General features: G+C 31.6%; 54 protein-coding genes, 1 rRNA gene and 1 other annotated feature (2 of these 56 running past the window's edge). Of the genes, 9 read left to right on the forward strand and 46 right to left on the reverse strand.

The features are described 5' to 3' along the window. From bsdE14_RS01295 to asnS, 16 genes are all read right to left on the reverse strand, one after another. Positions 1-94, reverse strand: a 16S ribosomal RNA gene (locus bsdE14_RS01295) (it extends 1,408 nt beyond the left edge of the window). Between the two features lie 333 nt (positions 95-427). Continuing rightward, entirely contained in the window at positions 428-811 is a 384-nt protein-coding gene (locus bsdE14_RS01300; protein ID WP_264848113.1) for a hypothetical protein, read from the reverse strand. Positions 812-958: 147 nt separating this feature from the next. After that, positions 959-1,228 (reverse strand): DUF1294 domain-containing protein, encoded by a 270-nt coding sequence (locus bsdE14_RS01305; RefSeq protein WP_435382404.1) that lies wholly within the window; start codon positions 1,226-1,228, stop codon positions 959-961. Between the two features lie 16 nt (positions 1,229-1,244). Beyond that, positions 1,245-2,102: a DMT family transporter gene (locus tag bsdE14_RS01310; RefSeq protein ID WP_264848114.1), complete on the reverse strand. Its 858-nt coding sequence runs from the start codon at positions 2,100-2,102 to the stop codon at positions 1,245-1,247. Between the two features lie 117 nt (positions 2,103-2,219). Beyond that, positions 2,220-2,723, reverse strand: a complete 504-nt coding sequence (locus bsdE14_RS01315; protein ID WP_264848115.1) for a hypothetical protein — start codon at positions 2,721-2,723, stop codon at positions 2,220-2,222. 47 nt (positions 2,724-2,770) lie between these two features. Continuing rightward, positions 2,771-3,214, reverse strand: coding sequence for a cell wall hydrolase (locus bsdE14_RS01320; protein WP_264848116.1), 444 nt, complete (start codon positions 3,212-3,214; stop codon positions 2,771-2,773). A 164-nt stretch (positions 3,215-3,378) separates the two neighbouring features. Beyond that, the gene (locus tag bsdE14_RS01325; RefSeq protein WP_264848117.1) at positions 3,379-4,074 is read right to left on the reverse strand and encodes a DUF975 family protein; all 696 of its coding nucleotides are present in this window, start codon (positions 4,072-4,074) and stop codon (positions 3,379-3,381) included. 196 nt (positions 4,075-4,270) lie between these two features. After that, positions 4,271-4,819 (reverse strand): NADH peroxidase, encoded by a 549-nt coding sequence (locus bsdE14_RS01330; RefSeq protein WP_264848118.1) that lies wholly within the window; start codon positions 4,817-4,819, stop codon positions 4,271-4,273. A gap of 208 nt (positions 4,820-5,027) precedes the next feature. Beyond that, complete coding sequence (locus bsdE14_RS01335) at positions 5,028-5,198, reverse strand: hypothetical protein (protein ID WP_264848119.1); 171 nt, start codon at positions 5,196-5,198, stop codon at positions 5,028-5,030. A 195-nt stretch (positions 5,199-5,393) separates the two neighbouring features. Beyond that, positions 5,394-8,657 (reverse strand): Ig-like domain repeat protein, encoded by a 3,264-nt coding sequence (locus bsdE14_RS01340; RefSeq protein ID WP_264848120.1) that lies wholly within the window; start codon positions 8,655-8,657, stop codon positions 5,394-5,396. 135 nt (positions 8,658-8,792) lie between these two features. Next, positions 8,793-11,156, reverse strand: coding sequence for an immune inhibitor A (locus bsdE14_RS01345; protein WP_264848121.1), 2,364 nt, complete (start codon positions 11,154-11,156; stop codon positions 8,793-8,795). 590 nt (positions 11,157-11,746) lie between these two features. After that, entirely contained in the window at positions 11,747-13,975 is a 2,229-nt protein-coding gene (clpA, locus tag bsdE14_RS01350; protein ID WP_264848122.1) for an ATP-dependent Clp protease ATP-binding subunit ClpA, read from the reverse strand. Positions 13,976-13,977: 2 nt separating this feature from the next. Continuing rightward, positions 13,978-14,277 carry an ATP-dependent Clp protease adaptor ClpS gene (locus bsdE14_RS01355; protein ID WP_264848123.1) on the reverse strand — a complete coding sequence of 100 codons (300 nt, stop codon included), beginning with the start codon at positions 14,275-14,277 and terminating at the stop codon, positions 13,978-13,980. A gap of 77 nt (positions 14,278-14,354) precedes the next feature. Then, a complete protein-coding gene (locus bsdE14_RS01360) occupies positions 14,355-15,620 on the reverse strand; it encodes an MFS transporter (protein WP_264848124.1) in 1,266 nt (421 codons plus the stop codon). Between the two features lie 219 nt (positions 15,621-15,839). Next, positions 15,840-16,892 (reverse strand): tRNA 2-selenouridine(34) synthase MnmH, encoded by a 1,053-nt coding sequence (gene mnmH, locus bsdE14_RS01365; RefSeq protein ID WP_264848125.1) that lies wholly within the window; start codon positions 16,890-16,892, stop codon positions 15,840-15,842. 170 nt (positions 16,893-17,062) lie between these two features. Beyond that, positions 17,063-18,454: an asparagine--tRNA ligase gene (gene asnS, locus bsdE14_RS01370; protein ID WP_264848126.1), complete on the reverse strand. Its 1,392-nt coding sequence runs from the start codon at positions 18,452-18,454 to the stop codon at positions 17,063-17,065. An 85-nt stretch (positions 18,455-18,539) separates the two neighbouring features. Beyond that, positions 18,540-18,783, reverse strand: a binding site (T-box leader). A gap of 205 nt (positions 18,784-18,988) precedes the next feature. On the opposite strand from asnS, the gene bsdE14_RS01375 reads away from it, so the two are divergent. After that, entirely contained in the window at positions 18,989-19,201 is a 213-nt protein-coding gene (locus bsdE14_RS01375; protein ID WP_264848127.1) for a helix-turn-helix domain-containing protein, read from the forward strand. A 43-nt stretch (positions 19,202-19,244) separates the two neighbouring features. On the opposite strand, the gene htpG is transcribed toward bsdE14_RS01375, so the two are convergent. Beyond that, the gene (htpG, locus tag bsdE14_RS01380) at positions 19,245-21,119 is read right to left on the reverse strand and encodes a molecular chaperone HtpG (protein WP_264848128.1); all 1,875 of its coding nucleotides are present in this window, start codon (positions 21,117-21,119) and stop codon (positions 19,245-19,247) included. Between the two features lie 306 nt (positions 21,120-21,425). Here htpG and bsdE14_RS01385 point away from each other — a divergent pair, with 306 nt between their 5' ends. Further along, positions 21,426-21,974 carry a stage V sporulation T C-terminal domain-containing protein gene (locus bsdE14_RS01385; protein ID WP_264848129.1) on the forward strand — a complete coding sequence of 183 codons (549 nt, stop codon included), beginning with the start codon at positions 21,426-21,428 and terminating at the stop codon, positions 21,972-21,974. 32 nt (positions 21,975-22,006) lie between these two features. Here bsdE14_RS01385 and bsdE14_RS01390 read toward each other — a convergent pair whose 3' ends face one another. From bsdE14_RS01390 to bsdE14_RS01410, 5 genes are all read right to left on the reverse strand, one after another. Next, positions 22,007-23,380 carry a vWA domain-containing protein gene (locus tag bsdE14_RS01390; RefSeq protein WP_264848130.1) on the reverse strand — a complete coding sequence of 458 codons (1,374 nt, stop codon included), beginning with the start codon at positions 23,378-23,380 and terminating at the stop codon, positions 22,007-22,009. A gap of 1 nt (position 23,381) precedes the next feature. Beyond that, the gene (locus tag bsdE14_RS01395; RefSeq protein ID WP_264848131.1) at positions 23,382-24,536 is read right to left on the reverse strand and encodes an AAA family ATPase; all 1,155 of its coding nucleotides are present in this window, start codon (positions 24,534-24,536) and stop codon (positions 23,382-23,384) included. 34 nt (positions 24,537-24,570) lie between these two features. Next, positions 24,571-25,350, reverse strand: a complete 780-nt coding sequence (locus tag bsdE14_RS01400; protein WP_264848132.1) for a hypothetical protein — start codon at positions 25,348-25,350, stop codon at positions 24,571-24,573. Between the two features lie 26 nt (positions 25,351-25,376). Continuing rightward, positions 25,377-26,537 (reverse strand): MalY/PatB family protein, encoded by a 1,161-nt coding sequence (locus bsdE14_RS01405; protein ID WP_264848133.1) that lies wholly within the window; start codon positions 26,535-26,537, stop codon positions 25,377-25,379. Positions 26,538-26,690: 153 nt separating this feature from the next. Continuing rightward, on the reverse strand, positions 26,691-27,224 hold the full coding sequence (locus tag bsdE14_RS01410) for a nucleoside-triphosphatase (protein ID WP_264848134.1): 534 nt from the start codon (positions 27,222-27,224) through the stop codon (positions 26,691-26,693). A gap of 166 nt (positions 27,225-27,390) precedes the next feature. Here bsdE14_RS01410 and bsdE14_RS01415 point away from each other — a divergent pair, with 166 nt between their 5' ends. Together bsdE14_RS01415 and bsdE14_RS01420 are read left to right on the forward strand one after the other, a co-directional pair. Next, positions 27,391-28,206 carry a hypothetical protein gene (locus bsdE14_RS01415; RefSeq protein ID WP_264848135.1) on the forward strand — a complete coding sequence of 272 codons (816 nt, stop codon included), beginning with the start codon at positions 27,391-27,393 and terminating at the stop codon, positions 28,204-28,206. Between the two features lie 179 nt (positions 28,207-28,385). Then, positions 28,386-28,634, forward strand: a complete 249-nt coding sequence (locus bsdE14_RS01420) for a hypothetical protein (protein WP_264848136.1) — start codon at positions 28,386-28,388, stop codon at positions 28,632-28,634. Here bsdE14_RS01420 and bsdE14_RS01425 read toward each other — a convergent pair. Continuing rightward, on the reverse strand, positions 28,610-28,819 hold the full coding sequence (locus bsdE14_RS01425; RefSeq protein WP_264848137.1) for an alpha/beta-type small acid-soluble spore protein: 210 nt from the start codon (positions 28,817-28,819) through the stop codon (positions 28,610-28,612). The two genes, bsdE14_RS01420 and bsdE14_RS01425, sit on opposite strands and share 25 nt — an antisense overlap. A gap of 78 nt (positions 28,820-28,897) precedes the next feature. Next, complete coding sequence (locus bsdE14_RS01430; protein WP_264848138.1) at positions 28,898-29,530, reverse strand: NUDIX hydrolase; 633 nt, start codon at positions 29,528-29,530, stop codon at positions 28,898-28,900. A 196-nt stretch (positions 29,531-29,726) separates the two neighbouring features. On the opposite strand from bsdE14_RS01430, the gene bsdE14_RS01435 reads away from it, so the two are divergent. Continuing rightward, positions 29,727-30,497, forward strand: coding sequence for an MBL fold metallo-hydrolase (locus bsdE14_RS01435; protein WP_264848139.1), 771 nt, complete (start codon positions 29,727-29,729; stop codon positions 30,495-30,497). A gap of 66 nt (positions 30,498-30,563) precedes the next feature. On the opposite strand, the gene bsdE14_RS01440 is transcribed toward bsdE14_RS01435, so the two are convergent. The 12 genes from bsdE14_RS01440 to bsdE14_RS01495 all read right to left on the reverse strand — a co-directional run bounded on the left by bsdE14_RS01440 (position 30,564) and on the right by bsdE14_RS01495 (position 43,424). Further along, positions 30,564-31,412, reverse strand: coding sequence for a YybI family spore inner coat protein (locus bsdE14_RS01440; RefSeq protein WP_264848140.1), 849 nt, complete (start codon positions 31,410-31,412; stop codon positions 30,564-30,566). 68 nt (positions 31,413-31,480) lie between these two features. Next, on the reverse strand, positions 31,481-32,599 hold the full coding sequence (locus tag bsdE14_RS01445) for a toxic anion resistance protein (protein WP_264848141.1): 1,119 nt from the start codon (positions 32,597-32,599) through the stop codon (positions 31,481-31,483). A gap of 27 nt (positions 32,600-32,626) precedes the next feature. After that, on the reverse strand, positions 32,627-33,568 hold the full coding sequence (locus bsdE14_RS01450) for a YceG family protein (protein ID WP_264848142.1): 942 nt from the start codon (positions 33,566-33,568) through the stop codon (positions 32,627-32,629). Between the two features lie 31 nt (positions 33,569-33,599). Next, positions 33,600-33,875, reverse strand: a complete 276-nt coding sequence (locus bsdE14_RS01455; protein ID WP_264848144.1) for a hypothetical protein — start codon at positions 33,873-33,875, stop codon at positions 33,600-33,602. Between the two features lie 344 nt (positions 33,876-34,219). Next, positions 34,220-35,086: a tRNA 2-thiocytidine biosynthesis TtcA family protein gene (locus bsdE14_RS01460; RefSeq protein WP_264848145.1), complete on the reverse strand. Its 867-nt coding sequence runs from the start codon at positions 35,084-35,086 to the stop codon at positions 34,220-34,222. A 67-nt stretch (positions 35,087-35,153) separates the two neighbouring features. After that, positions 35,154-36,437 (reverse strand): L-cysteine desulfidase family protein, encoded by a 1,284-nt coding sequence (locus tag bsdE14_RS01465; protein ID WP_264848146.1) that lies wholly within the window; start codon positions 36,435-36,437, stop codon positions 35,154-35,156. A gap of 98 nt (positions 36,438-36,535) precedes the next feature. Next, positions 36,536-36,889, reverse strand: a complete 354-nt coding sequence (locus tag bsdE14_RS01470) for a DUF5658 family protein (protein WP_264848147.1) — start codon at positions 36,887-36,889, stop codon at positions 36,536-36,538. 59 nt (positions 36,890-36,948) lie between these two features. Continuing rightward, positions 36,949-37,074 carry a hypothetical protein gene (locus bsdE14_RS01475; protein ID WP_264848148.1) on the reverse strand — a complete coding sequence of 42 codons (126 nt, stop codon included), beginning with the start codon at positions 37,072-37,074 and terminating at the stop codon, positions 36,949-36,951. 310 nt (positions 37,075-37,384) lie between these two features. Beyond that, positions 37,385-37,552: a zinc-ribbon domain-containing protein gene (locus bsdE14_RS01480; protein WP_264848149.1), complete on the reverse strand. Its 168-nt coding sequence runs from the start codon at positions 37,550-37,552 to the stop codon at positions 37,385-37,387. A 201-nt stretch (positions 37,553-37,753) separates the two neighbouring features. Then, the gene (locus bsdE14_RS01485) at positions 37,754-39,193 is read right to left on the reverse strand and encodes a DEAD/DEAH box helicase (protein WP_264848150.1); all 1,440 of its coding nucleotides are present in this window, start codon (positions 39,191-39,193) and stop codon (positions 37,754-37,756) included. A gap of 47 nt (positions 39,194-39,240) precedes the next feature. Next, positions 39,241-40,998 (reverse strand): helicase-related protein, encoded by a 1,758-nt coding sequence (locus bsdE14_RS01490; RefSeq protein ID WP_264848151.1) that lies wholly within the window; start codon positions 40,996-40,998, stop codon positions 39,241-39,243. Positions 40,999-41,381: 383 nt separating this feature from the next. After that, complete coding sequence (locus tag bsdE14_RS01495) at positions 41,382-43,424, reverse strand: methyl-accepting chemotaxis protein (protein WP_264848152.1); 2,043 nt, start codon at positions 43,422-43,424, stop codon at positions 41,382-41,384. A gap of 273 nt (positions 43,425-43,697) precedes the next feature. On the opposite strand from bsdE14_RS01495, the gene bsdE14_RS01500 reads away from it, so the two are divergent. After that, a complete protein-coding gene (locus bsdE14_RS01500; RefSeq protein WP_264848153.1) occupies positions 43,698-44,228 on the forward strand; it encodes a ferritin-like domain-containing protein in 531 nt (176 codons plus the stop codon). A 68-nt stretch (positions 44,229-44,296) separates the two neighbouring features. Here the strand turns inward: bsdE14_RS01500 and bsdE14_RS01505 are convergent, their stop codons facing one another. The 5 genes from bsdE14_RS01505 to bsdE14_RS01525 all read right to left on the reverse strand — a co-directional run bounded on the left by bsdE14_RS01505 (position 44,297) and on the right by bsdE14_RS01525 (position 50,965). After that, positions 44,297-44,512: a heavy-metal-associated domain-containing protein gene (locus bsdE14_RS01505; RefSeq protein WP_264848154.1), complete on the reverse strand. Its 216-nt coding sequence runs from the start codon at positions 44,510-44,512 to the stop codon at positions 44,297-44,299. A gap of 44 nt (positions 44,513-44,556) precedes the next feature. After that, complete coding sequence (locus tag bsdE14_RS01510; RefSeq protein WP_264848155.1) at positions 44,557-47,013, reverse strand: heavy metal translocating P-type ATPase; 2,457 nt, start codon at positions 47,011-47,013, stop codon at positions 44,557-44,559. 70 nt (positions 47,014-47,083) lie between these two features. After that, the gene (locus bsdE14_RS01515) at positions 47,084-47,350 is read right to left on the reverse strand and encodes a metal-sensing transcriptional repressor (protein WP_264848156.1); all 267 of its coding nucleotides are present in this window, start codon (positions 47,348-47,350) and stop codon (positions 47,084-47,086) included. 236 nt (positions 47,351-47,586) lie between these two features. Beyond that, a complete protein-coding gene (locus bsdE14_RS01520; protein WP_264848157.1) occupies positions 47,587-49,323 on the reverse strand; it encodes an ABC transporter ATP-binding protein in 1,737 nt (578 codons plus the stop codon). A 94-nt stretch (positions 49,324-49,417) separates the two neighbouring features. Further along, the gene (locus tag bsdE14_RS01525) at positions 49,418-50,965 is read right to left on the reverse strand and encodes a methyl-accepting chemotaxis protein (RefSeq protein WP_264848158.1); all 1,548 of its coding nucleotides are present in this window, start codon (positions 50,963-50,965) and stop codon (positions 49,418-49,420) included. Between the two features lie 259 nt (positions 50,966-51,224). On the opposite strand from bsdE14_RS01525, the gene bsdE14_RS01530 reads away from it, so the two are divergent. The 3 genes from bsdE14_RS01530 (at position 51,225) to bsdE14_RS01540 (ending at position 53,434) form a co-directional block, all read left to right on the forward strand. Then, complete coding sequence (locus bsdE14_RS01530; RefSeq protein ID WP_264848159.1) at positions 51,225-51,428, forward strand: cold-shock protein; 204 nt, start codon at positions 51,225-51,227, stop codon at positions 51,426-51,428. 172 nt (positions 51,429-51,600) lie between these two features. Then, complete coding sequence (locus bsdE14_RS01535) at positions 51,601-52,095, forward strand: hypothetical protein (RefSeq protein ID WP_264848160.1); 495 nt, start codon at positions 51,601-51,603, stop codon at positions 52,093-52,095. A gap of 499 nt (positions 52,096-52,594) precedes the next feature. After that, positions 52,595-53,434 (forward strand): CvfB family protein, encoded by an 840-nt coding sequence (locus bsdE14_RS01540; protein WP_264848161.1) that lies wholly within the window; start codon positions 52,595-52,597, stop codon positions 53,432-53,434. A 59-nt stretch (positions 53,435-53,493) separates the two neighbouring features. On the opposite strand, the gene bsdE14_RS01545 is transcribed toward bsdE14_RS01540, so the two are convergent. From bsdE14_RS01545 to bsdE14_RS01565, 5 genes are all read right to left on the reverse strand, one after another. Further along, entirely contained in the window at positions 53,494-54,063 is a 570-nt protein-coding gene (locus bsdE14_RS01545; protein ID WP_264848162.1) for a nitroreductase family protein, read from the reverse strand. A gap of 115 nt (positions 54,064-54,178) precedes the next feature. Next, a complete protein-coding gene (locus bsdE14_RS01550; protein WP_264848163.1) occupies positions 54,179-55,630 on the reverse strand; it encodes an MFS transporter in 1,452 nt (483 codons plus the stop codon). Further along, positions 55,623-56,087 (reverse strand): MarR family winged helix-turn-helix transcriptional regulator, encoded by a 465-nt coding sequence (locus bsdE14_RS01555; RefSeq protein ID WP_264848164.1) that lies wholly within the window; start codon positions 56,085-56,087, stop codon positions 55,623-55,625. Before bsdE14_RS01555 ends, bsdE14_RS01550 begins: the two co-directional genes overlap by 8 nt. A 165-nt stretch (positions 56,088-56,252) precedes the next feature. Next, a complete protein-coding gene (locus bsdE14_RS01560; protein WP_264848165.1) occupies positions 56,253-57,143 on the reverse strand; it encodes a C40 family peptidase in 891 nt (296 codons plus the stop codon). A 244-nt stretch (positions 57,144-57,387) separates the two neighbouring features. Beyond that, positions 57,388-57,671 carry the 3' end of a PAS domain-containing sensor histidine kinase gene (locus bsdE14_RS01565; RefSeq protein WP_264848166.1) on the reverse strand. 1,513 nt of this gene lie beyond the right edge of the window, so the window shows 284 of its 1,797 coding nt (coding positions 1,514-1,797); the start codon falls outside the window, past its right edge — the gene reads right to left on this strand; its stop codon occupies positions 57,388-57,390.

Below are 57,671 nucleotides of genomic sequence, written 5' to 3' on the forward strand. Positions count from 1 at the left end.
GTCCGCCGCTAGAGACCGAAGTCTCTCGCTCGACTTGCATGTGTTAGGCACGCCGCCAGCGTTCGTCCTGAGCCAGGATCAAACTCTCAATTTAAAAGTTTGATTTTAAGCTCATTCGCTTATTTTTTGAGATTATTAATCTCATAAAGAATTGCTGGTTATTACCTTAATATCTGTTTAATTTTCAAGGACCAAGTTGCTGTCATCTGACAACTTTTATAGTTTATCATCTTCACAGCATTTTGTCAACAGCTTTTTAATCTTTATTTAAATTAATTATGAAGTTGTTTGACGTGAAATTATCTTAACAGTTTCTAAAAACTTTGTCAACAGCAGCTATACTGGCACTTTATCCCATATTAATAAAATACTCATTAGTCTGCAGTTCCTTATTCTTTACTGTCAACAAGTGCAGATGAATTCAGAATTATAACTTTTGTATATCATTAAATAGCTGTATTGGCATATCTATCCCCTGTTCTTTAAAACAATCAGGTAAATATTCATTAATTTTCTTTATTTCAGATTCATATATTATATGCAGCATTTTATACTTATTATCCAGACTATAATTTAACATTTCTTTTTTTACTACTCCAAATACTTGAGTATCACTTTTTTTCCACATAGAAATTTCATTATTTTTAGTTTTTGAATTTGTATAGCTATGTATAGCAAATTCATCTATATCATAAAAAAGTTTTTTTCCTCCTTTTATAAATACAACTATTCTAGTTCCTGTATATTCCCCTGTTTTTACATAATATTGTTTTATGAAATGAACATGCGATCTTCTTTTATTAGAATACATAGTATTACCTCATCTTTATCCTATAAACATACCGAATCTTAAGTTTCAGCAACTATAATATTTCAAATATATTTTATTCATTTAATGGTATAATATTATAAAAAACACTAAAAGAAGTTTTTAAAAAGAATAATTAAAACATTACGTTTATAGCTTAAATAAATTCAACTTAAATAGAATTAACAATTGACATATTATTATCAAAGGAACACCAACAGTAAATTTAGGATGCTTAGTCTTATGATGGAATAACCCCATTCCCGACATTATCCCAAGGCTTCCTAGTATAACTGCAATAAAAATCAGCCTTGCTTCTGGTATTCTCCATTTCTTTTTAATTGCCCTTTGCTTGTCTATGTACATAATAAGCACAGCATATAGATTTATTGCAAATATGTATATAATAAGGTACTTCAAAATATTACTTCCTCTCTTAACTTCGTATTTTGTAAACAGCATAAAACACAAATACTGCTCCAATTAGCTGCGAAAAAGTTATGGTCTCATGTAAGAAGATATATGATAATATCATGGCTGTTGGAATTTCAAGGTTTCCAATAATTGATACCTTTAAGGATCCAATCCTCTTTATTGCTGCATAAAGCAGTGTTAGCGGTAAAATTTCGCATAAAACTGCAAGTATTGTTGTGTAGCCAATAAGGCTTATTGATACCTCTCCCTTTAACACAAAAACTGGAACTCTATATATAATCAGAGAGATTAAGGAAAACAGAGTAGAATAAAAATTAATTGTTAAGGAATCTACCTTTGCTAATTTCTTTTCACTATATATATTCATAAATGCATAAAATAGAGCTGAAAGCACTCCATAAATAATGCCAACTTTTGAATATGAAGTTTTTCCGCCTATTAAGCCTAAGGCAAGAACACATCCACTAAAGGCCATAAGTAAAGCAATAAACTTTTTCAAGTCAACTTTTTCTTTTTCAAATATAAATGAGTATAAAAACACCATTATAGGATAGGTATAAAGAAGTATAGCTACCATAGCTACTGGCAGATACTTAAAGGCAAGATAATAAAATATGGTCATAAAAGTATTTCCTACTATACCTAAAATAGCACAATGAAGCAATACATTCCTGTTAACTTTCAATGCCTTTTTATCCATAATATATAACACTATAAACATTATTACTACAGCAATTATATATTGAAGAGTAAGCAAACTAATGGAATCTATGCCTCCAACGTATGCAAATTTAATAACCAATCCTGCACTTCCAAATAAAATAGCAGATAGAATAGAATATATGTAACCCTTCTTCAAAAAACCAACTCCTAAAATTATTAAGTATTGTATTCTAGTCTTCCATGTATATAATACCTAAAAGCTATAAAATCTTCAAGCAAAAAGGTTTCAAAGCGAAGCTTTGAAACCTTAATTTTATGGAGTGGTCTGTTCAAAAATTCTAACAAATTTAATTGAATATATGTCACATAACAGTCTTGTACCTTCAGGTTCTCTTAAGATAATGTAACTTATACCAACAGATTCAAGTACTCCTGTACGATCTTGATAAGTATTAGTTCCAATTAAAAAGCTTACAAGCAGCCTTTTTCCTATTTGTGTCCTTAAATATCCCTGAGTGTAGTTTACATCTTGTTGAACTGGTGACCCTGGAGCCATTTCAAAATTTTGCTGAAAATTTTCAGCTCCTGCAACAGCTTGCGGTGTTGGGAAAGGTGGTGCTGCAGTAGTTCCTCCTGGTGCCATTGAAGGCTCTCCAGCATTTATAACTGGCATTCCAAACTGTGGTGTAGACATCATAAACGGCATTGTTCCATAAGGAACTTGATTTTGCATATTTGCAGGTATGTATCCTGCTGGCATCATTGGAGTCATTTGCATTTGTCTTTCTAGGCAATCATAACATGGCTTAGGAATCATAATATATCCTCCTACATTATATTTTTATTTTTTTATTACCAACATAATTAAGTTTCTGCATATGCTGCCGTAGGGTTATAAAAGCAGTGCTTAACGACCCTCACTTGAAAACTTCCAGTTCCATTATACGGAAAAGTATATGGGCATGATGGATTAAAAGGATTAAAATACCACAGCGAAGCTCCAACTGTAAATAATCTATTACCCGATATTGCCCAATCTGCTATATCATAATGAATTTGATCTGGAGGATTTGCCCATATAGTTTGTGGATTAGGCTGACCTCCGAGAACCGGACGAGTGCAGTCAAATTGTCCTTTTTGATAAATTACTTTTCTAATATCCCCTTGGCATATTCTCTGATATTCGCCAAAGGCTACATTTACTCTGTTCATTATAACTGAGGCTACGGCCTTCATTCCGTTCTCGCCTTCGCCTCCTGCTTCACATTTTAAAATTCTAGCTAGTAGTTCTCTGTTATCATAGGCCACTCTTCTCACCTCGAGAATAATTCTACAATATTAATTTATTCTTAATTAGTAAAATGGTTACAATAATTTGATAGCAAATTAGTAAATTTTTTCAAATAAAAAATGCACTTCAAAACTTTATGTTTTGAAATGCATTCTTCAAACAAATGTATTTAATAGATTTTCTAAACCACTTGATTTTGAGAATTCACATAATTAGCTTTTAAATCCTCATAAAAGTTAGCTTTTGCTGAGTTATAGTATGGCACTACCCAAAGAAGTCCTATTCCAAATGGAATTAATCCTAAAATAAACCATCCAATAAATGAAAGCCAAAGCATAAATAATCTTCCTTTATGACCTTTCATCATATCTTTACTAAGATCTATAGCCTCCATTACTCCTATTCCAGGATTGTCATTCATAATAAAATAAACCATAGAATACCTAAAAATTGCAATTATACCGGGAATTATTAGAAGTAGCATCCATAAAAAAGTAAATATAGTAACTACAAGATTAACTAAAAATGTGTTAATAAAATAGTTAAATCCGTTAAATAGGTTTTCTATCATTGGATTTTCATTTCTTACCAACTTTAAGAAAAATCCTGCAACTCCATAGGAAATTGCACCAGCTAAAATAAAATTAATAATACCGCCAACAGTTCTAAATGGGCTCACATCATTATTAACTCTAACGAATTCACCATTCAATCGAGTGTAGTGAACCGTTTGCCCCCACATGTTGCCTGAAGTAAATGCATTTGTTAGAAGCCATGCAATAAAGCATATAAGCACTGCTTGCAGCCACTTACCCTTAAGCTTTTCTAACGCAGCTTTCTTAAGTTCATGGCTCTCTCTGTAACTTCCATTTATCATAAAAAAAACCTCCTTTTACTAAACATTATAATATATGTTACTAATAAAAGTATATGCCTTCAATCATTATTTTTTACAATTCTATTTTCTTGCTGTAACAAAACTTTTTATATTTCCAAGTCATATATAGGGACTATAAAACTTTACAAAAAATAACTCAAACTACTTAAAAGCAGTTTGAGTTGCAATTTAATTTTTATTTACCAAAATATCTGGATAATAATCCTTTGAAAGCCATTCCGTGTCTAGCTTCATCTTTACACATTTCATGAACAGTATCATGTATAGCATCAAGGTTTAGCTGCTTAGCTAATGTAGCAAGCTCTTTCTTTCCTTGACAAGCTCCATGTTCAGCATCCACTCTAGCTTGTAAATTTTTCTTAGTATCTGGCCAAACAACTTCACCAAGAAGTTCAGCAAATTTTGAAGCATGTTCAGCTTCTTCAAAAGCAATTCTCTTATAAGCTTCTGCAACTTCTGGATAACCTTCTCTATCCGCTTGTCTACTCATTGCTAAGTACATACCAACCTCAGTACATTCACCAGTAAAGTTTTGTCTTAATCCTTCAATAATTCTTGGATCAACACCAGCTGCTACACCAATTCTGTGCTCATCAGCCCATTGCATTTCTCCCTCAACCTTTTCTATAAATTTTTCCTTTGGAGCTTTACATTGTGGGCAAAATTCTGGTGCCTCTTCTCCCTCATAAACATATCCACATACTGAACAAACAAATTTTTTCATATTATTTCCTCCATTCATTTCATTTTATTTTAATTTTATTTAATCAATTTAATTCAACGTCTCTTAACAATTATTATTATATAATAATAAATAATAATTATCAATAGGAAATTTTCCAGTTCATAAATTATTAACAATTTTACCAAGTCAATTCATGTAAATTAAAAAGCCTCCCAAAAGACATTAATTTTTGGGAGGCTTCATTTACTTATAAATGACTGCCATTATCATTATTGCTTATATTTCTTCCTTTTTGTTGAACTTGTGCGTCATTACCAGTATCCATATATCCTGTATGAGAATTTCTACTATTATCGCTATGCTGCTTCATAGATTGTGCTTTTGATTTTTCCTTATTTTTAAAAAATTTGCTGTTCATTATATCACTCCTAATTCTATGTTTAAAATTTCGGTATAGCCAATTTTATTACTATTTAATATTGTATTTCCCAAAATAGCAAACTCTTATTCATACTGAAAATATACTTTTTTTAAAATAATGTTACGTATACATATTATTAAACGCATAACAAATGACCTCCACATATGCGGAGGTCACTCTGTTTAATTAATATTATGATCTTTTTCTTCTAGCAAGCACTACAGTAAATCCAGCTCCGATAAGCAGCATGCCTAGAGCAAGTAGAACATTCATGTCCATTGGTGAACCTGTTTGTACTAGTTTTTCAACCTTTGGCAATACTGTCTTACTATCACTACTGGATAGGAAGTAATCACTGCAGTGAGTTATTGTTACGTCTACGAAGTAAGCATCACCCTTCTGATAAGCCTTTAAGCCTTCAGCAATTAGCTCTGCTTTCTTAGTAGTTTCGTTGTAGTAGTAGAAGTATAATGGTTTAGTTACATCAAACTTCTTTGTATCAACAGGAATAGTAATTGTCATTGGCGCTGGAAGAGTTCCATGATTTTTAAAGGAAATAATTTGAGCATTACTATCTACCTTTGTAATTAAATCCTTATTTGGAGCTGCAGCATTTAATGTAAGGTCAACACTCTTAGTTGTATCCTTAATATCCTTTCCATTAAATGTCCAAGTAAGAGTTATTCCTTGTGATTCTACAACAACACTAACTGGCTTGTCTATTCCTTTAATAGCTTCAAGAACTTTAGCATCTATAACAGGATTTTCAGTTGCATTTAAAACTACCTTATCCTGTTTAGAATTATTAACTAAATCTTTTACCGTATCTGCTGCTTTACCAGCATCTTTAGGAATTGAAACTTGAATACTAAATTTAACATCTTTCTTACTTATGTTACCCGCATTATCTACAGCTGTAACTGTAAGTTTGTGTTCTCCAAGAGTTTCAATTGATGAACCTAAGCTATAAGCTTTACCATCTAAGGTAACAGTTACTTTAGCATCTTCATTAACTTTAATAGTAGGTACAACTGAAGTGCTTAAGTATGTTTTACCATCTTCTATGCCATCAATTGTAATTACTGGCGCTGTTTTATCAATCTTGAATTTGTATATTGCTTCGCTAGCATTTCCAGCTTTATCAGTTGCAATAACTTTAAATTCGTAGCTTCCTTCAGCAGTAATTGGTTTTCCATCATAAAGTTTTGAATTTAAAGAAATAACAGTTGTATTTACATTTACGTCATCAACTTTGACTACTGGATTAACATTATTATTGTATAGTCCTCCATCTTGAAGTCCTAACACATTAATAACTGGAGCTTTCTTATCAATTGCAAAGTTATATACTGCTAAACTCATGTTTCCTGCATCATCTACTGCAGTAACCACTAATGTATAAGCACCCTCTCCAGCAATTTCATTGCTTGCAAGGTCTTTTCCATTTAGTGTAGCAGCTACTGTTGCATGTTCGTTTGTAGTAATGCCAATATTAACTTTGTCTTTATAGAAGGAATTGTCCTTAACTCCACTTACAGTTATTACTGGCTTTGTCTTGTCAATAGTAAAGTTCTTTACTACTTCGTAGGAACGGTTAAATCCATCAACCACAGTAACTACTAACTTATAGTTTCCTTCAGCAGTTATCTTGTCGCCGCTATTAAATGGCTTATCATTTAATAGTGCTGTTATAGTAAATTCCTTACCATTTACAACTATTTCTGGTTTTACATCAGTATTGTAAATCTTACCATCAACCACGCCATTTATAGTTATAGTTGGCGCTGTCTTATCAATTTTAAAGCTTACAACCTTCTCACTAACATTACCTACTTTATCTGTAGCAGTAACCTTTAAAATATAACTTCCTTCTTCTACTAATGCTTTGCCATCGTATGAAGCATCATTTAAAGTTGTAACTACAGTTGCATCAACATCATCAGTACTTATAACAGGTTTTACAATCTTACTATAGATTTGTCCATTTTCAACACCTGTTACTGTTATTACTGGAGCAACCTTATCAATGTTTGTGATTTTCTTTTCAGCAACATCACTAACATTACCAGCTAAATCATATACCTTTGCATAGACAGTAGTATTATTAGTTACAATAAACTTATCTATGTAAGTTGTCCAGCCTGATTGTCCTTCAAGTTTATAATCAATTCTGCCATGAGGTTCATTGGTTGTTAATGTAACAGTTACATTCTTATTAGTAGGTGCTTCTGTACTTACAGCAATCACTGGTTTATCTGGATTTACCATATCAACAGTGATATCTCCTGCACTCATATCAGCACTTATCTCAGGTGCCATTCCACTATGAACCTTAGAGTTATATACTATACCAAGGTTCCCCAAAGCGTCTTCAAGTGTTACGAAGCTTGCTGATAAAGTGCCTGTAGTAAATGAATTGTCAACCTCTAGAATTCCTTGGTACTTTCCATTTACAAGATTCAGTGTTATTCCTTTTTCTACATCACCTTTATCAGTTTTCATTACATAGCATAAATTAGCTTCTTTAGCTAATGCAACTCCGTCGTTAGCAACTACTGCAACATTGACTCTATCACCTGATTTTACAAGCTTCTTATCTACACTAATGCTTACAAATTTAGGTGCTTCAGTATCCGGCTTAACAGAAAAGTTTCCAGCACTTAAATCTATTCCAAGTTCACTACCATGTACATTAGAGTTATATATAATGCTTACGTTGCCAGCTCTATCCTCTAATGTAACAAAACTTAGCTTCCAATCTCCAGTTGGATAGGTTTCATCAATATAAAGATTTCCTTCATATTTTCCACCGTTAAGCTTTAGGGTAAGAGATTTTTCTACATCACCCTTATCAGTTTTAGCAACAAATACTAGATTAGCTTCATCAGAAAGTCCAACTCCAAAATCTGTTGCATTAATTTGAACATTCAGGTTTGACCCTTGGAATAAGTCATGACTGTTCAGAACAATATCTCCTAGCTTTGGTGCATCATTATCAACAATAACCTTAAAATCACCAGTACTAAGATCTTGTCCCAATTCTTGATGAACATTTGAGTTATAGAAAATCTGAGCATTTCCAGCTTCATCACCAATAGATACAAAGCTAAGTTTCCAATCTCCAGCCTCTGCTGGATCTTTTATAGAAATGCTTGCATGGTATTTTTTATCATTATCATCCATAGCTAATGCTACTTCTTTTTCAACTTCTGAACCGCTGCTTTTTGAAACATAAACAGCGTAAGCATCCTTATTTAAGTTTGCACTAGAATCAGAAGCTTCTACAGTAACCTTCACTTCACTTCCTGGTGCTACAAGCTTTTCACTAACTGAAACACTCTTTAAAGTAATTACATTAGTTAATTCAGCAGCGTTAGCTTTTAGTAAGCTACCATTCATTAAGTTTAGGGTAAGCAAGGCGCTTAACATTATGCTAAGCTTTTTTCGTGCTTTCAAAAGTATTCCCCCCTTCAATGAGCATATCAATTTTATCCACCTATTTAGAAGTTTTAAAAAAACAGCTCACTAAGTGTTCAATTTATCCTTCACTCTTAGCAATTCCCATTTACTTTCAACTTCACACTCATTGTATTATTTTTTGATTACTATAGATGCACTGCTTCTGTCTTTAGCTTCAGAAGTAACATATACCTTTAATCCAAGTTTAGGAACATTACGTCCTGCATCTGGAAGTTCACCATTTAGATAATTTCTTGAATCATCAAAGAATGGATGCATAAAGGTATTGTTATCAGTCATACTCTTAGTACCATAGTCAAGGAACATCTTTTGGCTGTTTCTTATACTAAATGCAGCATCATGCATTTGATATCTTGTTGTACCTATTGCTCCGTCACTCCACTTATTAATAGTTTGATCAGCATCAACTAATCCTAAGTATCCATTTCCTGGATGTCCACCATTTGCTACTGGTCCTGTCCAGTTATCAGTATAATAGTCATCTACATACCATATTAATAGACCTGGGTCATATGACATTAAACTTAAACCTCTCTTAATGTTAGCTAGTCCAGCATCAGCAGCTGTGTGATTTCTCCACTCAAGTAGATAATATTGATTTGAGTAAACTTTTCCATTATCCACCTTAAATCCATTTAGTGTAAGTTTAGGAGTTGCATCAGCATTATCAGTAAATATTGCACTACCATCTCCTACTACATTGATATCATCAACATAGAATCCTGGATAAGTTGCTGCTCCATCTGTCCAATAACTAAACTGTAAATCAATTTTCTTGCCAGCATATGCACTTAAATCAAATGCAGCATCTACCCACTTACCATCAGATGAACCAGTAATTCCGTTTCCAGGATTTTGTTCATTTGGATTTGTAGTAGTTGTTATGTTACCAGCAATGCTAGTAAATTTAGTTTCACCTTCAGCCTTTACTTTAATGCTTGCATAATCCCAATCTTTTTCAATGTCATACCAAGTTTTGAATGTTAATTTAGCAGATTTAATGTTAGTTAAATCTAAACTTGTAACCATTGAATTATCAACATCATCACCTTTACCACTAAAGTAACTATATGTTCCACTAGCTGGGACATTTATAGTTGTTTCTTTTTGTGGCAAAGTAACCTTTACTGCATCTGCATTACTTCCTTTAATACTTGCTTGATCAAGAACAAATGAAGTACCACTTGATGTGATATCCTTTAAAGCAACAGTTTTTAAACTCTGCCAATTTCCACCGTATCTGCCTTGGAAATATTCTTTAGCATATGGGCTGAATCCTATAGGTTCTGCTCCTGGAATTTTTCCTACCCAGCTACCACTGGACATAATTGACCAATATTCAATTGGTTCTCCAGCCCCAGTATATTGAGTGTCATATTCGTCTGGTAAGCCTAAATCATGACCAAACTCATGAACAAATACTCCGGATGCTCCATCTTCAGGCATTATTGTGTATGGGAAAGCTGACATAGTTGTTCCAGGGATTTGCCATGGAAGTGCTTTTCCATCAACTACACTATATACTTTAGAGCTATGGGACCATATTGAATCAGCTCCAATTGCTCCGCCTCCTGCTTCTTGTCCCATTCCAGAGTGAATTACCATTAAGTGGTCAATAATTCCATCTGGTTCGTTTATATTTCCATCTCCATCAAGATCATATGGATCCTCAAGGTCATAATCTGCTAAATTGGCTTCTTTTGAAGCATCAACTAATGCTTCCTTTATAAGAGCTCTTACATTTACGTTATGATTAGATCCATCAGTACTGTCTGCACCATAATATTTTGCTGGATTAGTAGCCATATACCAACCCATAACGTTTCCTTCTATATCATAGCTTCCACCAGATTGTTGATCATAAAATTGTTTCATTGATATTAGAGTTTCACCGTTTGGACCTTTACAACCATCTTTACCAAAGATCATATCTTGGTAATGTTGCTTTGTATAATCAGTATAATAGTTGTCAGTATCGTCTTTTGTTAATGTATTATGCTTCAAATCTGGGAATTCCATAAGTAAAACTAATATCTTGTCCTTAGTTACTTTACCAGTATACTCAGCACTTGATACATTTTTAGTAGTTAATTTTGAAGTATCTGCTTTTAGGAATCCTTTATTAACTGCCTCTTGCTTGTACTGTTTAAGCCCCGATACTTGAGCAGAAGTTAATTTGTTTGGACTCTTTTTATAATCATTTTCCATACTCTTTAGATAATCTTTAAGAGCCTTTTCTGCTTGTGCTGGAGAAGCATCTTTAGCAATTTTACCTGACTTTTTCAGCATCTCAATTAATTTCTCGTCATTTGCAATTGCAAGGTCAACGGTTCCGTTATTTAAATCTTCGGAACTCTCAATTGCTGTTGTTGGATTAGATGTGTTTGCCCCGGGTAATACTCGTCCATAAGAACCTGCACTTCCTAGTACTAAGCTCAATGACATTATTACACCCAATAATTTTTTTCCTACCAAAAAAATCGCCCCCTTATTATTTTTAACAGGTTAAATTGTTTTACTTTTGTTTCACCCCCATGCTTGTCCAATTTATAGATGAAAATATAATTTTCATCTATATTATAAAACATAAATTTGGTAAATTAAAGCATTTTTAGAAATATTTTTAATATTTTCATTAAAACGCTTAATTTTTATAAATATTTAAATACTTTAAATATTTAGCAAAAATAAATAAAAAAAACTGCAGAATCACCTAATAAGCGACTCCACAGGGTTTTAAGATTATTATACAAGCAAATCCCTGTGCTGCTTCATAACCAAATATGGAAGTCTTATGCACAAAATTCATCTGTATAAAATTTATCATAATATTACCATTTTGTAAATACATTTTTCTAAAAATTGAAATATAAATATACTAATTTTTCACTTTTTTATAATTTATTAATTGAATTTAATATTTTTACAAATAATTTCGTGATGATTTGAAATTTAACGTTTTCAAATTTATCTTAATTCAGTTTTGCGCGAAAAATGTAATAATTGAATAACTTGAAAACATCCTGCTCATTTTCTGCTATTTTCATTTTAAGAATAGCCATGGATTATTTTATATTTATAACTATCTCTTTACCTATTAAATCTATTAAGGCAGTTCCTCCATTAGAAAGTTTCCCAAAAAGCACTTCATCCACAAAGTATGGCTTTATTTCTTGTTGTACAACCCTGTATATCTCACGGGCACCATAATTTGAATTTATTCCTTTTTCTGAAATATAATTAATGCATTGTTCTGTAACTAAAAGTTTTATTTTTTTAGCAATTAGCTGCTCTTCGAATCTATGCAGTGCTTTTTTAGTTACTTTAATTGACATATCTTTATCAAGTTTATTAAAAATCAAAATTCCATCTAATCTATTTCTAAACTCAGGAGAAAACACTCTTTCAACCTCTTCATTTATAGCTACGCTGCTATGCTCTCTTCCTCCAAAACCAATTATAGGTTTTCCTATTTCTCTAGCTCCTGCGTTTGAAGTCATAATCAATATAACGCTTTTAAAATCTGCTTTTTTACCAGTATTATCAGTTAAAGTTGCATAATCCATAACCTGAAGAAGTACATTTAATATGTCAGCATGAGCCTTTTCTATTTCATCCAAAAGCAGCACACAATTTGGTGTTTTTCTTATAGCTTCTGTTAAAAGACCTCCTTCCTCATATCCAACATATCCCGGAGGCGAACCTATCAGTCTTGCAACAGAATGCTTTTCTTGGTATTCACTCATATCAAATCTAACTAAGGATATGCCAAGAGTTTTAGATAATTGTCTAGCAATTTCAGTTTTACCTACTCCAGTAGGACCTACAAATAAAAGACTTGCAACAGGCTTATCTCCTTCATTAAAGCCTGCTCTAGATCGTTTTATTGCATCTACTATGTCATGTATAGCTTTATCCTGTCCAAATATCTGACTTTTTAGTTCACCTTCAAGTTTTCTTAATTTCTCAAGTTCATTTGAGGATACACTCTCCTCGGGAACCTTTCCCATTACTGCGACAACTTTTTCAATTTCATTTGCAGAAATAATAACCTTTTCCTTATCATCTCTACTTATAGCTGCTATTGCCCCTGCTTCATCTATTACATCTATAGCCTTATCAGGGAGAAATCTGTCTTGAATGTACTTAGCTGAAAGTTCCACAGCGGCTTTAAGCGCTCCATCAGTATACTCTACTCTATGAAATTCCTCATAGTTCTTACGTAATCCAAGCAGGATTTCATAAGCTTCTAGCTCAGTAGGTTCATTAACCTCAATCTTTTGAAATCTTCTAGAAAGTGCTCTATCTTTCTCAAAAATTTTTTTATACTCTTCAAAAGTTGTAGAACCTACCACTCTAAGCCTCCCTCTATCAATAAATGGTTTAAGAATATTTGATGCATCCATAGCTCCACCAGATATTGCTCCTGCCCCTATCACTGTATGAATTTCGTCTATATATACAATGGCCTTTTCTTCCTTCATAATTTCATTAAGTACCTTCTTAATTCTTTCTTCAAAATCGCCTCTATATTTTGTTCCTGCAAGAATTGCTCCCATATCTAAAGAATAAATTCTAAAACCCTTTAACAAATCCGGCACTTGATTTTTGGCTATCAGTGCTGCAATTCCTTCTGTTATAGCTGTTTTCCCAACCCCAGGTTCCCCAATATGTATAGGATTATTTTTCATTCTTCTGCATAGTGTTTGAATAGTCCTTTGAAGTATATCTTCTCTACCAATTAGAGGGTCTATTTCTCCATTCATAGCTTTTTTAGTAAGCTCTACAGTATACTTTTCAAGGATCCCTTGTTCTTTTGCATCCTCTTCTATTTCACCTTTCTCTATTTTTTCTTCTTTATAATCATCCTCAGCATCATATTTTATAGTTATAGACTTTAAGATATCTAACCTAGAAATACCCTGCTTTTTTAAAAAATAACTTCCAAAACCCTCTTCATAGTCATATACGGCAACTAAAAAATCCTCAAATTTTATTATATCTTTACCACAGGATAAAACATGTTCTGCTGCACTTGATAGAATATTTTGCACCCCAAGTGTTTGAACTGGCTCTCTATCATTCACTATATTAATATTATCTTTAAAGTAACTAGACAAGTCTTCTATAAGAATTTCAGTATCAATTCCACAATCCGTAATAATTTTGCAACTCTCCTTTAAAAAAAGAGAAGCATATAAAATATGCTCCGGTGTCAAATATTCATGCTTTGACGCCTTAGCCTCGCTATATGCCGCAGCAACAATTTCATTTAATAATATATCTATTTGCATATCTATTCCTCTCTTAAACTAAGTTTTAGGGGAAACCCTTTTTCTTCTGCCAGACTTTCTGCCTGAACTACTTTTGTTGTAGCAATATCATAAGAGTATACACCTGCAATACCTATTCCACACTTATGAACATCTAGCATAATTCTAGTCGCTTCTGCAGGCTGTTTATTAAAAATTGCAACAAGGATTTCTACCACAAACTCCATAGTAGTATAATCATCATTATGCATAAGAACCTGATATAATTTAGGCTTTTTTATATTATGTTTTATCTCCTCTTTAACAACTGTTTTTTCCGACATGTTTCTCAACTCCACTAAAAAGCATTTATTTATCTTACACTTTCACTAACAAAATTATACCAAATAAAACCTTATCATTATATATCATTTAAAATTAGTTTTTCATCATCTGTTATCTTATTTCTAAAAATTATAACAACAATTACAAGCAAAGTTAACGCTATTCCACCACTTAGTATAAATGCTGCACTTACTCCAAATTTATCTGCAGTATACCCCGAAAACATATTTCCAATTGGAGTACTGCCAGCAAAAACTAAAGAATATACACTCATCACTCTTCCTCTATACTCATCCTTTGAATTAATTTGAAGTGTAGAATTGGCAGTAGTTGAAAACATTATATTAAACACTCCTGTAACTGCTAAAGATAGCGCAGTAATATAATAGTATCTTGTAAGCCCCGTACATATTAGCAAAATAGAAACAATTACTATACTCCTAATCATAGCCGTCATCTTTGGTCCTCTTTTACTTTTTAATGATACACCAAGTGCTCCTATAAGAGAACCCACGCCAAGGGATGACATTAAAAAGCCATAGGTTTTTTCCTGCATCATCAAAACATTCTTCGTAAAAACCGGAATTAATACACTGTAGTTAAATGCAAATATCCCCATAATAGTAGTAAGCAGAATTGACTGCATTAAATTTTTGTTTCCTTTTATGTATTTTAGTCCATCTATTATTTCTTTTAAGACACCTGTTTCTTTCTGTTTCATTCTCACATACGGAACAGCCTTAATTTGAAGCAGACCATATATAACCGCTATAAAACTTAATCCATTGAATAAAAAACACCAGCCCGCACCCAAATACGCCATTAATAGCGCTCCTACTGCAGGGCCAATTATTCTTGCAAGGTTGAAGGTAGCTGAATTTAAAGCAATTGCATTCATAAGGTCTTCCTTGCCAGCAACTTCTATGGTAAAAGATTGCCTAGTAGGAGTATCGATAGTGTTGTTGCAGCCTAAAATGAATGCCAGGATAATTATATACTGATACTTAATTGTTTTTGTAAATACTAATGCAGATAGTGCAAATGCAAGAAGCATTGAAACTATTTGAGTGAATAGTAGTATCTTTTTCTTTGGAAACTTATCTATAATTACACCTGCAAATAATGAAAATACTGTTATGGGAAGAAATTGAATTGTTCCTACTAGACCAAGCAAGAAAGGCGAACCAGTTAGAGATAATACAAGCCAAGATTGGCCAATATTTTGCATCCAAGTTCCTATAAGCGAAACACACTGCCCCATCCAATAATATCTAAAATTTTTATGTGTTAATGCATGAAAGTTGTTTTTCAGAAAAAGCTTAGCAGAATTATTTGAATTCATTTATTACTTCCTCCTATGATTATAGAATATTAAATAGCAGCTTAGTATACTGTAAATTACCCAATATTAGTGCGCCTACGAATATTAAAAAATACGTTTATTTTCTACACTATCTATTGTACTATACAAGCACATTAAAAACAAAACTTGAGATATACTTCTTTAATCATATATCTCAAGTACCATAAGTTCTTTATTTATATAAAGTGTCTTAGATTACTAATCTACAGCAGCTTCTCCATTTTCTAGAATATTATTTTTTACCCATACTTCAATTTCGCTGCAAACTGTTTCAATATCCTGTACTTTAAATTCAACAGTAAATTCATATTTATTTATTGCATTCATATACATTGGGTCATAATACTTTTCCATAAGCTCAGCAGTGACTTCTTCATATTTACCTTCTAAAACTAATGCCTTATACCTGTCAATATTTTTTTGACTTATATATTTACCTAACTTATCCAAACAGCTGAATATTTCCGCTTTACAATTTTCTTCTTTGGTATATTCTCTTACGATAAGTTTTGACCTAAAATCTATATCTGCATCAATGAATACATGAATACCATTGGACATACCATCATAAATAAACCCAGGAATGATAACATTCCCTATTCTCTTACTTTCACCTTCTACGAATACAAAATTACTTTTTCTATTTTTAAGCATCTCATAAATGGAGGTTTCAAAATACTTTTGACTATTGCCTTCTCCTAGTCCTACATTACCAAGTAGAGAGCCTCTATGATTTGCTGCATCTTCTAAATCTAGAACATCATAACCTTTATTTTTAAGACCGCTTAATATTTCAGTTTTTCCAGTTCCCGTTTTTCCTCTCAATACAATATATTTTACCCCTTCATTGAGCTTAGGCAATTCTTCATTAATAACTTTTCTATAAGCCTTGTAGCCACCACTCAGCTTAAAAGCATTAACACCAAGAGATATCATAAGCGAAGTTATACTTCCACTTCTCATACCTCCCCTGGCGCAAAAGAAAACTAATTTATCATAATGTCTATCAAGCTGTGATACTTCATTGAAAATAGCAGGCAGTTTCTTTGCTACTGCCTCAACTCCCAATTGCTTTGCTTTTTCCACGCTTTCATTCACATAGACAGTACCAATATTTTTTCTTTCCTCATCAGTAAAAAGAGGTATATTTATTGCTCCAGGTATAGTTGCTTCATTGTACTCTCCAGGACTTCTTACATCTATAAGGACATAATTTCCTTCTAGAGACTTATAATCTATTGTTTTAAACACTAGTTTCCTCCTTAACTGACCTATAATTTTAACAACACATTTTTCACTGCTTAATTCAGCTTTGCATCCATTGATCACATTATAGTGTTTCAACATATTTCATTTCAAAGACCAGCATTAACAGCTGGTCTTAATCTAAAAATATACTTATAAAATCTTTGTCTAAGCTTTTAGAACTCTGCAGTACCAGTAGTTCTTGGGAATGGTATTACATCTCTTATATTTGTCATTCCAGTGATATACATAATAATTCTCTCAAATCCAAGACCGAAACCAGCATGCTTAGTTTCTCCATATTTTCTTAATTCAAGATACCACCAGTAATCCTCTTTCTTTAGACCAAGTTCAGCCATTCTTGCTTCTAAAACTTCAAGTCTTTCTTCTCTCTGGCTTCCACCGATTATTTCACCAACACCAGGAACAAGAAGATCCATTGCAGCAACCGTTTTGTTGTCGTCATTAATTCTCATATAAAAAGCCTTAATTTCCTTTGGATAATCAGTTACAAATACTGGTTTATTAAAATGTTTTTCTGTAATATATCTTTCATGTTCAGTTTGAAGATCAATACCCCATTTTACTGGATATTCGAAGTTTTCACCTGACTTTTCAAGAATTTCTACTGCTTCTGTGTAGGTTACTCTTCCAAAATCTGAACTTACTACATTATTTAATCTATCAAATAATGTGGTATCTATAAATTTGTTGAAGAATTCCATTTCCTCTGGAGCATTTTCCATAACATAGTTAATAACATACTTAACCATATCCTCAGCTAGCTCCATATCATCTAGCAAATCAGCAAAAGCTATTTCTGGCTCTATCATCCAGAACTCAGCAGCATGTCTTGCAGTATTTGAATTTTCAGCTCTAAATGTTGGCCCAAATGTATAAATATCCCTAAAAGCTAAAGCATAGCATTCACCATTTAATTGTCCGCTTACAGTTAAGCTTGTTTCTTTACCAAAAAAGTCTTCCTTGAAGTCTACTTTTCCATTCTCGTCCTTTGGTGGGTTGTTAAGGTCATAGGTTGTAACTCTAAACATTTCTCCTGCACCTTCAGCATCACTACCAGTTATAAGTGGAGTGTGTACATATACGAATCCTCTCTCTTGAAAGAACTTGTGAATAGCATAAGCTGCTAATGAACGCACTCTAAATACCGCTGAAAAAGTATTTCCTCTTGGTCTTAGGTGAGCTATAGTTCTCAAATATTCAAAAGAGTGTCTCTTCTTTTGAAGAGGATAGTCTGCATCTGACTTACCTTCTATTACAACCTTTTTAGCCTTAAGTTCAAAAGGCTGTTTTGCTTCTGGTGTAAGTGCGAATTCTCCTTCAATACTTAGAGATGAACTTATAGCTAGTTTTGAAATATCCTTATAGTTTTCAAGCTCTGACTCGAAAACAACTTGAAGGTTTTTAAAAAAGGTACCGTCATTTAATTCTATAAAACCAAATGCATTAGATGCTCTTATAGTCCTAACCCATCCCTTAACTAATACAGTTTTACCTGCAAATTTTTCACTTTCCCTATACAATTGTTTTACAGTAACTTTTTCCATATATATTCCTCCTTTAAAATAATAATCGTCAAAAATAATGTTATAAAAGTATTTTTTGCAAATAAAAAAACCTTTAATCCCACTAACAAGGGACGAAAGGTTTATATTCCGCGGTACCACCCTACTTGCCATAAAAAATGACCAGCTTCAAAAAGTACAATATTATACTCTCCAACATTTAACGTTTTGGATACGTCTAAGCCTACTTTAAAATAATTTCGGTTAGAAACTCCGAGATGTTCTTCACTATAGCCTTTGTATCGGACTTTCACCAACGCCGACTCTCTGCAACTCAGTACTATACTTACTCTTCTCTTCAAGGTTTTTAATTATATAATTTGATATATATTATAATATTCGCCAGATTGTATGTCAATATCATCTGAACAGTTTTTTTATTATTTACCTCATTTTAACTTATTATTAACTGATTTCATAATTTTTATTCTTCTTTTTCACTTTATACATATACCTAAAAGTTATATAATAGAATTAAATAGAATAGCTTAATAATTCCACTGAGGGGGTTTTTCTATGCTAAATGGCCAAAGAATAAGAGAAATCAGACTTGAAAAAGGATTAACTTGCTCTGATGTAGCTAATTTATCTAGAAGCTGCTCTATCCAAATATCCAAATCTTATCTAGAAGAATTGGAACGAGGGTCGAAATTGAACCCATCCTTTAATGTAGTGGAAACCATCGCTAATATTCTAAGTGTTAACTTAGATGAATTAAGAACAAATTAAATTAAAAGTCCACAGAAAAAAGATTTCTGTGGGCTTTGTTGTTTTACTTTACTAGAATACGGCTTAAAAGTGTATTGCTTCTCTTTATAAAACCTGCCATCTCTTCCCCCTCTAGAGGTCTTTGGCTCATAACTGCTAAATCATAAACATATTCGCAGATTAGTATATGATCTTCACTTAAATCATTTTCATTATTTAGATTTATAATTGATTGAACTAAACTATTATTTTTATTTAAAACCAAAGTTTCTTCACTTGGGAACATATTTTTTACATCCATACCACCAAACATGGCGCTCATTTCCTGCATTCTTCTTGATTGCTCTGACAGAAGCATAAGGGCAGGCATTTCATCTGATTTCAAGCCCTCTATTTTTATCTTTAAGCTATCCTTGTTTAATGCTTTTTTAAATATATTTTCTAATTTTGAATCAAGAATAGTATCATCTTTTTCCATTTCGTCCTTCAATGTACTAGCTAAATCAGAATCTATCCTGCTAAACTTTACCCCTGCCTCTTTCATTTCCAAAAAGCTTATAAAATGAGTATCGATGGCAGAATTCAAGATTACTGCTTCTAAATTTTGTTCTTTAAACAATCTAATATATTGAGCTTGCTGCTTCTCATCAGAAGCATAAAATACTTGCTTGTTTTGAGAATCTTTTTCTATACCATTGTTTTCAAAATACTGATCCAAAGTAACATAATCTTCATTTGTTGATTTAAAGATTATAATATTTTTTACTTTGTCGTAAAACTTTTCGTCTCTCATGCAGCCATACTTAATGAAGATATGAATATCGCTCCAATATTCATTGAATTTTTCTCTCTCTTTTTTAAAGAGATCAGTAAGCTTGTCAGCTACCTTATTTGTAATATGTCTAGATATCTTATTAACATTTGTATCCCTTTGTAAAAAACTTCTTGAAACATTAAGAGGTAAGTCTGAACAATCCACCACACCTTTTAGGAGCAACAAAAATTCTGGTATAACTTCTTTAATATTATCAGCTACAAAAACTTGGTTATTATAGAGTTTTACTTGTCCTTCTGAGGCATTGAGTTCGTGCTCAAGCTTTGGGAAATAAAGTATTCCCTTTAGGTTAAAAGGATAGTCAACATTTAGGTGTATCCAGAATAAAGGATCTCTATAGTCATTAAAAACTTTCTTATAAAACTCCTTATATTCTTCCTCAGTGCAATCCTTAGGATTTTTCATCCATAATGGGTTAGTATCATTTAGTGGTAATTTTTTCTCTTCATTTTCTTCCTTTTTTTCTTCAGCTTCATCTATAAGATATATCTCAGTAGGTAAAAATGCGCAGTGCTTTTTGATTATCTCACTTAATTTGTAGTAATCCAGGAATTCCTTACCTTCCTCATCTAGATGCAGTGTTATTATTGTTCCTCTTTCACTTAGCCCAGAAGGTTTTATTGCATATTCAGTTCCTCCATCACAGACCCAATTTACTGCCTCAGAACCTTCTACATAGGAAAGAGTATCAATTTCAACTTTTTCTGCAACCATAAATGCAGAATAAAAGCCTAAACCAAAATGTCCAATAATATCATTAGCTTCATCAATTTTTTCTTTGTATTTTTGTAAAAAATCCTCTGCTCCTGAAAAAGCCACTTGGTTAATATACTTTTTAACTTCTTCAGCCGTCATTCCTATTCCATTATCAGTGAATTTAATAGTACCAGCATTTTTGTTAATAAATACTTTTATTTCAAATTTAGTATCCGTTGGAATATTTGCTTCTCCTAAAGAATTTAATCTTTTTAATTTGCTAATAGCATCACAGCCATTACTTATAAGTTCTCTTACAAATATATCCTTATCAGAATACAACCACCTTTTTATAATTGGAAAAATATTCTCAGTATGTATAGATATACTTCCATTTTCTTCAAACATATTATCCCCTCCAATATATTTGTTACAGAATAATATTTTATATTTTAGAGTAATCTGTGTCAATATTATCCACCTTCAAATACATGCATAATATTGCTAATTATCCACATTTAAACCTATTATCCGCAAACATCTCACTAAAACTAGAATTTGCCTCAATTTAAATCAAATTAATGCTTTTCAACAATATTTAAATTCTATAAAGTAGTTTTCAGTATTTTTACTACATCAGACTCTTTTGTATTGCATAATCCTTTGTGAGTATTAGAATACTATAGCTATACTTATATTATTGGAGGAATGGCAATGAAAACCATAAGCGATTGTAATAATAAGAGCAGCACAACAATGGTACTTGACACTGGTTTTGCTACAGAAAGAGATTCGCGTGAGCTTACAATGGGAGCAGTTGAAAGAAGTGAATTTAGAAGAAATTCAAACCTATACACCCACAAATATCTGAATTCCTTCGCTGAAACGATTTTTAAAATTAATGGACATACAGTTTGTATCTGTGATACTGATATGTTTTTGCTGGAAATAAGTGATATTAAAACTTATATTGGTAAGCATATAACAAATGTACTCTTTTACGAACTTAAAAAAAATAAGTCCATATATATAAATAATACTAGAGATGAAAAAAATTTCATTGCTTTAACTAACGATGAAAATTACAGCGAATTTTGCGAGCAATACATACAGCCAATCTCTATAGATGACACTGTAATAGGCGCAATTATTATATTAACAAAAAATAGTGAAAGATATGATAATAAGCATATAGATGATACTGAAATTAGAGCCGCAGAAGAGCAAGCTATAAAACTAGCATCCATTACTAAATTAATCTAAAAAATGGCTTTGGTTAACAAGCCAAAGCCACACTATTTTGCCCATTCAATATTCCTATATTCTTTCATTTCTTCTTTACCTGCATAGTCAAAGTCTGTTTCAATCTTATTTACATTAGAAAGTTTCTTTATAACACCAAAGGGTTTTTCAAGCGATAATTTTTCCCCTTTACCTGTTAGCACCCATAAGGTACTATAGTTTATTGGTTTTACTGCTAATTGCCTCTCTCCAATTCCATCAGTAAAATAGATTAGAAGGTGATTCCTCATATTGTTTTCATTTATATATTGAAAAACCGGTGAAAATTTTGTACTACCCTTAGTCTCAAGTTTTTGCCGTATATCTTTCTTATCCTTCACCTTATATATCCTTCTTATTTCACTATCACACTCTATTATCGTAATTTCAGAGGGATAATTTTTCACCATAGAAAATACTTCTATCATTATTTGTTCAATTTCTTTGTCTGATATACTTCCACTTATGTCTATTGCCACAATAATTTGTGCAATATGTCTTGATAATTTTCCTCTTAAATCTAATCTATCTGGCTGTCTTCTACTTTTTCTAGTCACAGTTTTTTTGTGCCCCGACGGCAACGTTCCAAGCATCCTTTTTAAGTATTCCTTCCAACCTATATCTGCTTTTTTATTCAGTTCTTTCATCATTTTTTCTACAGCATCTGGAAGCTTACCTTTGGCTGCATTATTAGCCGTTTTCTTAATAAGTTCCTTAATTTGATCCTGTTCATACTTTTCATTCCACAAATCATGAGTTTTTTCCTCATTATGCCTATGTTTTATAAAATTATCCTCTGAATTATTATTAATTTTATACTCCATTTTCTTTTCTTTGCTCAGTCTATCTATAGCATACTGAATTTCCTCAGCATACTTCTCCATTGTTTCTTCTTCATCTAAGTCAACATTAAAACTTAGCCTGGCAGTTTCTAATTTTTCACACCATACCGGTAAATTAATAATATATTGATTTATAGAAATATCCATAGCAACATTTATTGCAAGAGTACTATATTTTCTTCTTAATGCACCTGCCCTAATATAATGAAGGCTTAAAATATGATAAACTTCATGTTTTATAAGAGCTTGCATTTCCTTTAATGTGCACTCTAAAAAAATCATTGGATTAAAATACATTGTGAAATATGTTCCGCTGGGGATTGTAGCTATTGCAGTAGACAAATCAAGTTTTATTTCCCTTTTCATTTGAATTATAAAAAGAGCAAAAAAGTTGTCACTATCCCTCATTAGTGAAAAAGTACACATTTCTATTAATTTATAAAATTTCTCATTAAAAGCTTCATTTAAATTTTCATTTTCATTAAAATTATAAACTTCTGAAAGCAGCTCTCTTCTTAAAAAATCAAATTTATTTTCCTTAAGCATACTATCCCTCATTTTCAATATAGGTTGAAAAATATCCTTCAATAAAGTTATCATTCTCAAGAAATTCTCCGTATAGTTTTTCACTAAAGCTTTCTTTAATATCCTTCATTATTCCAAGCTTCAAATCAGCAGGATAGTTATTTAAAAACTTTGAAAAAATATCTACTTTATCCTTTCTTGGATCAGATTTTTCCAAATAATTAAGAATATTTCTTGCAGCAATGTATAATCTTGAATGACTTTCCTTAAGTATCCTAGTTTTTATCGCATCACTAATCTCATAGTTTTCAAATATTTCTTCAGCTTTAATAAGTGGGTCTTTATTATTATCTACAAAGCTATAAAACTCCTGAGCTATACTTGGTCCTACATTTCCCTTTAATACATTAAAGAAAATATTCCAAGGCAAGTGATTTTTCCTTTTCAAATAAACTCTGTAACTGTCAGATACCCTCTCCCAGCTCCTTGGAGTAGCCTTAATCATTTCCGTTGAATGAGGGGTATGTAGTAATTCTGGAAAGCTTGATATAAAAAGAAGTACATCCTCATGAATATTGCTATCATTTGGATTTTTATCACTTATTCTCATTCCCCAATCTATCCAAGACTTTACGTCTGCCTCCATCTCTAGCCAGACAAACCTGTCTTCCTGAGCTGGGTCCATATCAACTACCTGGTACTCACTATCACTGTACTTTTCATATTTACTTGAAGGATTCATAGCTGCAATTACCATTACATTTTCTGGAAGTATATAGCTATTAATTTCTCTGTTTAAAATTATATTCATAAGTTCCTGCTGAACAGTGTGTTCACATCTATTAATTTCGTCGATAAATAGTAATATCTTCCTATCAGGCTGTTCCATCAATACATTGTCAATCTCAAGGAGTTTAGTGTGTACTGCATATGTTGTTTTCTTTCTTTTTATTTCTCTCCCCTTTAAAGTTACGCTATATTCATCAACAGTAGGAAGTCCACCTATTTCTCCTTCTTTCAGCATGTTACCATCTAAAGTAATGCCATAATAATTTTTTTTACTGCATAACTTTTTTATAAGCGAAGTTTTGCCAATGCCGCTCTCACCAATTATAAGCGGCACAGCTCCACTGTCAAGCACTAATTCTACACTAAGTAGTGCATCTTCAAAATTCATCTCAAATCACCTTGTCTTTCTTCCTTCGTTTCACCTAATTTGAAAGCTGATAGTCAACTAGCAATTGCTTTGCTCTTTTATTACCATACTTATAAACAAAGCTAATCTTATCCATATTAATAGCTCCACATTCCATAAACTTAACCATATAGGAACTATCCAAATCATTTTCTCTAAACTTTTCTTTTAAAATTTCTTCAATCATTGGCATATAAATATTTTCATCAATATACTTTACTACATCTATGTTATCATAAATAAAACTTCTAAGCTCATCAGCTTTCATATTATCAATATAGGTTACCGCCTGGGCATTTTTCTTTATTGCATTTCTTAGCACCTTAAAAGTTGGCTTTTTTATGTACTTAAGTGCTCCTGCATAATTTTCTACTGCTGCTAATTGAATCTCTTCAGATGGATTTTCAATGTATTGAATGGAATCCCAGTCCTTGTTTACTGAAAGAAGCTGTAAATCTAAGCTTGGATTACCTATATATTGAATTGCCCACCCTTTCATAGCAACTGCTCTTTCGCACACATTACTTGAAGGGTTTTTTATATATTTTAAACTATTCCAAGCCTTCTCCACAGCATATAGGCACATTTCCTCAGTAGGGCTTTCAATGTATTCTATAGACCATACGTTAGATTTTAATGCCTCCCAAAGTAATTCCTCTGATGGATTTTCAATATATTTTAGTATTGCACCATTGTTTTTTACTGCAGTTAATTTCATTGTTTCAGTAGGATTATCTATTGATTTTATGTAATTAGGATCTCTCTCAATTAATTGTAAAAGCTTACTTTCATCCATTATCATTACCTCTTTTTAACTTAAGTCTAAATACCCTCTAATGCTTTTTCAATTCGATGAAGTCCTTCAATTAGAACTTCTCTTGGGCATGCAATATTTATTCTTTCAAAGTTCTTTCCAGCATCTCCAAATATGTAACCTTCATTAAACCATACTTTTCCCTTTTCCAGCAATCTTTCATGTAGTTCAGTAGAATTTAATCCATAATCACTAAAGTCCACCCATACAAGATACGTTCCTTGAGGCACTACTACCCTTAATCTAGGCATTTTTTCATTCATGTATTCTAATAAATAATTTAAATTATTCTGTAAGTAGATAAGAAGTTCATCAAGCCATGGTTCTCCATACTTATAAGCTGCTTCTGTAGCTTCAATTCCAAACATATTTGGTCCCATTAAACCATTACTTTCAAGTACAGAATTAAATTTAGCCCTCAACTCTTCATTGGCAATAATCACTGATGCTGTTTGAAGTCCTGCTATATTAAAAGTTTTACTTGGAGCAACGCAAGTAGCTGTGATATCACTATATTCTTTGCAAATAGACGCAATTGGTATATGTTTATAGCCTTTATAAACCAAATCGCAATGTATTTCATCTGATATTATCAGCACGTTATACTTTACACATAAATCTCCAAGTCTTGTTAGCTCCTCTTTTGTCCAAACCCTTCCTACTGGATTATGTGGACTGCAAAGTATAAATAATTTTATATTTTCACTTTTCATTTTATCTTCAATATCATGAAAGTCCATAGAATAGCTTCCATTCTCGTATTTAAGCTCACTCTGTATTAAATTACAGCCATTGTTTTTTATTGCTTCAAAAAAAGGATGATAAACAGGAACTCCCATCATAACTTTATCACCCTGTTTAGTAAAAGCTTTAATAAGCATGTTTATAGCTGGTACAACACCTGGACTATAACAAATCCATTCCTTATATATATCAAAGTTGTGTCTTTTTCTCCACCAAGAACATATTGCCTCATAATATTCCTCTCCAGCCATGGTATACCCATATACCGGATGTTCTGCCCTCTTTTTTATAGCATCAGCAATTGCAAAAGCCACTTCAAAATCCATATCAGCTACCCACATAGGCAATATATCCTCAGACTTTAAATCCCATTTTACTGATTTTGTATTCTTCCTTTTAGTTATTTTATCAAAATTCCCCCCCATGTTAAAATCCTCCTTTATAGCTTATTTATTTAATAAATCTAAGAATTCTTACTTAAATATTCTCCTTACTAAATTATACTATAATAATAAGTTAATTTAAAACTGAAAAAGGCGCTAAGTATAATCACTCAGCGTCTTAACCATTAATATAAGTCATTTTATTTTTACATCCCATTTTTTTAGTAGCTGCAGAGCTTGTTCTTTAACCTGATGCAGATTATCAGAAGTTACCTTAAGAATAATAACATCTTCTCTTGCTATAACACTATTTATGTAATTACATTTCTTTGCTTCCAATATACCTAATACTACCTTATTACTATCAAGTATTCTAAATACATCCCTAGCGAATTGAGGTGCCTTTGGTTCAAAATACCCTATTTCATCCATTATTATCAGCTCTCTGGAGGCAAAACTCTTTCTTAATATTTCTACACCTTTAACTTCTAGAATAGATGGATTAAGCTTTGAAATACCAGTGAAATCATCTATTTCCAAAAAAATATTTCCCTCTTCACCATCATATAAAGAAGTCAAATCAAAAGTTATTATATTTTCATTTGATTTATCTTTAACTGCCTTTACCAAGTAACCACCAATTGTACAATCAATATGTTCAATTAAATCATGAAGTAATTCTTCACTTAAATTACTTCCTTTTTCATTAGTAAATAATAAATTATACATACTACACCTCCATTTTCTCCCTTGCATTTAGATGTAAACTTTTTCTTATTTAATTTTATGATTGAAACCTAACTTTCATGTAAATTTTATCCAATAAAAATCAGTAAATTTTTTGTGTAAATATCTTAAAAATACAAATAATATTTTATAAAGAGGGTGTTAAATTATGCGTATCAAAAAAAATATTACGATTATCAGTTTTATCATCCCATTCCTCTGTACTTTAATATTTATTCAAGGCTTCACTTTAGGTTACAACAACTTTGTTCATGCCACAGAAATTAAAATACAAAATCCAAATATTAATGTAATAATTGATGAAGATGACCCAGCAATGGAATTTATAGACTATATTCTTCCGAAAGATAAAACTACTATGTACGAGAGTGATACTAGAGAATCTGTCAGTGAGAAGCCTCCTTTTGAAGCAATATCTTTAAAGGACGTTATAAATAAAGGCACTAGTGTAAAATACTCAATGTTATATAGCAACAAGAAATACTCAAGACCAGTTTATACACCTGCTTGGAGAGATTTCTACTATAGAGGCTGGCTATATATGCCTACTAAAATTTCAGAAGCTAGGCACAAAATATTTATGTACCCATTGGGTGCAAGTTCTACTTTTGATTTTGAAGGTAGTCTTAATTTCCGAGAGAATATAGTATGTGATTCTCATAGAAATATTAATCTCTTAATATATGACTTCAATGTAAAATCAATGAAAAAATATGATAATCAAATTGCCTTAGTTGGTGAGCCATCAAGAACTGGTGCTTCTATAATTTCTATAGTACAAGATGACCTTCTTCCCAAAGGGGTAAATGAAAAGTTATTTCTAATACAGCTTTCTACCCCAGAGGGCTATGAAGAAGATTTCATATATGGAAATGCAGTAAAATATGATTATCAAAAAAAATCTATAGAAGAAAACTCAGTAAAAACTACAGCTCCAATGAATGGCAGCGATTCTTTAAATTAAATTAAATAAAAAAAGGCTGCGGTGCTTGTTTATAGCTGCAGCTTTTTATACTTATCTAATTAGTGTTACCGGATTACCTCAACATATAATTAATTGTTCTATAAGTGTGAACCTCTATTGTTTTTTATACTATTATATAATACTATTAAAATATAGTACATTTGAAAGGAATGATATAAGTGGGAAAATCAAAGAAAGAATTAACTAAAAACATGAAAATGACAATTGATATGAATAAGCTGGAATTAAATCAGCGTAAATTTAACACATCTGAAATTGGTAGAGGAACAGGAATCCATAAAACTAAAAAAGGCAAAGGCAGCTATACCCGCAAAAACATCAAGTATAATGATGATTATTGCGGGTATAATTTTTTATCACTCCAAATTACTTCTATATTATCTTATTCTATTAATTTCTTTTCATAGCTCTCTATCATCTTTTTTACCATATTGCCACCAACTTCTCCGCATCTCTCAGCCGGAACACGACCCCACAATTGATATTTTTTATTTTCTTCCAAGTTTACACCTACTTCTCTTGCTACTTCTTCCTTGAACTTATCCATTTTTTCTTCTGCACCAGCTACAACTGTTGCTTTTTTATTACTCATACACACTCCTCCATTTTAAGTATTATATATTATTATGATTTTTATCATATTAATTATCCAATGAAGAAGTTTACAATTTTATATATTTTTTTGAGAAAGAAGTTTTTCAGCAGCACTAAAGACCAAATTATAATATTTATCTCCATGAGGAACAAAACTTTCCTTTGTTGCCTCAAATTCAGCATCTTTGTAGTCATTATTTCCGTCAAAGGTTATACCTACTAATTTTACTTTATTAACCTTGTTATTAAAAAGCTCTATTGCGCTTTTAAGCTCCAACTTCACAAGAGCGGTAAGTTCTTCCTTTTGCAGCTTATAGTCTGTAATTTTATTTTTTGACCTAAAAAGAAACACATGTGCAAACTCATAATCCTTTAGATTTATCTCTATCTTTTTTTGTTTAACAATTCCAATAGGCAATAACTCATTAAATTCTATATCCACTCCTAACTCTTCTTTAATTTCTCTAACTCCTTGTTGCAAATCCTCACCTGTAGATAAATGACCTGCAGAGGTTATATCAAACAAAAGAGGGTAAGTGTCTTTATTCTCACATCTTTTTTGAAATAAAAGATATTGTTTGCCATTTTCCTCAAAGGTAAACCAGCATTGAAAAGTACGATGCCAATAACCCATTCTATGAACTTCACTTCTTGGAGCTTTTCCTATACATTCTTCATCTTCATTAAAAGTATCTAAATATTCTTCCATTGTTAACTCCTTTTTTAAGTATTGATATTTCATTAGATAAAAAACCTTAATACATATTAAATTGGGTAAAATAATGATTTTTACAAATTAACCTTACCAAATTTAATTCCTTTTTTCTATAGTATTTTACTTTTCACTAAGGTAAAATAAAAGTTAAAGATATGGTAATAAGTATTTTTGTTAAGGAGAACTTAAAGTGAGTGATTGGTTTACAGTAGAAAAAATTGATGATTTCACTTATGCCATAAGTGAATATGGACACTGGGAAAAAGTGCACTCCTATCTTTTGATAGGAACTACTCATGCCCTTTTAATTGATACAGGCTTGGGCATAGGAAATATTAAAGCAGAAATTGATTCATTGACTAACCTACCTATAAAAGTTGTTACCACCCACGCACACTGGGATCACATCGGAGGGCATAATCTTTTTAATGATATATATGTTCATGAAGGAGATTCAGAATGGTTAAAAAAAGGACTTCCAGTGCCTATAGAGGTAATTAGAAAGAATGTAATTCAAGAACCATTTAGTAAAAGTGCTCCTATTGAATTTGACATTAACAAATTCAATATATATCCATGTAAATCTTCACTTTTATTAGATAATGATATTATAGATATAGGTTCCAGAAAATTGAAAGTAATACACACACCAGGACATTCACCAGGACATATTTGTGTTTGGGAAGAAGATAAAGGTTATCTCTACACAGGGGATTTAATTTATCTAGGGACTCTTTATGCATTTTATCCAAGTACTGATCCTGTTCAGTATAAAAATTCCATCATAAAAGTCAGCAACCTAAATAATATAAAAAGGATATTACCTTCACATAATGATTTAAACATTTCCACTGACATTATTGAAAAAGTAAAAGCTGCTTTTGATTTTATAGAAGCTAAAAATTTACTAAAACAAGGAAGTGGACTCTTTGAATTTGAGAATTTTAATATAAAAATATAAAGTCATTATACAGTTTGTATAATGACTTTATGGCTATTATTATAAATATAGCACAACACCTTTTCATTATTCGCTATATGGCAATACATCTAAAGCTTGCAAATTGAACTTTAAGTTATTGTATTTCCATAATGACTTTCCGTAGGCTATTATTTCCTTATTTGGTGTGGCCGAAATTCTTTGAAATCCTTCTAATTCACATATTCCATCTTTGTCATAGTCAACTATCTTAATTTCTTCATAAGGTTCAGCATGACCCTTAATTTTATTTAAAACCTTACCCTCACTATCACAAAAACCAAGTTCCACATACCTCTGTCTAAAGTGACTCACATCTATATTTACAATTTTATTAGCTTCTTTACAAGATATTTCCGCATTAAAAGAATCCTTTAGATTCACATCAAAGCCAATCCCCCTAGAAAATTCCTCCTGATCTAATAGTTCTATAACATTATTATCTCTAAAACTTATTAAACTATAATAAGATGGATGGCCAGTAGTTGTGGAATCTATTTTTACTAATATGTCACTTACTTTATCACCATTAAAATCTGCAAAGAACAGCTTTGAATAAAACCCATTTACAATACTTCCCGGGGATATGTAATAATATTTTTTGCTTTTCCCATCTTGAATTATAAGCTTGATATCAGCATTAAAAGTTTCCTTAACAGCAGCCTTTCTCTGTCCAACTAAAGCTATATTATCCTCAATTTTATCACCATTAACATCTTTAACTGCACTATCAATGACAAAATAATCAACCTTTATACTATAACCCTCAGCAGAAAATTTACTGTTTTTCTTAAATGCTTCTGGTAGTTCCTTTGCTTTAACTTTGCCTACAAATACTCCCCCAAAAAGTAAAATACATACAAATATAATAACGATAATTCTAATAATTTTTTTCATTTACACTCCTCCTCCAATACATATATTGAACAATACACTGGAGAATTATGTATATAAACAAGTTAATACTAATGAATTTTTTTCATAAACTCTATTTGCATATTATTGATTTTTTTCATACTTTCTTCCCTAGCTGTTCTATTCTCGTCTTCTATTCTCTTTGTTTCATTTATTCCTTCTACAATTGCTTTCCAGGTGTTCTCAAGTGTATCAATGTTAATAGCTGATGAATTTGAAAGTTTTGCAATTTCTATGCTTTGATTTTTTAGGTTCTGTGCATTTTTTATAAGTAGTTCATTTGTTGTCCTATCTAATGCAGCCATTGAATCTGCCACTAAGTTTTGTCTTTTAAGCGTTACAGCTTGAATAAGTCCATTTTTAAAAATTGGTATAGTAATTATAAAGGCTGAATGAATCTTTCCTATTAGCTTAAAATTGCCTTTTTGAATTATTCTTATCTGCGGTGCAGTCTGCATAGCAACCATCTTTGCCATTTCAAAATCATAAGCCCTATTTTTAAGCATCTCAATTGCATTATTGACAGCCTCTAGTTCCAGTGCATCTGAAGGATCACCTGATTTAGCTTTTTCTGAGTAATATGGCAAATCTTCTGTTTCTAGCTCATTTATTACCATATTACATGCAATAACATACTTTTCTAACTGTTTATAGTATTCAATGTTTTGTACAAACATCTCATCAAGCATATCATTAGTTTTTGTAAGTTCATTTTTATAATCAGAAATTTGTTTATATATCCTGTCTATTTCCCTACCCAGAGTTTGATATTTGCTTAATAACTTTTCCACTGCTTTTTGACCATTATAAAATAGCTTGCCTAAAAAACTCCTATCCTTATCCATAAGCTCTTCTTTATCAAATCTGCTCATAAGCTTTGATAAATCCTGCAGCATTACGCTGGAGCTCTCAATGCTGGAAGTTTTAATAGAGCTTAAAATTTTATCAGAAAACTTTGATATTTCTTCAGCAGGCTTGCTACCAAACTGAAGTATTGAATTCGGACTCTTAACATCAACTTGTTTAGATAGTTCTATAACCTCTGGTGACTTTTCCAATTCTTTTTTTATAGTTTCCAGCTTTTCACGAAGCTCAAAATCATTATTATATAGTTCCCCAGACTGTTCATTAGTTAATGCTTGCATTTTATTCTCCTCAGCAAATCTCATAATGCAAAAACCCCTTTATCATTTATTTTAAAACCAGGTCCAACTGCTATAAGGTAGGTTAAATGCCACCTTCTCTAGCCTGTGTATATCATAGTATTTCTCTCTTATGTAATCCTCTATATCATTATAGCCTGATGGATTAAAAATAATAACATCAATCCCCATACTGCTCATAAACATTAACTTAACAGCATCTTCAAAGGTAACCTTTGAATAACTGCTGCCATTATTATACACTATAACTTTTGGTATATAATAGGGATAATCAAACTTTGTAATTAGTTTTGTAAGCGGTTCTTCTATTTCATTTAAAATAGTGAACACTCTTATCTTAGCAGCCTCAAACCCCTCTGGAGTTAAATTAATCCTTATATCAAAAGTCTTCAGCAAGTCTTCGATACTTCCCATAATATTATTCTTAGGTGCAATATTCGACCAAGACTCATAGTTTTTAAATCTATAAAGTTCACAAAAATCAACAATTCTATCTGCAATAATATTTTGAAGACTACTTCTTAAATTTCTATATCTCCAAAAGGTGCTATTTATCAATTTATATTTATCTATATGTCCTGACGCATCCAACACTGAATAATAACTTTTAGGAGTAAGTTTAGAAATTCTAGCTCTATATAGAGGAAAAGAATAGAAAAACAATGTATTTGGTTGTTTTTTTAACACCTTCATTTCCTTTCTATACTGCCTTAACTTTTCATGTACTCCACTTACTTTTGCAAATATGTTAGGAATATAAACTTCTCCATGTTCCACCTTGAATCCCGGTCTAAACATAGCTTGCTGCAATGTCCAAATTCCAACTTCTTCATATGTGGTTTTTAAGGTGCATGCATTTATCTTATAATCTGCAAACTGCCACGGTTTATAGCAGTAAGAGTCTTCGCTATTCAGTTTTTCAGAGATTTCAGAATTAGTTTTATATGCATCAGTTTCTATTCTATCTCCAGACATGCCTTCCATCCTTTCATAATTACAAAAGATATTACTTTTTATCTAAATCCAACTCTTCTATTATAAATCTATCAAATTCTATTTCTTCAATAAAATTATCCTGATTAAAAATTGTTTTCCCCCTTTTATTATACTCCTCCAAATTGCTTGGTAGCCAGTAGGGTTTTGATAAATCCATTAAATTGCACAATTCAAGTATGCAAGCTTTTAAATTATCCTGATAGCTTGCACCTTCTATATTTGAAGTTACAACGTAATCCTTAATAGTTCTATTATTTTTGACAATTCTGCCCCATATCTTAAGCATAATACCCTCCTGTATTCCTTATACTGTGCGTAGCAATTATCAATTGTTACGTCTCCTGTATTCTTCTATAAAATCATCACTTAATGTTATTTCTCTTAAAATAATATATTATTCTTTTATCTAAAACTTGAACAAATTCACATGCCTATAGTAGAAAATATAACCTAAAGCCTCCTATTGGTCAAGTTTATATTCAATGATGATAAAAATATGTTGTATAAGCTTTCTTATTCTAAAGTTTCACTCTTTTAGTTTATTATATTAATAAATTAAAAAGCACCCTGTAATGAAACACAACTTTTTTCGTGTCCATCTTTCAGGGTACTTCTCACACTTTTTATATTTTAATCTTCATCATAAAAATCTAAATAAGAATAATTTTGCCCGTCTTTTTGCCATCCTAATATAGAATCCATATTTACATTCTGAGCAGCCTTAAAAATTGATTTATCAACCTGATCAAACTTTTCTTTCATCTGATTAATAAGCTCTTTAACTTCATATCTCTTGTTTCCTATTTTCTTGGCTGCTACCATACAGGCACAATTAAGAGGCCATATTCCACTTTCTCTTGTAAATCGTTCAATATATGTTTCTTCAATATAGTACATTGGACGAATAAGCTCCATGTTATCAAAATTATCTGCTTTAAGCTTTGGCAGCATAGTCTTAAAATTACCGGCATAAAGCACATTTAAAAGTGTAGTTTCAATTACATCATTGTAATGGTGCCCTAAAGCAAGCTTATTACAGCCAAGTTCTTTAGCTTTTGAATATAGAGCTCCTCTTCTCATCTTTGCACACATAAAACAAGGATAGTCTTTTGCAATTCTATCAGTAATTTCAAATATATGAGAATCATATATCTTCACCGGTATACCAAGATAGCTGCAATTATCTATCATTAGCTCTTTAATGCTAGGATGATATCCAGGATCAGCAACAATAAATTCTAGTTCAAATTTTACTTTGCCATGGCGCTGAAGTTCTTGAAAAAGCTTTGCCATCAACATGCTATCTTTCCCGCCAGATACAGCAACTGCTATTTTGTCACCTTCTTCAATCAGATTGAAGTCTTTAACCGCCTTAGTAAATTTTGACCATATATGTTTTCTATATTTAGTTATAATATTTCTTTCTATTTCTTTTAAATCTTTTCTTTCATTAAATGGAACTAATATTTCACATCCATTACCTGCAGTATTACTCACATTAACACCTCTATTCCACAATATTATATCAGCTTCATAGAGTTTTGTCTTTAGTAACTATTTTACTCTAGCATCTTGTTTTACTAAGCATTATATCTAAGATTATTCTGTCTGCTTCGCGTGTTCCCTCATTACCAAGAGCACATAGGTTATCTATTGTTCTTTCAGCATCATTTTCTATAATACCATCTGTTGATTGAATAGATATTCCTTCTTTAGCAAGTATTGCTGAGTGTACTGCAGCATTAGTGCATGTTGATACCTTCAGAGCACATCCTGCCTTAGCTCCATCACAAAGCATTCCTGTTACATTACCCATCATATTCTGAATTGAAGCTTTAATAGAATTTTTATCTCCACCTAATAGGTACACAATTCCGCAGCTTGCACCAGTAGAGGCAACAGTTGCTCCACAGATAGCTGAAAGTCTTCCAAACTTTGACTTAATATATATTGTTATTAGGTGACTTAATGTCACTGCTCTCATTAGCTTATCTTCTGATAATCTTAGCTTTTCCCACACTGCATACACAGGCAATGTAGCAGTTATTCCTTGATTTCCACTGCCTGAATTACTCATAACATTTAAAGTACATCCTGCCATTCTTGCATCTGAACCAGCCGCTGTTAATGCCATAGCATAATTTGCAGTATCATCTGCTATTATACCTTTATTCATTTGATTATAAATAGTTCTACCTACTTGGAGTCCATAAGCATTCTTTAGACCTTCAATACCTATTACTCTATTAAGCTCTATACTCTTTTTCACTAGTTCAAGCTTGTCCATATCGTATTCTTGGACAAAATCCCATATAGTATCTATATTTAAAATACTATAATCCACATCGTTATTTTCTACTGCACAATCTGAACTATTGCAGTAAACAGTTTGTCCATCTACTTCTATTAAAGTAATATTAGTATGTGTGTCTTCAATTATTACTCTTGCACTGGACTGTTCGGTATTTACAATTGCCTCTATATACAGTTTCTTTGGGGTTTTAGCAATGTCAATATAAACTTTGCCTTCCTTTATCATGCTCTTAGCATTTTCAATATCTTCTTTTTCTAGGCCATTTAATAACTCAAGATTTTTTTCTGCTTTATTCACTATAGAGCCCAAAGCCGCTGCCAAATTAATTCCACTACTGCCTGTGCCAGGTATATTTACTGACATAGCATTTTTAATCACATTGCTGCTAGCAAAAACCTTTACTTCTTCTACTTTTTCACCTTTAACATGTTTTCTAGCCATAGCAGCTGCAAAGGCAATGGCAATGGGCTCAGTACAGCCTAAAGCTACAACGAGCTCTTTGTCCAAAACTTTTAAAAATTTTTCATGCTCCATAATTTTTCCTCCTCAGTTTTAATCTATGTTATTTTATTTAGTCCTTAATAAGTATATCTCTTATTTCTATGAACTATTAAATAGTTTAATAGATATCCCTACCCCCTTATATAAAAGGTAGTAATCCAAACAGCATGGAAAGTGTTTACTATAACATAGAAAATAAGTACTATATTTATTAGGATATTCCCTTTAATTAACTGTTCACTTGATGCTCCTCTCATTCTATATCTTAAGACTATAATTAAAATAAGAGGTAGTACAATTTTGATTAAAGCACTTGTTAACGTATCATTAATAACTAAATTCATAATTTTATTTGCTTCAAAAAACATACCTGTTTGTAAAAGAAGGTTGGTAAAAAATAAATCTGTAATATTTAAAATATATAAAATTACTAGCTTTTTGGAAATACTGTTTATGTCCCTTTTCTCAAGTACCTTAAGTACCATGGCAAATCCTCCTAAATAATAGATTTACCATAGTATATTCATTGCTTAAAACTTTTAATCTAAGTATAGATTTTATTAACTAGCCTATCAACAAAATTAAGGCTAAAGCCTAAAGCTTCAGCCACCATATTTATTATATTCTGATTTATAAGCATCATTAAACTGATATTTCTAAACTTACACACATAAAGAATATCATATATTTGCAACCTTTTCAACACATATAGCCCATATGCGCTAAACATTGCATAATTACTTGTATTTTTTTGAAAATTTCATATTATCTAACTCTTTAATTGTTTTTCCTATTCAATACCACCATATTTCACATTGAAATAAAACAAATAACAAATTAATTATTAAAAAAGCAAAAAACAGCATATTTAAAGTTAACTCAAAAATTACTGATATAATTATTTGAGAACTCCTTATAGCTGTCTAAATAAAACAATTATCCCCGTAAGGAAAACCTTACGGGGAACACAATTCAAAAAATTACTTTCTGAATCCTCTGTTGTTGCTTTGTTGTTTTCTAGCTTTTCTACATTCTGGGCATCTTACTGGATCATTTTCAAATCCTTTTTCTTTGTAGAATTCTTGCTCACCTTCAGTAAATATGAAGTCTTTTTCGCAATCTTTGCATACTATAGTCTTATCTGCCATTTCAACATTCCTCCATTTCGTAATATAAAGATTTAACATTTGACTAACAAATAATTTCCCAAAGAGGAAATGCTGTTTAGAAAATTAAATCTTCATGTGATATAAACTATCACTACAAATTAATATTACCATACCTCATAAATATATACAACGAATTTTAACTTTTTTCACAATTTTCGAACCATTTTTTTGCACATAATTCTACTTAGCTGCTCTTTCTACTCTAACTATCTTTCCTTTTATAGTAGTTGTTTTAAGCCCCTCTAAAACAATACTACCTTTACCATCCAATATATCTATATATGAAAAATTCTCTTGTATATCTATTATGCCAATATTCTCTGCATTAACTCCTTCAATACTAGTAATAGCGCCCACTATATCACCAGCTCTTACCTTTTTCTTTTTTCCAGCTCCTATATATATTTTAGTTATATCTTTTTCCAGACTTGCCCCTTTTTTTACTTTTAAATTTTTATTTACTTTTTTATCAGGATTTTTGTCAGCCTCATCAATTTCAGCCCTTGTCGGCAGCTCCTTTTTATCTATTTTGTATTGAATATACTCCTCAATTTCCTTTAAAAAGTTTATTTCATTGGGGCATGCAAAAGTTATTGCTTTTCCAGTATTCTCAGCACGTCCAGTTCTACCTATTCTATGCACATAACTTTCTTTTTCCTCCGGTAAATCATAGTTTATGATGTGCGTTAGATTTTCAATATCTATTCCTCTAGCTGCTACATCAGTTGCAATAAGGATTTCAAATTCTCCTAGTTTAAAACTATCCATAATATTTAGCCTATCCTTTTGAAGCATTCCCCCATGTAGAGAATTGCAGGAATAGCCCTTGTCCTTCATATATTTTAATAAGCTATTTACTTTGTCCTTAGTATTACAAAAAATAATACAGCTATCAGGTTTTTCTATAGATAATACTTTTTTTAGCAAATCTTTTTTGTTCTCTTCTTCAATCTGGTACCAGCACTGCTTAACCTTTTTAACTATGGTATTTTTTGATTCCACCTCAATATTAATTGGATTATTCATGTGCTTTTCACAAAGCTGTACAATTTCCGCAGGCATAGTAGCAGAGAATAACCAAGTTGCTCTTTCTTTTTTTAAAGCCTTTATTATCCCTTCAACTTGGTCAATAAAACCCATGTTTAGCATCTTGTCAGCCTCGTCTATAATTAGATATTTTATATTACTAGTTACAAGACTTCCCCTTTGAATATGGTCAAGCGTTCTACCTGGTGTACCAACTACAATATGCACTCTTTGCTTTAGTTCCCTTGCCTGACCTTCATAGGGCTGTTTACCAAATATAGCTGAACACCTTATTCTTTTAAACCTACCAATGTTTGATATATCATTTTTTACCTGCATGCATAGTTCTCGCGTGGGTGTTAAAATCAATACCTGTGGTTCCTTTGATTCAATATTTACAGCTTCACAAACCGGTATTCCAAAAGCTGCAGTCTTGCCGCTTCCAGTCTGTGATTTAACAATCATGTCCTTGTATTGTAATGCTAGAGGTATAACTTGACTCTGCACCTCTGTAGCTTTATTAAAACCAAGTCCCTTAATAGCTTTTAATATTTCACTACTTAGCTCTAAGGAATCAAAATTAATATGTTCCATATTTTTTCTCCTTTGTTTACCTTCTAAATAGAAGTTAACTCATGTTTTTAAATATCCTTTAATATTATATTGATTGAATTGCTTACGTTGATTCTCTCTTCATAAACCCACTTTTCATCGAATTCTAAACCAAAGGCTTTTGAAAAAGAATAGTATAAATTTATCTTTTGATAGTACCTTTCAAATTCATACAAATCTTTTAGAAGACACTGTGGTTTTGATATAGTTTTACTTTTAGCCACAAATATCTCATCAATAAAGAATAAAAATGTTTCCATAATAGCTGAATTTGATACGTCAAAAGGAATTCTTAACAGCTTCCATTGAATCTTTTCATCCAATCTATAGCCTTTTATTGTATCAAGTAAAACTATGTATTCACTTACATCCATTTTTTTATAGTAAGGTACCTTAGGCTCCATTGTACTCCATAGTGCCAGTTTTTCCCTAAGCGGCAAATTCTTAATTCTTAATATCTCTTCACTTGGTCCTAGAACCGCTTGCCTTATTGGATAATCCTCCATATCAAGATTTTCTCTAATAAAGTCTAGGTTATCCCCATAAGTACCTACATATCCTATATCATATATTCCCTTTCTTCCTGCTCTACCGGCAATTTGCTTAACTTCTTGAGAATTCAAGAATCTTACCTCACTGCCATCAAACTTTTTCATATCCATAAATATTATCCGCCTTATAGGAAGATTAACTCCCATGCCTATCGCATCAGTTGTAATCAAAATAGAGGTCTCTTTACCTATGAATTGTTCATACTGCTTTTTTCTCACTTCAGGTGGCAAATCCCCATAAATAAGGCTTGATTTTATTCCTTGCTGCGAATAGTTATAAGCAAGCTCTAAAACCCTCTTCTTTGAAAATACTACTAGAGCATCACCACTTTGAATATCCTTAAAGGAAAAACTTTTATCCATTACCTCTAGTGGAATACTTCTTGTATATTCAATTATTTCAAATTCTTCATTGCAATCTTTTAATATCTTAACAATTACCTCTTTAGCATTCATGGCGCCACATATATGTATTTCTTTGCATTTAAGTCCTAATAAGGCTCTTGTCCAAGCTGCACCTCTTTGGTCATCATTTATCATTTGAATTTCATCTATAACTCCAACTTCATATTGCTGAGAAATATCCAGTTTTTCTATGGTGCAGGCTGTATGCCTTGCTCCTTCTACATTTATCTCTTCTTCTCCTGTAAGTAAACTGCATTTAGTCCCTTCTCTATTAAGTTTCTCATAGTTTTCTAATGCCAATATTCTAAGCGGTGAAAGATAAACTCCATCTGCTGAAACTTTTAGCCTCTGCATTGCATTATAAGTCTTTCCGGTATTGGTTTCACCAAGATGCAGATAAAACTTTCTATTTAACCTTCTAGTGTCTGTATATTCATCTTTTGGGTTTGATGGAAAAATCCTTTCAAACTCCTTTAGTGCTACTTCAGGTATATGGTTCGTTATTAATACAGTAATAATTCCCGATTTTAAGTAATTATCATAATTATGTCTTATTATGTCTTCAAATCTAAAACTGGTATGATTTTTATTATTATAGTCCTCTAATAGTCTTTTGGATATGTATTCTAGTATTTCAAGATACCCTTCATAAACATAGGTATAATCCTTTAAATCAGCATCTTCGTATTCCTTTAATTCTTTTAGTTTTTTTCTTACTGCAGACTCATGATCCCATAGAGCATTAGTTTTAGTATGTCTAACAATTTCATCAATCTGTGCTATTTGATTTTTTATTTTTCTAAAGTTTCTTTCAATAGCTCCTCGCTTCATGATTTTCTCCTTTCATTCGAAACACTGAGTAATCTATTCATGCCGGCTCACACCGGCAGATTACTCGTTAAAGGTCGTTTAGACCTTTAACCTCCTTATCACTCGGAGCACGGGGTAAACTATTCTTATAGGTTATCACCGACAGTTTACCCGTAAAAGTCCATTTAGGACTTTTACCTCCTTTCAGTCGAAACACTGAGAAAGTTCTCTTAATTATATTGTAGTTACAATTACATGTAATTTATACACCTGGTATTAAATAAAAAGAGATATATTTCATAAGAATGTGAATATATAAATAAAGCCTCAAAGTGTCTTATGACACCCTGAGGCTGCACAATATACTTAAAAACACTCCGTAAACTTAATATACCATAAAAAGCCTAAACTTTAAACTTATTTGTAATCCCCTTAAGCACTTCAGCACTCTTCATATTTTCGTCTACACTTGACTTTATTTCTTGCGTCTTTTCAGCTACAGTAATGGTTTTGTTGGCTATATTACTTATACCTGAGGCTCCTTCATTAACTGTATTAGCCATTTCGCTTATAGCTTTAGAAATTCCTGATATAGAGGCGCTTAATTCCTCAGAAACGGCACTGAAGTCCATCATAAATTTATTTACTTCCTCTGCATCATCGCTGTATTGATCCCCAGTATTGATGAACTTATCATAATCTTGTTTTACATCACTATCTATATATTGAAGTACTTTTATTGATGTATTAGTAAGATTCTTTACAGAATCATTTACAGTTCTTACAACACTTTGTATATCACCAATAGTTGCTGCAGATTGCTCAGCTAATTTTCTAACTTCATCAGCTACTACTGCAAAGCCTTTACCTGCCTCACCAGCCCTAGCAGCTTCGATAGCAGCATTTAAGGCTAATAAATTAGTTTGATCACTAATGTCCAGAATAGCTTTTGCCAAAGTTTCAATTTGTTGAACAGCCTTTGATCCATTAATAGCTTGCTCCATTTCTAACTTAACACTATTATAAACCGAATTAGAATTTTCTTTTGATAATACTGCACCTTGTTTAAGTTCTTTAGCTCTTCCAGCAATTTCATTTGCCTTTTCACTTCCACCAGTTGCTCTTATTGCAACTTCATTAACTGCACCTTCCATCTCTCCAGAAGATGCTGATATTTCTTCAATTGTTGCTGCACTTTCTTCCATACCAGCAGAAAGACTTTCTGTTTCCATAGAAGTTTCATCTGCAATAGATTGTAATACTTCAGTAGAAGCTTCAACATTATGAGCACTGCTGCTTATATTTTCAGATACTTGTATTAAACTGCTTAAAACTTCTCTTAAGGATATTCTCATATTTATTATAGACTTAGCCATAACGCCGACCTCATCTTTATAATTATGCAGTACCTCATATTGTTTTTGATAAGTCAAATCAAGATTTGCGGTCATATTTACTAAATCAGTTACCATACCAATTGGTTTTGTTATCCTTCCTGATACAATTACGCCTATTACTATAGCAGCTAAAACAATAATAGCACTAATTATGAAAATCATATTGGTCATATTTTTTATTGGTGCAGCTATTTCACCTTTAGTTGCTGTAAATACCACTAACCAGTTTGTGTTAGGAACCTCTTCATACGCAGCTATTTTATCTGCTTTATTGTAGCTATATTCCATAGCAGTTCCCTGAACCTTTTCGCCTTTTACTATTCTATCTGAGACAGCTTTAATTTGTGGTGTTTCTACAGGCTTTGCTATCTTTTCCTTAGTTGGGTGGTAGATAATATTACCCTTTTCATCAACTAAAAATACATAGCTAGATGGACTACTGGAAACCTTTATTTTAGATAAATATGTCGAAAAGCTTTCACCTTTTACTGCTGTTGCCATATAGGCAACTATGTTTCCATTTTCCTTAATAGGACATGTAAATACTATTATTGGTGCCCCTGTAGATTTAGAAACTAGAGTCTCACTTATTATTTGTTTTCCGTTTCCACCTAAAGTAGCTTTATTATAATTTCTATCACTAATGTCACTGCCAATAAGTTTTCTATCACTATCTGCAATTATAATTCCTTTTGAGCTAACTAAAAATGCGTGCTCTAAATTGCCTGAAGAAGCTACATGCTCATCTAACATTTTATTTGCATTTTCCAAAGTCGCTTTATATTCGTCACTTTTAGGATCTTGAGTCAAAGCTTTTTGTAAAAAAGCATCAATATTCTTATTACCAGAAAGTTCATCGACTGTAATCAATTCCTTCTGCACAAGTGCAGTAATTGTTTCTACAGCTCTTTTTGATACAGACTGCATTTCATCCTTACTTGTTCTATACATTAGAGTTGAAGATTCATAATAGGAAAAAATGCTTGTAATTACAACTGATACTATTAATAATGTAGTAATTAGAATTGGTATTTTCTTTTTTAACGACATTAAGATCCCCCCTTATTTTTTAACTCAGCGTTATATTTTATTATCGACAACTTATGTCATATCTTTACTATAATTTCATTTTTCGTCATATTTTTTAACTTTATTATAGATATTTCATTAACTTTGAAAATAGTATTTTTTATAAACTAATACCAGCACCTTTATCCATAATAAAATTAACTATAATTTAATAGCAAAAATTCTCATGAAAATAGTAGCACATTCTCTAGCTAAGAATAAAATATTATTGGAGCAATATTTTTGGAGGTATTAATGCCTGGTGATATTTTGAAACATACAAAGTACATTGCAAATCTACCTTATCCTAAGCCAATGGTAGAAAAGCCCAATATAACCTTTGCCAATATTCTACTTCAGGATTATTCAGGTGAAGTTAGCGAACTTACTGCAATTAATCTTTACGTGTATCAACATATTGTTAGTGATGGAGAATTTAGTGATTATGCCGAACTTATTGGTGGAGTAGCTATGGCTGAAATGAAGCACCTAGAACTGCTTGGAAAAACTATAAAAATGCTTGGAGTAAAGCCAATTTATATTAATGCAATATGTCCTTCTAGACAACTTTGGTCACCCTGCTACATCAACTTTACTGTATTTATAAAAGATATGCTTCTTGAAGATATAAAATCCGAAAAAAAGGCTATTGATAATTACAAACACCATATATCAATAATTAATGATAAATATATAATAAAACTGTTAGAAAGAATAATTTTAGATGAAGAGCTACATATCAAGCTATTTATAAATTTATATGAAAAATATAAATTCTCTCATTAGTATTTCAAAAAATATATTGGTTAATTTAAAATAGCTTTGATAACCTTAGTTATCAAAGCTATTTTAAATTACATATTTTCTATTTTTACAACCTCATAACCTGCATCTTCTATAGCAAATTTAATATCTTCATCCTTTATCTCTGTATCTGCCCCAATTACTGCTGTTTTTGCAGCTAAATCTACTGATACACTTTTTACTCCATTAAGTTCGCTTAAAGCTTCCTTAACATGATTAACACAATGTCCACAGCTCATTCCTTCAATTAATATTTTCTTTTCCATTATTAATTCCTCCTATATGAAATTATATATAAATATTTATATATTTACTTAATTGGTTTAAATCCTTTAAGTCTTAATGCATTTAATAGAACTGAAACTGAACTAAAACTCATTGCCGTTGCTGCAATTATTGGATTTAGAAGCGGTCCACCAAATATATAAAGAACTCCCATTGCTACAGGTATGCCTAGTGTATTGTAACCAAATGCCCAAAATAGATTCTCTTTAATATTTTTTATAGTTTTTTTACTTAATTGTATTGCGGTTGGTACATCCATTAGGTCACTTCTCATAAGAACAATATCTGCAGATTCCATAGCCACATCTGTACCTGATCCTATAGCTATACCAATATCAGCTTGTGCTAGTGCTGGAGCATCATTTATGCCATCCCCAACCATTGCAACCTTCTTACCTTCAGCCTGAAGCTTTTTAACTTCATTAGCTTTATCCTGTGGAAGAACCTCAGCTAATATTCTATCTATACCAACCTGCTTTGCAATTGCTTCAGCAGTTCTCTTATTATCCCCAGTAATCATAGCAACTTCTATACCCATCTTATGGAGCTGTTCGATTGCTTTCTTGCTGTTTTCTTTAACAGTATCTGCAACAGCTACAATACCTGCCATCTTATTGTCTACAGCAATGTACATTGGTGTCTTACCTTCACCAGCTAGCCTATTTGAGGTTTCTTCAAGGTTCTCTAAAGATATATTGCTTTCTGTCATAAGCTTTCTATTTCCCGCTAAAATATCTTTGCCATCTATTTTAACTTCAATTCCATGACCAGGTATTGCCTTAAAGAAATCTATGTTCTTAAATTCTAATCCTTTTTCTTCTGCTCCTTTTACAATAGCTTCTCCAAGCGGATGCTCAGAACCCTTTTCTGCTGAAGCAGCTATTTGTAATAGTTCATCTTCTGACATTCCATTAAGAACAACTATATCAGTAACCTTTGGCTTACCTTCTGTAATTGTACCTGTTTTATCAAACACAATTGTTTTTATCTTATGTGCAGTTTCTAGTGCAACTCCACTTTTTATAAGTACTCCATATTCTGCTCCCTTTCCAGTACCAACCATAATAGCTGTAGGTGTAGCTAACCCTAGAGCACAAGGACAAGCAATTACAAGTACTGATATGAATATTGTAAGAGCAAATACTCCAGTTTCACCTGACATATACCACGCTGCGCCTGAAAGAACAGCAATTGAAATTACTACTGGTACAAAGTATCCTGAAATAATATCAGCAAGCTTCGCTATAGGAGCTTTGGAACCTTGAGCATCCTCTACAAGCTTTATAATCTGTGCTAAGGCTGTGTCTTTACCAACCTTAGTAGCTTTATACTTTATTGTTCCGTTTTTATTTATACTTGCACCAATTATCTTATCTCCCACATTCTTTTCAACTGGTATGCTTTCTCCTGTAAGCATGGATTCATCTACTGAAGTCATACCGTAAGTTACTTCTCCATCTACAGGCATCTTTTCTCCTGGTTTAACAATAATAATATCTCCAACTTCAACTTCATCTATGGATATTTCTATTTCTTTATCGTCTCTTATAATTGTAGCTGTCTTCGGCGCTAGTCCCATTAGCTTTTTAATAGCTTCAGAGGTTTTGCCTTTTGTAACAGACTCTAAATATTTTCCCAGTGTTATAAGTGTGATAATAACTCCTGCAGATTCAAAATATAAATCATAGGCATAATCCACATTACCGCTAAAAATCTGCACTATAGCAAATATTCCATATAAAAAGGCTGCGGAAGTACCCATTGCAATAAGAGAATCCATATTAGGACTTCTTCTTATTAATGACTTAAACCCAACTCTGAAAAATCTATTGCCTGCAATCATAACTGGTATAACTAAAACTAACTGAACAATTGCAAAGGTTCTAGGATTTATCATAGGATCAATGATACTAGGAAGACTAAACCCTAACTTTTCCCCTACCATATGCCCCATTGAAATTGTAAGTAAAGGAACTGTGAAGATTAAAGAGATAATAAACTTCTTCCATAATAATTTTATTTCTTTTTCTTTCTTCTCCCTATCTTCATCAACAGTAACCTCATCCTCTAAGGCTTTATACCCAGCCTTTTCTATAACCTTTTTAATATCTGCTACTCTTACTTTTGAAGGTTCATAACTTATACTTAATTTTTCTGTTGCAAAATTAACATTTGATTCAGTAACACCATCAAGTTTTTTTGTTACTCTTTCAATTGTTTTTGCACACGCTGCACAAGTCATGCCTTCTATTTTAAAGGTTTTGCTGCTTGACTCTATAATTGCCTTGTAACCGGCTTTTTCAACAGCAGCCTGAATATCTGGAATAGATACCTTTGTTTCATCAAAATTTATATTTAATTTTTCAGTAGCAAAGTTTACACTTGCTTCATTAACACCTTGAAGCTTTTTGGATGCTCTTTCTACAGCTTTTGCACAAGCTGCACAAGTCATACCTTCTATTTTTAATGACTTAGTTGCCATGTTTTTTCCTCCTGTTTCCTTGATTAAACATAACCATTTACAATAACTTGGCTTTGTATAAAAATATTTATTACTTATCTATTATTTTAGATAATAAATCAATTATTTCTTCTATCTTCTCATCACCTTTATCTTGATCAAAAGCATCTTTAACACAATGATGCAAGTGCTGTTTTAAAATCATCATATTTGCTTTTTTCAAAAGAGCTTGTGCTGCAATTATTTGGTTAGATATATCTACACAGTACCTTCCATCTTCAAGCATCTTTATAATACCTTCAATTTGCCCTTTTGATGTCTTTAAAGCCATCAAAGCCTTCTTTTTTTCTTCGTTCAACTCTATCACTCCTTATTGACACCCACCCGGTGGGGGGGTGGTATATTTATAATATATCAAACTTCTTTAAACATTTCAATAGTTTATGAAAAAATCTTCTTATTTATGTTGTGCTATGTTAATTTACAAAAAATAAATACAGCAGCATTAGTAAAGCTAATGGTGCTGTATTGTTAAATTAATTATTATTCATAATAATCTTTAAGTAATATATTTTTCTTTCTCATGCCTTATTACTAAAACATTTCAAACTGCATGTTATATAAACTTGCATACATTCCATTTTTGCTTAGAAGTTCCTCGTGAGTTCCTCTTTCCTGTATTCCGTCATCATTAAGTACTACTATTTCGTCTGCATTTCTTATTGTACTTAGCCTGTGAGCAATTACAATAGTTGTCCTATTCTTTGCTAATTCATCAAGAGATTTTTGAATATACTTTTCGCTTTCATTATCCAATGCTGAAGTTGCTTCATCCAAAATTAATATAGGTGGATTCTTTAAAAAGGCCCTTGCAATCGAAACCCTCTGCTTTTGCCCACCTGATAGTTTAACACCTCTTTCTCCAACATAAGTGTCATAACCATCTTCTAGTTCCATAATAAACTCATGAGCATTAGCCTTTCTAGCTGCTTCTATAATTTCTTCCTCTGAAGCATCGGTTCTACCATATGCTATATTTTCTCTTATTGTACCTGAAAACATATAAACATCCTGCTGAACTACACCAATAAAGTTTCTAAGTGACTTTAATTTTATACTTTTAATATCTATTCCATCTACTGAAATAGAACCATCGTAAACTTCATAAAATCGTGGTATTAAACTACAAAAAGTAGATTTTCCACCACCAGAAGGACCAACTAAGGCAAAGGTCTTACCTGCATCTATGTTAATATTAATATTTTTAAGCACTTCATTTTTATTATCATAACTAAAGGATACATTATTAAATGTTATATTGCCCTTTGGATTTTTAAGTTCAATAGCATTTTTTGAATCCACAATTTCCGGCTCAGTTTCCATTACTTCTATAAACCTTTCAAACCCAGTAATTCCCCTTTGAAATTGTTCTGTAAAATTAACAAGCTTATCAATTGGATTTATAAAAATGTTAATATATAAAATATATACAACTAAGTTTGATGGACTAAGTTTTCCACCACTAATTGCAAAACCTCCTGTTAATATTACACTTAAATACAATAATCCTTGAAAAAATTGATTTCCGCTAAAAAACCTTCCCATTATAAAATAGCCAGCTTCTTTTGTCTCTAAAAATTCCAAATTGCCTTTGTGGAACTTCTTACCTTCTACCTTTTCATTAGCAAAGGATTTTACTACTCTAATTCCTGAAAGACTGTCCTGAATTTGTGCATTTACGTTAGCTATTTTTTCTCTGTTTCTTGTAAATGTAGATTTCATCTTCTTATTATATTTTATAGCAAAGAATACCATAAGTACTGTAAATACAAACAGTATCAATGTTATACTCACATTAATACTTAGCAAGATTATAAAAGAACCTATAATCTTTAAAATAGATATGAATAAATCTTCTGGGCCGTGATGAGCTAGTTCTGAAATATCAAATAGATCCGTTACTATTCTTGACATCAGCTTACCTGTATTTGTGTTATCATAATAAGAAAAAGAGAGTTTTTGGAGATGATTAAATAAATCACTTCTCATATTTGCTTCCATTTTAGCACCCATTATGTGTCCATAGGAGGTTATGTAATATTGACATAAATACTTCACTGCATACATTGCTAAAAGAGCTAGTCCAATATAAACTACTAATTTTATCATAGTGTTTTTATCTTGTAGTGTATAAACATTGTCCAGTAAGTAATTGACTATTAAGGGAAAAGCCAAGTCTATCCCTGATAAAGCAAGTGCACAGAACATATCTGTAAAAAACATACCTTTGTAAGGTTTATAATACGATATAAATTTTTTGATTGTATCCATCCCCATCCCCCATTCATAAAAAAAGTAAAGTGATTTACCTATAAAACCACTTTACTATTTTACCACTATTATTTATATTTTGTTAGCTATTTTTTTATTCTTCCTTTGAAATATTAGTAAGATTATTTGCCATTTTATCAATCTCATGTACTGAAGCTGCAACAGTTTGTATTGATGCAAGCTGCTCTTCTACAGAAGCAGCTATTTCCTTCATTTGTGAAGTACCTTGTTGTGACAATTTACTTATGTTGTCCATAATATCTACAATTGTATTAGAATAATCATTAATTCTTTTGTTTGACTTTACTATTTCATCCATATTCTTATACACTTCATTGTTTAAGTTTGCAGTTTCATCAAACATTTTTCCTGATCTATTGACCATTTGAAGCCCATTATCAATTCTGTCAATGTTATTTTCTGTTGCTACTACAGCTTTGTTTGTGTCATCCAGCACTTGCTCAATTAGCTTTGCGATGCTATTTGCGGCTTCTGCAGATTGCTCTGCCAGTTTCCTTATTTCATCAGCAACTACTGCAAACCCCTTCCCCATTTCACCAGCCCTTGCAGCCTCTATTGCAGCATTAAGTGCTAAAAGATTTGTTTGAGAGGATATGTCGGTAATTACCTGTGTTATCTTGCTTACCTCAGCTGATCTTTCCCCTAAATTTTTAATTAATACTCTATTTTCTTCAAAAGCACTTTGAATATTTTTCATTTCAACTATGGTGCTTTCGATTTCCTTTAGGCTTTTCTTAGTTGACTCACTTGCAGCTTTACCTGCACCATTTATTGCCTCAGCTTGATTTACGATGTCTAGCAAATCCTCAGATATGCTGCCAATTGATTTAGATGCATTCTCAATATAAGCTATAGTATCTTCAAAGGTCTTATATGTTTTATCCGAATTATCTGCTATAACCTCATTAGCTGCAGTTGTTTCATCAGTTATGAATTTTAAGTCTGAAGCTGATTTACTTAAACTTTCAGATACTTCCTTCACATTGTTTAATATCTTTGAAATCTTTCCTAATAGTTTTGCCTGTTCTTCTGCATCAGCCATTCCAAGCATAATTCCCCTTGATCTGTCTACAACACTGGAAGTCACAAAAGCAATAGCAAGAAACTCCAAAGTATTTGATAGAGAAGAAACAATCCAAGCCTTTATTACTGTTCTGTCTTTTAGTAATCCACTGCTAATTAAATCCCCCTGAACAAAATAATCAACGCATGCATAAACCACCACAGAAACTAGAAATGCCACCTTAACAATTCTTTTATCAAAATACATGGAAGAAAGAAAAATTGGAAATGAAAGTATAATATATGCATTCCACTTAAACGGTTTTAGTATAGCCCCAACTCCAATTACACATAATATTATTCCAAGGTATTTAAACCATGGTCTATTATAAAATCCTAACTTTGAAATTATGTAAGGCACTATAAAAAGAATAAATGCTGCACCTATTTGAATTTTTGCAGTATCCATTGAAATTGGAAAAATTCTAAAATAGATAAGAAAGAATACAATTGGAAGTATAACTACTGCAGTAATAAGTAATATGAAAGCTACTTTTTTATTAACCTCATATTCATTTTTGACTAAGTATTCCTTTTTTTCTTGTTTTGATTCTTTCATGATTCGACCCCCTTTTACATATAAATAATACTAAATTTGTCATGTAAAAGTAAGGCCTTTTTTGTTGAAAATTACATTTATTTTTAATATTTTTTTATTATTATTTGAACTTAATTTAAACATCCCAATAGAACAAAAATAAGCTTTAAATTTTTTTTGTTTATTTTTTATTATTGTGATATAATAATATAGTTGTTAAAACACTGTTGATAAAAATTTATATCAATGAATATTGTGTTTTATCTTAGGAGGACAATTAATGAAAATCGGAACAGTTAAATGGTTTAATTCAGAAAAAGGATTTGGCTTTATAGAAGTTGAAGGGGAAAATGACGTTTTCGTTCATTTTACAGCTATTCAAAGCAACGAAGCTAGAAAAAGCCTTGAAGAAGGTCAAAAAGTTGAATTTGAAGTAGAACAAGGACCAAAAGGTCTTCAAGCTGCTAATGTAGTAAAATTATAATAAAGGTTATAATATATTAAATATTAATATATAAACGCTGCTAGTACCACCTTATTAAAGGTGGTTTTCTAGTATACTGATTTATTACTTACCTTTTGTATGGAAAGCATTAACTGCATTAATGCTTTCCATACAAAGGGTGCTATATACTATAAAAGGAGAGAATACAGCAATGAAAAGAATTTACAATATAAAAAAGACTATATCAGTTAAGCAATTTATAGCTGAATTTGGAGAAAATTTTACTGAACATATGAAACAAAGATTGCTTGATCTTGAAGTAAGAACAGTTCTAACAAGAAAAGATATCAACAATAGAGTTGATATAAAACATGTGGAGCATACTCGTTATGAAACCTTAACAGATGATAGAATCACTAAAGTTGAGAAGGAATATAGCTATGGCGAATTAGCTGTTATTGATGGATTGCTATACTTTTCCAATAGCTGTATTGTTAATAATGATCTTATGCAATCTCCAATAGTAGATAAAATATATTCACATCTTCAGAGCGAAGAAATATTAACAGACTACGATATTGCTGCAAAAAAAGTAGATGACAGCAACATAGATTATGTGATTGACAGCATATTGGAAGCATGTCCTGAGGTATCACAGAGATATATGGATATTGTTAAAGGCATGATAGATAGATCTAAAAAATAATATTCAATATTATCTTGCATATTTTGAAAAGATGATATATAATAAATAAGTTGATTAATTTTTCTTTATAGAAGAGTTGCAAAGTACAATTGCAAAATGAGAGTTGCTTAAAATATTAGAGTTATTAAATGTTAGAAAACATATGAATCTATTATATATATTTATAGAATCTTCAATTTCTTACTTCTAATTTAATCCCTAATTTTTAGATTTTGTCCTTTCTTGTACTAAGTACTATATTTATAGTATATATAGTCTTGCGACATTTCTATTGGAAATAATAGGAGGTACGCAAATGAAGTTTGAAATGGAATTCATACTTACAGAAGATGTTATTGAAGAATGTTTATCTGAATGTTTAGAATAATAATGTCTTAGATGAGCTATCAATGCTGAAATGTGTTGATAGCTTTTATATTTTAATAGTACAATTAGATTAAAATATGATAAAATAAAGCACACTATAAAAAGATTTATATTGCAAAGCGAGGTAAAAATTGTGATTCAAATAGGTGATTTTAACAAACTGCAAGTTGTAAGAATAGCGGAAATTGGCTACTATTTAGATGGTGGCACTGGTAATACATCAGATGATATATTACTTCCTAACAAGAGTGCTTTAAATGCAGAGCTTAATATCGGGGACCAGGTTGATGCTTTCATTTATAGAGATTCAAAGGATAGAATAATTGCTACTCTAAAAAAACCACTAGCGAAGGTTGGAGATTTAGCCTACTTAAAAGTTGTTTCCACTACTAAAATAGGCAGCTTTGTGAATTTTGGATTAGAAAGGGACATTTTCGTTCCTTTCCGTGAAAAAGTTTATGCCCTTCAAAATGATAAATATTACTTATTCTACATTTATCTTGATAAAACTGGTAGACTAGCGGCTACTACAGATATCGAAAAGCATTTACAAAACCCTAAAGGATTTAAAATAGGAGATCATACAACAGGTACTGTGTACGGCTTCCAAACTAACGGCAGTGTAAAAGTAGCAGTTAATAATCTTTATAAAGGCGTAATTCTACATAATGAATATTTTAATGAACTTAAGCATGGTGATGTAATTGAACTTACAATAAACAAGTTTTATGAAGATGGCAGAATAGGTGTTACCCCAAGAAAGTCCTCAAGAGAGGAAGTAGTTTCTCTACAAGATACTATTTTAGATTATCTTAAAACTCATGATGGTTTTATGACTTTTAATGACAAGACTTCACCTGAAAATATATACAATACATTTCATGTTAGTAAAAATCACTTTAAGAATGCTCTTGGTGGACTTATGAAAAAAAATTTAATTGAGCAGAATAGTGAAGGAACTAAACTAAAATAATTATTCAGCAGAATAAAAACGGTTTTCTTAATATCAAAATTAAGAAAGCCATTTTTTGCTTATCTAATATAGTTTATTGCATTATTTTTTCTCTCAAAAGCTTTTAGATCCTTTGTTACAGCTGAATAACCAAGAGTTATTGCAAACAATGGTTCATATTCTACAGGTATGTTTAGTTTCTTAACCTCTTCCTGTTCTTCAAATATAAAACTAGTTAATCCTACCCAGCATGATGCCACTCCTATACTTTTAGCTGCAAGTAGTATATTTTGTGCTGCTGCACTGCAATCAGCCATTGGGCAATAGGGTAATTCTTTATTGTTATTCTTTTTGCCAGACACAATAACAACTGTTGGAGCATTATAAAAAACATGATACTTTTCATTTTGCGCCATTTTTACTATCCAATCTGTTTTAGCTTTTTCCATCAGCTGCTTTGTTTTAACATTTAAATCTTCAATTACTTCTTTACTTTGAATTACAGTAAAATACCAGGGTTGATCATTATGTCCACTTGGAGCATAAATACCAGCCTCTAATATAGTATTAAGTTCTTCTTCTTTTACTTGTTCAGGTAAATATCTTCTAATACTTCTTCTGTCTTTAATAGTTTCAATAATTTGATTCATAGTTTCCTCCATATTTCCTTTATCCTGTGCAAACTAATAAATTCACACAAACCAGTCTGCATTTAAATTCATTTTGTACTTAAAAATTAGCTGTGATTGTGCAATATTCATTAGATTATTCAGCAATAATCTCCTTTTCCATTACATTTCCAGATTTCTTACTGTAAAGTCTAGCCGCAGTTATAAGAGCTCCAATTATACAGACTACTCCAGCAGATATATATACATTTCTCATTGCAAAAATAAACACATCATCTCTTCCTTGAACATAGTTTGTAACATGATATCCAATCTTATAACTCATTCTATTATACAACATTGTTGTAGATAACGATATTCCAAACACCATTCCTAAATTTCTAACTAATGCATTTATACTGCCAGCGATTCCTAATTTACTCTTAGGAACTGTAGACATTATCAAGGAATTATTAGGAGATTGGAACAATCCATTTCCTAAAGACATTGTTGCAATAAATATACACATAATTACTAGTGAAGAATGTTCATTAAGTGTAGCCATTAAAAACAATCCAACGCTAGTAAGGCAAAGTCCAATAAAAGTTAAAAACTCTGATCCGATTTTATCCGATAAATATCCACTTACTGGCGCAACTATAGAAAGTACTATTGGATAAGCCATCATAAACATTCCTGTAGCAGCTGGAGAAAGCTTCATTACATCTTGAAGATAAAATGGTTGGATAATATTAGAGCAGCTAATAGCTATAAAAGATATAAATCCACAGAAAATGCTTATTGAAAACAGCTTATTTTCAAATATCTGAAGATGCAAAAGCGGCATTTTCTCATTCTTTTCTATGATTATAAATATAACAAATAGGATTAACGCCAGTAAAAATCCTAATATGATTATTATATTGGTATAGCCGAATTCCTTACCCTCATTTAGTGCTCCAAAGAGTGCAATTATTGAAGCGGAAAATAATATGGCTCCCTTTAAATCTAATTTTTCTTCCCTATTTTTAATTGCCCTTGGAAAAGTCTTTGTACTCATAATAAAGGTAAATATACCAATAGGCACATTTATAAGAAATATATATTTCCAACTAAATACTGATACTATTAATCCACCAAGTGGCGGGCCTACCATTGTTCCCAAAGCTACAACTGCTCCAGAAAGTCCAAGTGCCCTTCCCCTCTCATTACTAGGAAATACCTGTGTAATTATTCCTTGACTAGTTGCCATTGTAGCTGCTGCACCAATTGCTTGTACTACTCTTGCTAAAATTAATAGAGCAAGGGAATTTGAAACACCGCACAAAAGAGAACCAATAGTAAACAGTACAATTCCAAATTTAAATACATTAGTTTTACCTTTCATGTCCCCTAATCTACCATAGATAAGTATTGTAGCAGAAATTACAATCAAATAGCTTGTAACTACCCATTCGATGGAACCCATTGTAACAGAAAGCTTGTCAGACATTACTGGCAGTGCAACATTTACAATACTGCTATCCAAACAGCACATAAATGTCATAAGTACTACGTTAAACAATATAATCCATCTATTCTTAATATCTCTATTTTCAGTATTATTCACATCCATCATCCTTTCTGCATTTACCTTGTTTAAACCTTATTGCATTTTTCAAAGCCTTTTCTGAAAGCCTAACTATTTCATCCTTCTCATTTTCATCAAAATCAGCTGTTATAATGTCAATCCAATTAAAAATAATATCTTTAATTTCAGGTATAGCTGCTTTTGCTTTATCCGTTAAATAAAGCTTATAAGCTCTTGAATCATTTTCATCTTGTTCTTTTATTACATATCCAAGCTCAATAAGTTTATTGATTGACCTAGCAGACATAGCTTTATCTACTCCAAGTTCTCTACTTATTTGATTTTGGCTAATCCCTTCTTTATAACTAAGCCTCATCAAAAATGGGTATGTACCATTGCTTAGTTCGTATTTCTTCAATGCTTCGTCTGTGTAGCACTGAGTTACTCTATATAATGTATTTGTAAACTTTATTAATGATGGTCTTTCCTTTTTCATATTTACCTCCAAGTTTATATCACGTATAATAAATTATCATAATATAGTTGATTAGTCAACCATATTTATAATTTAATCTCCAATAAAATAAAAGTGAATACATTTTTTATATGCAATGAATCCACTTTTATTCTTAGGCTGCTATTATTGCTGCTTGTGAAATTACTAATATATTATTCTTCGCGCTGTTATATAGTGACTTTGCCAATAGGAAGTTGTTATGTCCGTAGTCTTTACCACATCACCTGTCTTAGGACTGTGTATCATTTTTCCATCTCCTATGTATATACCTACATGGGAAATACGTCCATCTCCAGCTAAAGAAAAAAATAATAAATCCCCTGGCTGTAAATTTGTCTTTGAAACATATATCCCTTGAGTTGCTTGCTCTGAAGATATTCTATTAAGGCTGTATCCAGCAGTTTTATAAACATATTGTGTAAATCCAGAACAATCAAATCCACCCTCACTAGGCGACTCCCCTCCCCACACATAAGGTGTGCCTAGAAGGGATTTTGCTGTTGAAACTACAATATTTATCTTTCTCTGAGCTTCTGATATATCTAAATTTAAATAAGTTTTACTTACCCATCCAATTCTTCCATCAGACAGCATAATTTTATAAAAGCCCTGTGACTCCCCTATTACCTTCACCCTGTTCCCCTGCCAAAGTAAATGCATAATTGAGTAGCTTGTTGACGGCCCAGTTCTTACATTTAGCTGAGTTGCAGTAACTACCCCAGTAGTATTTAGGCTTGTTTCCGCATAAGAAACCTGAGAACTTGTAGTAGTGTTTTCTACAGCTTGAGCCTTTGTATGGTGCAAAAATGGTATACTTCCTATAACTAACGCCCCAAGTACTAATTTTACTGAATTTATTTTTATATCGGGAAACTTTTCCTTCATGAATTCTTTTATTTCATCATCTAAATCCAATACATTTTCTCTTAGATTTTTAAAGAATTCATCTGAAAACTCTGAATCATTTGGGTTTATATATATTTCTACAACATAACCGCCATTTTCCTTTACTAGCTTATAATTTTCATACCACATATAATTTCCTCCTTATCAGTCGCAACACTAGGTAACCATTGGTGCCGATTCCTATCGGCAGGATGCCCGTAAAAGTCCATTTAGGACTTTTACATCCATACTAATGAATTGCTTTTCACAACATAGAGTTCCCTATTGATTAAGTCTTAAACTTACCTCATGGTGTAATTCTATTTTCCATCTTTATACTGTTATAAAATTATAAATAAAAAAGATATATGCAATTATACATATATCCTTGTTTCTAAGTACTTATATCCGAAAACTCTATTTCCTTCTTTTTTTCACAAAAACTTTCTATTATACTATCCTCTTTATCGCCTTCCATCTGAATTACAGGAAGTGTTATTATAAATTCACTACCTTTACCATATATGCTTTTTACTGTTACACTACCCCCATGAAGCTCTACAAGCGACTTAACTAGTGACAGTCCTATGCCGCTTCCTTCATTATTTCGTGAAAAAGAGTTGTCTACTTGTCTAAATCTTTCAAAAATAATATCCTGTTTTTCTATAGGTATGCCTA

Origin of the sequence: Clostridium omnivorum, from assembly GCF_026012015.1 — a bacterium.
In the GTDB taxonomy this organism is placed as follows: Bacteria; Bacillota; Clostridia; order Clostridiales; family Clostridiaceae; genus Clostridium_AX; species Clostridium_AX omnivorum.

Excerpts from the sequence above, each read along its gene's own strand:
- bsdE14_RS01300 (WP_264848113.1), bottom strand. The coding sequence starts at position 811 with ATGTATTCTAATAAAAGAAGATCGCATGTTCATTTCATAAAACAATAT.
- bsdE14_RS01315 (WP_264848115.1), bottom strand. The coding sequence starts at position 2,723 with ATGATTCCTAAGCCATGTTATGATTGCCTAGAAAGACAAATGCAAATG.
- bsdE14_RS01325 (WP_264848117.1), bottom strand. The coding sequence starts at position 4,074 with ATGATAAATGGAAGTTACAGAGAGAGCCATGAACTTAAGAAAGCTGCG.
- bsdE14_RS01330 (WP_264848118.1), bottom strand. The coding sequence starts at position 4,819 with ATGAAAAAATTTGTTTGTTCAGTATGTGGATATGTTTATGAGGGAGAA.
- bsdE14_RS01335 (WP_264848119.1), bottom strand. The coding sequence starts at position 5,198 with ATGAACAGCAAATTTTTTAAAAATAAGGAAAAATCAAAAGCACAATCT.
- clpA (WP_264848122.1), bottom strand. The coding sequence starts at position 13,975 with ATGCAAATAGATATATTATTAAATGAAATTGTTGCTGCGGCATATAGC.
- bsdE14_RS01355 (WP_264848123.1), bottom strand. The coding sequence starts at position 14,277 with ATGTCGGAAAAAACAGTTGTTAAAGAGGAGATAAAACATAATATAAAA.
- bsdE14_RS01360 (WP_264848124.1), bottom strand. The coding sequence starts at position 15,620 with ATGAATTCAAATAATTCTGCTAAGCTTTTTCTGAAAAACAACTTTCAT.
- asnS (WP_264848126.1), bottom strand. The coding sequence starts at position 18,454 with ATGGAAAAAGTTACTGTAAAACAATTGTATAGGGAAAGTGAAAAATTT.
- bsdE14_RS01375 (WP_264848127.1), top strand. The coding sequence starts at position 18,989 with ATGCTAAATGGCCAAAGAATAAGAGAAATCAGACTTGAAAAAGGATTA.
- htpG (WP_264848128.1), bottom strand. The coding sequence starts at position 21,119 with ATGTTTGAAGAAAATGGAAGTATATCTATACATACTGAGAATATTTTT.
- bsdE14_RS01385 (WP_264848129.1), top strand. The coding sequence starts at position 21,426 with ATGAAAACCATAAGCGATTGTAATAATAAGAGCAGCACAACAATGGTA.
- bsdE14_RS01390 (WP_264848130.1), bottom strand. The coding sequence starts at position 23,380 with ATGCTTAAGGAAAATAAATTTGATTTTTTAAGAAGAGAGCTGCTTTCA.
- bsdE14_RS01395 (WP_264848131.1), bottom strand. The coding sequence starts at position 24,536 with ATGAATTTTGAAGATGCACTACTTAGTGTAGAATTAGTGCTTGACAGT.
- bsdE14_RS01400 (WP_264848132.1), bottom strand. The coding sequence starts at position 25,350 with ATGGATGAAAGTAAGCTTTTACAATTAATTGAGAGAGATCCTAATTAC.
- bsdE14_RS01405 (WP_264848133.1), bottom strand. The coding sequence starts at position 26,537 with ATGGGGGGGAATTTTGATAAAATAACTAAAAGGAAGAATACAAAATCA.
- bsdE14_RS01410 (WP_264848134.1), bottom strand. The coding sequence starts at position 27,224 with ATGTATAATTTATTATTTACTAATGAAAAAGGAAGTAATTTAAGTGAA.
- bsdE14_RS01415 (WP_264848135.1), top strand. The coding sequence starts at position 27,391 with ATGCGTATCAAAAAAAATATTACGATTATCAGTTTTATCATCCCATTC.
- bsdE14_RS01425 (WP_264848137.1), bottom strand. The coding sequence starts at position 28,819 with ATGAGTAATAAAAAAGCAACAGTTGTAGCTGGTGCAGAAGAAAAAATG.
- bsdE14_RS01430 (WP_264848138.1), bottom strand. The coding sequence starts at position 29,530 with ATGGAAGAATATTTAGATACTTTTAATGAAGATGAAGAATGTATAGGA.
- bsdE14_RS01440 (WP_264848140.1), bottom strand. The coding sequence starts at position 31,412 with ATGAAAAAAATTATTAGAATTATCGTTATTATATTTGTATGTATTTTA.
- bsdE14_RS01445 (WP_264848141.1), bottom strand. The coding sequence starts at position 32,599 with ATGAGATTTGCTGAGGAGAATAAAATGCAAGCATTAACTAATGAACAG.
- bsdE14_RS01450 (WP_264848142.1), bottom strand. The coding sequence starts at position 33,568 with ATGTCTGGAGATAGAATAGAAACTGATGCATATAAAACTAATTCTGAA.
- bsdE14_RS01455 (WP_264848144.1), bottom strand. The coding sequence starts at position 33,875 with ATGCTTAAGATATGGGGCAGAATTGTCAAAAATAATAGAACTATTAAG.
- bsdE14_RS01465 (WP_264848146.1), bottom strand. The coding sequence starts at position 36,437 with ATGGAGCATGAAAAATTTTTAAAAGTTTTGGACAAAGAGCTCGTTGTA.
- bsdE14_RS01470 (WP_264848147.1), bottom strand. The coding sequence starts at position 36,889 with ATGGTACTTAAGGTACTTGAGAAAAGGGACATAAACAGTATTTCCAAA.
- bsdE14_RS01480 (WP_264848149.1), bottom strand. The coding sequence starts at position 37,552 with ATGGCAGATAAGACTATAGTATGCAAAGATTGCGAAAAAGACTTCATA.
- bsdE14_RS01485 (WP_264848150.1), bottom strand. The coding sequence starts at position 39,193 with ATGGAACATATTAATTTTGATTCCTTAGAGCTAAGTAGTGAAATATTA.
- bsdE14_RS01490 (WP_264848151.1), bottom strand. The coding sequence starts at position 40,998 with ATGAAGCGAGGAGCTATTGAAAGAAACTTTAGAAAAATAAAAAATCAA.
- bsdE14_RS01495 (WP_264848152.1), bottom strand. The coding sequence starts at position 43,424 with ATGTCGTTAAAAAAGAAAATACCAATTCTAATTACTACATTATTAATA.
- bsdE14_RS01500 (WP_264848153.1), top strand. The coding sequence starts at position 43,698 with ATGCCTGGTGATATTTTGAAACATACAAAGTACATTGCAAATCTACCT.
- bsdE14_RS01505 (WP_264848154.1), bottom strand. The coding sequence starts at position 44,512 with ATGGAAAAGAAAATATTAATTGAAGGAATGAGCTGTGGACATTGTGTT.
- bsdE14_RS01510 (WP_264848155.1), bottom strand. The coding sequence starts at position 47,013 with ATGGCAACTAAGTCATTAAAAATAGAAGGTATGACTTGTGCAGCTTGT.
- bsdE14_RS01520 (WP_264848157.1), bottom strand. The coding sequence starts at position 49,323 with ATGGATACAATCAAAAAATTTATATCGTATTATAAACCTTACAAAGGT.
- bsdE14_RS01525 (WP_264848158.1), bottom strand. The coding sequence starts at position 50,965 with ATGAAAGAATCAAAACAAGAAAAAAAGGAATACTTAGTCAAAAATGAA.
- bsdE14_RS01530 (WP_264848159.1), top strand. The coding sequence starts at position 51,225 with ATGAAAATCGGAACAGTTAAATGGTTTAATTCAGAAAAAGGATTTGGC.
- bsdE14_RS01535 (WP_264848160.1), top strand. The coding sequence starts at position 51,601 with ATGAAAAGAATTTACAATATAAAAAAGACTATATCAGTTAAGCAATTT.
- bsdE14_RS01545 (WP_264848162.1), bottom strand. The coding sequence starts at position 54,063 with ATGAATCAAATTATTGAAACTATTAAAGACAGAAGAAGTATTAGAAGA.
- bsdE14_RS01555 (WP_264848164.1), bottom strand. The coding sequence starts at position 56,087 with ATGAAAAAGGAAAGACCATCATTAATAAAGTTTACAAATACATTATAT.
- bsdE14_RS01560 (WP_264848165.1), bottom strand. The coding sequence starts at position 57,143 with ATGTGGTATGAAAATTATAAGCTAGTAAAGGAAAATGGCGGTTATGTT.